Here is a 57,671-nt window from a genome sequence, read left to right as displayed (position 1 = left end):
CGCGAGCGCGGCCTGTCCCGCGAACCCGAGCAGCGGACCGGCGTCGGCGTCCGTGAACGGCGTACCGCCCGCCGTGCGTCCGAGCAGCAGCACCCCGAGGGACTTGCCGCTGGCCACCAGCGGCACCCCGAGCACGGGCCCGAGCCCGGCCCACAGATCCGAGTCCCGGTCGATCCGGGCGTCCTTCTGGATGTCGGCGCTGACCACCGGCTCCGCCGTGCTCAGCGCGGCGTCCACGAACCCGTCCTGTCCTGACAGCACGAGGCCCCGCCGGCGCTCGGACTGCGAACCGACCGCGAGCAGCGGCCGCAGCACGGTCTCCCCGGACACCCGTTCGGCGATCATGCCCACCTCGGCGGAGACGATCCCCAGCGCCTGCTCGACGATCAGCTCCAGTACCTCCGGGCCGGGGGCGCCCGACAGCAGAGCGCTGGTGACCTGGGAACTCGCCCTGAGCCAGCGTTCACGCAGCCGGGTCTCCTCGAACAGCCGGGCGTTCTCGACGGCGACACCGGCGGCCACCGCAAGCGTGGACAGCACCGCCTCGTCCTCCGCGTCGAACTCCGCGGCGCCGCGCTTCTCGGTCAGATAGAGGTTTCCGAAGACCCGGTCGCGCACCCGGATGGGAGCGCCGAGGAAGGAGTGCATCGGGGGATGGTGGGCGGGGAAACCGTAGGAGGCCGGGTGCTCCGAGAGCTCGGCGAGACGCAACGGCTCCGGATGCCGGATCAGCTCGCCGAGGATGCCGTGCCCGCTGGGCAGCGCCCCGATCTCCGCACGCCGGCCCTCGCTGATGCCGACGGTGTGGAACTCGGAGAGCATGCGGTCGTCACCGATCACGCCGAGCGCGCCGTACTCGGCGTCCACGAGGACCACGGCCGCCTCGACGATGCTGCGCAGCACCTGCGGCAGGTCCAGTTCCCGTCCGACGGAGAGTACGGCCTCCAGGAGACGGTGGACCCGGTCCTGGGTGCCACGGGCCGCGTCGATACGGGCCTGCAGCTCGTCCAGGAGCTCGTCCAGCCGCAGTTTGGGCAGGTGCTGCTCCGACCGCTCCGGCCCTTTGCCGCTCATCACGTCCTCCGACCGCATCGCACAGACAAGGTGCGGACCGCCAGCGCCCCCTAGGCCCTCACGATACTGGCTGAGAGCCCCGACCGAGGAGCGCCACTGACGCAAAGTGACACCTTGGCCAGGGACTTTCACCCGGGGGCCGTCACCGCCACCAGGTGGGCGAGTTGCACCCGACCGCCGACCGCTTTGCACCTAATGTGCTATGAGATGACCACATGTGCTGTGGGGACGCCACGGCCGGGACACGGGAGCTGCGGTGGCGTATACGGGCGGCCCGGCACAAGGGCCGGGGCGAGGGCGCAGGGCGGCTGCCGTCGTGCTGGGCAGCCGGCCGTCGCACTCCGTACGCGTCACCCGGCGCGCCACGACCTCCTCCGTGGCGAGGGCCGAGCGCCCGGTCCGCTGGCTCCGCGTCACCGCCGCCTACGCCTGGCGTCTGATCCTCGTCGGGATCGTCGTCTACGGCGCCTTCTCCATCCTGGGGCGCTTCCAGCTCATCGCCGTGGCCCTGTTTCTGGCTCTCGTCATCACCTCGGTGCTGCGGCCCGTCACCGACCTGGTGAGCCGTCGGCTCCCCCGGTCCCTGACCGTCGCCGTCTGCCTGGTCGGCAGCATCCTTCTCCTCTTCTCCGTCCTCGCCCTGGTGGGCGACGCGGTGGCGGGCGAGTCGGCAAAGCTGGCCGACGAGTTCCGCGGCGGCATCCGGGAGATCGAACGATGGCTGGAACGCCCGCCGTTCCGGCTCAGCCCGCGCAAGCTCTCCGATCTTCAGCAGCAGATCGTCTCCTATCTGTCCTCCCACCGGGCCATGCTGCTGAACAGCGCCGTCAGCGGCCTCGGCCGGATCGTCGAACTGGTCACCGGAGGCGCGCTCGCGGTCTTCTCCTCGGTGTTCTTCCTCCACTCCGGCGAACGGCTGTGGCGCTGGACGCGGGACCGGCTGGTGCCCCGCGCCGGGCGGGAGGCGTGGGACCGGGCGGGGCACGCGGCCTGGCACACGTTCGCCGGATACACCCGGGGCATCATCATCGTCGCCGCCACCAACGCCGCGCTCGTCGGCGCCGCCCTGTTCCTGCTGCGGGTGCCCCTCGCGCTGCCGCTCACCCTGCTGGAGTTCTTCGCCACCTTCGTGCCGCTGGTCGGCTCGCCGGTCGCGCTCGCCGTCGCCACGGTGATCGCGCTGGCCGGCCGCGGCCCGCTCACGGCGGCCGCCGTGCTGCTGCTCATCGTCGTGATCGGCCAGATCGAGGGACATGTGCTGCACCCCCTCGTGATGAGCTGGGCCGTCCGTCTGCATCCGCTCGTCGTCGCCGTGTCCGTCATCGGGGGCAGCATCGTCGCGGGCGTGATCGGGGCCGTCGTCGCCGTCCCGTTCATCTCCGTCGTCTGGGCGGTGGTGCAGGCGCTGCGGCCCGCCCCGTCGTAGCGCCCGGGATCCGCCGCGCGGGCGGCCCCCACCGTGCTGTGCCACCCTGGCCGGGAAGAGGGCGAGGGGCGTCGGCCGAACCGTGCGGGAGGCGATGTGGGCCCCGAGAAGCCGAACAGGGCGGAACAGGGACAACACCAGCACCAGCACCGAAGTCAGGAACCCGAAGGCACCGACCGCCTCAGGCGCAGGCACTTCCTCGGCGCGTGCGCCTGCCTCGGGCTCACCTCGGCGACGGCCGCCGCCTGCGACCCCGCCCCCGCCGCGCACCGGCGCCCCCAGGGGACCGCTTCCCGCCTGCCCGAGGCCGAACGCGACCGCCCGGGGACCGCCGACTGGCGGGTCCGCTCGCCGGGTCCCGCACCCGCCGTCGCCGGTTACGCCGATCGGGTGAGCGTGATCCCGGGCGAGGAGTGCGGTCTGTACGTGTCGACGACCGCGTCGTCCTTCCGTGTCTCCGCCTTCCGCGTCGGCTGGTACGGCGGGGCCGGCGCCCGGCTCGTCTGGGCCTCGGAACGCATACCGGGGCGCACGCAGCCGGGCCCCCGGCTGCTGCCCGGCACCCGGACCGTCCGCGCGGACTGGCAGCGCACTCTGACGCTCGGCACCGGGGACTGGCCGGAGGGCGCGTACCTGCTGCGGCTGGAGGCGGACAACGGCCACCAGCGCTATGTCCCGCTGATCCTGCGCTCCGTCCGGGGCGCGGGCCGGACCGTGCTGATGCACGCCCCCGCCACCTGGCAGGCGTACAACCGGTGGGGCGGCTACAGCCTCTACGGGGGTCAGTCCGGCGCGTACGCCACCCGGTCACTGGCCGTCAGCTTCGACCGCCCCTACGACGGCGACGGCGCGGAGAAGTTCCTGGTGTACGAGCGCGCGGCGGTGGTCCTGGCGGAACGCCTCGGCATCCCCCTCGCCTACACCACCGGCCCCGACGTGCACCGCGACCCGGCCGTGCTGAGCGACGCGGCCGCCGTCGTCAGCCTCGGGCACGACGAGTACTGGACACCCGAGCAGCGCCGGCACGTCACCGAGGCCCGCGACGCCGGCACCAATGTGGTCTTCCTCGGCGCCAACACCTGCTTCCGCCGGGTGCGCCTCGAACAGGGCGATGCCCGGCCCGAGCGCACGGTGGTCTGCTACAAGACCGACGTCCGCGCCGACCCCTGCTACACCTCCCGCCCCGCCCTGGCGACGACGGACTTCCGCCACGCTCCCTCGCCCGACCCCGAGTCGTCGCTCACGGGCGTGCTCTACGAGGGCTACCCGACGGACGCGCCCTACGTCGTCCAGGCGGCGGACCACTGGCTGTACGAGGGAACGGGCGTGCGCCCCGGGGACGGCTTCGACCACCTGGTGGGCGTCGAGTACGACCGGGTCACCCCGGGCGCGCCCGTCCCCGAGCCGCTCGAGATCACGGCCCACTCGCCGCTCGTGTGCGACGGCCGCCGCAGCCACAGCGACTCGGCGTACTACACGGTCCGAAGCGGCGCCGGCGTCTTCGCGACCGGCACCATGCGCTGGGTGGAGGCCCTGCTGGCCGGCACCCCCGACGGCGGCCACGACCACGGCATGGACACCCGGACCGGCGCCTTCGTGACCCGTACGACGGAGAACCTTCTGCGCGCCTTCGCGCTGGGCCCCGCCGCACAGCACCGCCCCGCGCCCCGCCCGAACGTCGACGAGGTCTACCGGGCGGGCGGCTGACGGGCCGTCGGGGACGGGGCCGACGGGGGCAGGTCACCACGCTCCCCGTCGGACCAGATGGCGGCGGAGCCTTCCGGAGGGGGTACGGGGCAGCGACGGCACGAAGCTGACGCCCCAGGGGACCATGAAGGCGGCGAGGTTCTCCCGGGCCAGACAGACCAGGTCGGCCTCCAGGCCCACCGGGATCGGGGTGACCGGCACGACGAAGGCGCGCAGCCGGTGCGCTCCGGCATGGTCGGTGACGGCGACCACCGCCACCTCCCGCACCCCCGGATGCGTCCGCAGCAGTGCCTCGGCCTCCAGCGGTGAGACGGCGACGCCTCCGACCGTCTCCATGTCGTCCACGCGGCCCAGATGCGTGAAGGTGCCGTCGGGTTCACGGCGCGCCCGGTCCCGGGTGGCCAGCCAGCCCCCGACATGGGCGCGCCCGCTCTCCTCGGGCCGGTTCACGTACCTGGCCGTCACCGTGGGTCCGCGGACCCACAGTTCCCCGTCCCCGCCGTCCGGCACCGGTTCTCCGGCCGGGTCGCGCACCTCGACCTCGAAGCCGGGTACGGGACGGCCGACGGTGCCCGGGTGGTTGTGGTCGAAGCTGTTGGCGCAGAAGGCGTGTCCGGTCTCGGTGGAGCCGAGCTGTTCCAGGACGGGCGCGCCGAGCAGGCCGGTGACGCGGCGGGCCAGCCCGGTGGGCAGCGCCTCGCCGGACGAGACGGCGGCCCGTACGGACACGAAGCACGCCTCGTGCCCGTCCGCCCGCTCCGCGGCGAGGGCCGCGTACTGGCCGGGCACCGCGTACAGCAGGGTCACCCGGTGCCGCACGACCAGTTCGTCCACGGCGGCGGGCTCCGGGCGCCGGCCGGGGAGGACCGCGGAGGAGCCGGAGAACAGCGGGAAGACGAAGGCGTTGCCGAAGCCGTAGCCGGAGAACAGATGCGACAGCGACAGCGTGACGTCGTCGGGGGTGATGCGCAGCAGCCGTCGGGCGATGAGGTCGTGATACGCCTTCGGGTCGCCGTGGGTGTGCACGACGCCCTTGGGGCGGCCGGTGGTTCCGGAGGTGTACTGGACGAGGAGCGGGGCGTGGGCGTCGACCTGGTGCGCGGTGGCGGTGGGCAGGGCGGCCCCGCAGAGGGCGGCCAGCCGGTCGGCGGCGAGGCGGGCGCGGCGCGGGAACCGGTCGCCGAGGCCGGGACCGGTCACACACAGCACGGGCTCGCTGTCCTCGGCCAGGAACTCCAGTTCGGGCGGGGTGAGCCCGGGATTGACCAGGACCGCGACCGCCCCGAGGCGGGCGGTGGCGAGGAAGGCGGTGACCCAGGCGACGGAGTCGGGGAGGGCCAGGAGCACCCGGTCCCCGGGGCCGACCCCGTGCTCGGCGAGCACGGTGGCCGCCCGGGCCGCGAGATCGTGCACCTCGCCATGGGTCCAGCGGCGGTGGCCCTGGTGGAAGGCGGGCCGGCCGCTCCACCCACGGCGTTCCGCGAGCGCGGCGAGCTGGGCCGCGAGATTGCCGGGGGCCTCCGCCTCGGCCGGCGGCAGGGCGGGCCGGGGGGTGGTCATGGTCATCGTGCCGCCTCCTCGGTGGCCGGGGCGGAGGTGTGCTCGCGGTGGGCGCGCATCACGGCGGCGGTCTTGAGCAGCATCTCCTCGTACTCGGCGGCCGGATCGGAGTCGAGGACGATCGCGCCGCCGGCGCCGAGACCCATCAGGCCGTCGGCCAGTACGGCGGTGCGGACGACGAGACCGAGGTCGGCGGCGCCGCTGCAGCCGAAGTAGCCGAGGGCCCCGGTGTAGACGCCCCGGGCCTCGGTCTCCACCGCGCCGATGATCTCCATGGACCGCAGCTTCGGCGCACCGGTGACCGAGCCGCCGGGGAAGCAGGCGCGTACGCAGTCCACGGCGTCCGTGTCCTCGCGCAGCCGGCCCTCGACGATGGAGACGAGCTGGTGCACGGCCGCACAGGTCTCGGTCGCCATGAGCCGGGCGACCCGTACCGTGCCGGTCGCGCAGACCCGGCCCAGGTCGTTGCGGAGCAGGTCGACGATCATCAGGTTCTCCGCGCGGGTCTTGTCGTCCACGGCCAGCGAGTGCCGCAGCCGGGCGTCCTCCGCCGGGTTCGTGCCCCGGGGCGCGGTGCCCTTGACGGGCCGGGCCTGTGCGCTGCCGTCCCGGGTGATCCGCAGGAAGCGCTCGGGCGAGGAGCACGCCACGTCGAGGTCGCCGAACCTGAGGAAGGCCCCGTACGGCGCCGGGTCGACGCGGCGCAGCACCCGGTAGAAGCCCTGGGCGTCCTCGGGTGCGGGCAGCCGCGCGGCGTTGGTCAGACAGATCTCGTAGCTGGTGCCGGCCTCCAGCTCACGTCGGCAGGCGTCGATGTCGGCGAGATAGGCCGCACGGTCGCGCACCAGCCACGGCTCTGCGGCGGCGGCCGGCTCCGGCTCCACGGGGTCGGGGACGGCAGGGGGCTCTCCGGAGGAGACGAACGTGAGCCGGGCCGTCGCACTGTCGAGCCAGTCGGCGGCCTCCTGGGTGGCTGCCGGGTTGTCCTCCGCGACGCACACCGCGTAGGTGGCGCCCTCCTCGTGGTCCACGGCGATCAGCCGGTCCGCGAACAGCCAGCAGGCGTCGGGGGTTTCGGCCCGGTGCGTGTTGGGCGAGCCGCAGTCGGCCTTGGTCTCGTAGCCGAAGTAGCCGACATAGCCGCCGGTGAAGTCGAAGGGGAGGCCGGTGGCATCGACATGACGGGTGGCCAACTGCCGCTTGAGGTAGTCGAAGACGCTCGCCCGGACCCGGCGCACCGGCCGTCCGGGCCGCTCGATCTCGCAGACGCCGCTGTCGACGTCGTAGCGCACGAACTCGGCGAGCGGGCCGGTGCCGTCCCCGAAGAAGGAGAAGCGGGCGAGTCCGGGCTCGACGCGTGCGCTGTCGAGCCAGAAGGCCCGGGGGGCGTCGGCGCACATCCGGGCGAACGCCGCCTCGGCGTCGACGGCCGTGGCGAGCCGGCGGTAGTGGAGCCGGTGGGCGGGCCGGACGGTGCGGCGCGGGCGGGGGACGGAGGTCGCGGACTGCGGGATCGTGGTGTTCTTCGTACGGGTCCTGCGGGCTCGCTCGGCGGTCAGATTGCGGAAGTTGACAAGCATGCGGTGGCCGTAGTCGGTGAGCACCGACTCGGGGTGGAACTGCACGCCCCACAGCGGCCGGGTGCGGTGTCGGAGGCCCATCACGACCCCGTCCTCGGCCCAGGCGGTGGCCTCCAGGGTCTCGGGCAGCGGCTCGGCCACGGACAGCGAGTGGTAGCGGACCGCGGTGAAGTTCTGCGGCAGGCCCTGGAACAGGTCGCGGCCGTCGTGCCGGACCGTGGACAGATAGCCGTGCCGGGGCCGCGGCGCCGGAGTGACACTGCCCCGCTCCCCCACCGCGATGCCCTGATGGCCGAGACACACCCCGAGCACGGGTATGCCGGCCCTTGCGATCACTCTCGCTCCGATGCCGAAGTCCCGTGGCTCGGCCGGGTGTCCGGGGCCGGGCGACACCACCACGTTGTCGAACGCCGCCAGATCCGGCAGGTCCTCGACGGGGACGTCGTTGAGCACGACCACCGGCTCCTCGCCATTGACCTCGGCGATCAGCTGGAACAGGTTGTACGTGTAGGAGTCGTAGTTGTCGATGAGCAGGGTCTTCACCCGCCCACCTCCCTCGTGTCGGACTCGGGCCTGCCCGGGGCCGCCGCGCGGTCGTCCGCGGCAGGGCCCGCTCCCCGAGTGGAAGTCCGCCTCGCGGCCCGGCACCACCCGATGAGCGTCGGCGGCGGTAACGGGCTCCCTGAGGTCACATCGACGAGTACGCAGCGACGGCGGATCATGTTCAAAGCCCCCGGGCACGTCCAGGCGCCGGCCGCCCCCGCCCGGCGGGCCGCCGCCGCGCGGCGCCGGGGCCGAACGGGTCAGCAGATCCTGGGCAGTTGCTCCCCGATCGGCAGGTCGATCACCCGGGTGCCGCCGAGGCCGGTGCGGGCCACGACCATGCCCGGGTGCTCCACCACCGTCTCGCCGATGATCCGGGCCTCGGCGCCCAGCGGATGCGCCCGCATCGCGTCCAGGACGGCGTCGGCGTGCTGCCGCGGCACGAACGCCACGAGCTTGCCCTCGTTGGCCACGTACATCGGGTCGAGACCCAGCACGGCGCAGGCGTTGGCGACGGCGGGCGGGACCGGGACCTCCCGCTCGGTGATGACGACGCCGGTCCCAGAGGCGAGCGCGATCTCGTTCAGTACGGCCCCCAGCCCTCCCCGGGTGGGATCCCGCAGGACGTGCAGATCCGGGGTGACGGCGAGCATGGCGTCCACGAGTCCGCCGAGCGCCGCGCAGTCGCTCTCGATCTCCACGCCGAACTCCAGGCCCTCACGGACACTCATGATCGCCACACCGTGGGCCCCGATCGGGCCGCTGACGATCACGACGTCGCCGGGGACCACCCGCTGCGGCCGCAGATCGACGTCCGCCGGGATCAGCCCGATACCGGCCGTGTTGATGAAGACGCCGTCGCCGTGGCCGGCCTCCACCACCTTGGTGTCGCCCGTCGCCACCTCGACCCCGGCGGCCCGCGCCGCCGCGCCCAGCGCGTCGGCGACCCGGGCGACCGTCTCCAGTTCGACGCCCTCCTCCAGGATGAATCCGCAGGAGAGGTACGACGCCCGGGCACCGCTCATGGCGAGGTCGTTGACGGTGCCGTTGACCGCGAGGTCGCCGATGCTGCCGCCGGGGAAGAACAGCGGCCGCACCACGAAGGAGTCGGTGGAGAACGCCAGTCGCAGTCCCCCCAGCGACAGCGCGGCGGCATCGCCGAGCTGCGCCAGCGTGTCTCCTCCGTAGGCGGGCGCGAAGACGTCCCGCATCAGCTCCGCGGAGAGCGCCCCGCCGCCGCCGTGGCCCATGACGACGCGGGACTGGTCGCGCAGCGGGGCCGGGCAGGTCCAGGCCGCCGGGTCCACGGACGGCATGCGCAGATCGGTGGTGTCAGACAACGGGGGTCGCCTCCCGGGACGCGGGGGTCAGGTCCAGGCGCCGGTAGAGGTAGTACGCGGCGCAGGCGCCCTCGCTGGAGACCATCGTGGCTCCGAGCGGGGTGCGTGGGGTGCACAGGGTGCCGAACGCCTCGCACTCGTGCGGTTTGAGCAGGCCCTGCAGGACCTCTCCGCTGCGGCACTCGGCGGGTTCGCGGGTCCGGATGCCCTCCACCGCGAAGCGGTGCTCGGCGTCGTGGTCGCGGTACTTCGGGGACAGCCGCCAGCCGCTGTCGGGAATCACGCCGATGCCGCGCCAGGCGCGGTCGGCGACCTCGAAGACGTCCTCCAGCATGGCCTTGGCGGCCGGGTTGCCCTCGGCCCGGACGGCACGGGGGTAGGCGTTGTCGACACGGTGCTCGCCCCGTTCGAGCTGGGCCACGGTGCGGCGTACCCCTTCGAGGATGTCCAGGGGCTCGAATCCGGTGACCACGATCGGGACCCGGAAGCGCTCCGCCAGGTCCGGGTACTCGTCGACGCCCATCACGCTGCACACATGCCCCGCGGCCAGAAAGCCCTGGACGCGGCAGCTGGGCGACCGCATGATCGCCTCGATCGCGGGGGGCACCCGTACGTGCGACACCAGCATGCTGAAGTTCCGGATGCCGAGCCTGTGGGCCTGATGGACCGTCATCGCGTTGGGGGGCGCGGTGGTCTCGAAGCCGATGCCGAAGAACACCACCTCCCGGTCCGGGTTCTCCTGGGCGATGCGCAGGGCGTCGAGCGGGGAGTAGACCACCCTGACGTCCCCGCCCGCCCCCTTCACCTGGAACAGGTCACGGCCGGTGCCGGGCACACGCAGCATGTCGCCGAAGGAACAGAAGATCACGCCGGGGCGGGAGGCGATCTCCAGCGCCTTGTCGATGACCTCCAGCGGGGTCACGCACACGGGGCAGCCCGGGCCGTGGATCAGTTCCACCTCCTCGGGCAGCAGTTGGTCGATGCCATGGCGGATGATGGAGTGGGTCTGGCCACCGCAGACCTCCATCAGGGCCCAGGGCCTGGTCACCGTGGCGTGGATCTCGTCGAGGAGCCGGCGTGCCAGATCCGGGTCCTGGAATTCGTCGATGTACTTCACTGGCGTGCCTCCTCGCGCCCGGGCGGGAGCGTTCCGTCCGCTCCCGCCGCCGTTTCCCAGGGGTCGCCGAACTCCTCCTGCAGCATGCCGAGGGTTTCGAACAGTTCGAGCGTCTGCTTGGCCGACTCCTCGTCGAGGCGCTGCAGGGCGAAGCCGACGTGGACGATGGCGTACTCGCCGACCTGGATGTCGGGCAGGTACTCCAGGCACACCTCCTTGACGACACCGCCGAAGTCGACGGTGGCCATCCGGGTGCCGTCGCGTTCCTCGATGTCCAGCACTCTGCCGGGTACCGCAAGGCACATGGGCCTCTCCTCGCTGTGGATGGTGCGTCGCCCGGCGCTGCCGGGACGGTCGGTCAGTCGGGGACCCTGGTCCGCTCCCCCGTGCGGGCGGCCACCACGAGCTGGCCGAGGGCCAGACCGCCGTCGCCCGGGGGCACCAGGTGGTGGCGCAGCACGGTGAAACCGTCCGTGCTCAGGTCCCGCGCGCAGGCCGAGGAGAGCAGGGAGTTGAGGAACACACCGCCCGTGAGGGCGACCGTGTCCACTCCGTGCCGCTCCCGTGCCCGTACGCACATGGCACGGACAAGGGCGGCGACGGCCCGGTGGAAGCGGGCCGCGATCAGCTCCGCGGGCACTCCCGCGCGCAGGTCGTCGACGATCGCCGCGATCACCGGCGCCGGATCCGCCCGGACCGGGCCGCCGTCAGGCTCCGGGGGCCCCGTGGCGAAGGCGTAGGTGGCCGTGTCCCCGGCGGGGGCCCGCAGCGCGGCGGCCTCCAGTTCCACGGCGGCCTGGGCCTCGTACCGCGATCGGTGACGGACCCCCGCGAGGGACGACACGGCGTCGAAGAGCCGGCCCATGCTGGAGGTGGGGACGCAGCTCAGGTTCCGCTCCAACTGCCGCTCCAGCACGCGGCGTTCGTCCGGCGGGCAGACGTCCGCGCAGGGCAGTCCGGCCGACCAGTCGATGCCCGCGCGGCGCAGGTGCGCGAGGGCCATGCGGTACGGCCGGTGCACCGCGGCGTCGCCCCCGGGCAGCGGTGCGTACGCCAGATGCCCGAACCGCAGGAACCCGTCGTAGTCGGCGAGCAGGAACTCCCCGCCCCACACCGCCCCGTCGTCGCCGTAGCCGGTCCCGTCGAAGGCGACGCCGAGCACCGGCCTGCCGCCGTCGAGCCCGTGCTCGGCCATCGCGCCGGCGACATGGGCGTGATGGTGCTGGACCCGGACGACGGGGCGGCCCGCCGCATTGCGCAGGGCCCAGCCGGCGCTGCGGTAGGCGGGATGCCGGTCGGCGGCCAGCAGCCGCGGCCGCACCGGGGTGATCGACTCCAGCTGATCCACGGCGTGTTCGAAGGCCTCCTGGGTGGCGAGGTCGTCCATGTCGCCGATGTGGGCGGACAGCCACGCCAGCCGACCCGCGCCGAGGCAGAGCGTGTTCTTGAGGTCTCCGCCGACGGCGAGGGCGGGACGCACCTCGACCGGAAGGGGCAGCGGCAGCGGCGCGTATCCCCGGGCCCGGCGTACGAGCAGTGGCTGTCCGTCGCACACGCGCACCACGGAGTCGTCGCACGGCACATGGATCGGCCGGTCGTGGGTGAGCCAGGCGTCGGCGAGATGGGCCAGCCGCTCCAGCGCCTCCGCGTCGTCGGTCACGATGGGTTCGCCGGAGACATTGCCGCTGGTCATGACGAGCAGCCGGGGTCCCTCGGGGTCGCCGGGCAGCCCGAACAGCAGATGGTGCACGGGGGTGTACGGCAGCATGACGCCGAGGTCGGGGCTGCCCGGCGCGACGCCCTCGGCCGGGCGGGCGGCTCCGGGCGCGGTGGGGCCGTCGGTACGGCGGCGCAGCAGCACGATGGGCCGGGTGGCGCCGGTGAGCAGGGAGCGCTCCTCGGGAGCGAGCCGGACGAGGGGCTCGATGTCCTCGATGCTCGCGGCCATGACCGCGAACGGCTTGTCCCCCCGGGCCTTGCGGTACCGCAACCGGTCGACGGCCGCGGAATCGGTGGCGTCGCAGGCCAGGTGGTAGCCGCCCAGGCCCTTGACCGCCAGGACGGCGCCGCGCGCCAGGAGCCGCCGGGCCGCGGCGATCGGGTCCCCCTGCGGTCCCGGGCCCGGCGGGCCGCCCGCGTCCGCGCGGCCGGGGAGCAGCCGCAGCCGCGGCCCGCAGGCCGGGCAGGCGATGGGCTGGGCGTGGAAACGGCGGTCGCCCGGATCGGAGTACTCGCGGGCGCAGTCGGCGCACATCGGGAACCCGGCCATGGTGGTCTGGTCCCGGTCGTAGGGCAGGCCGGTGACGATGGTGAACCGTGGGCCGCAGTGGGTGCAGGTGATGAAGGGGTGGCGGTGGCGCCGGTCGCCGGGGTCGGCGAGTTCGCCGAGGCACGCGGCGCAGGTCGCCGTGTCAGCCGGGATCAGCGCCCGCGCGGGGCCGTCCGTCCGGGAGGCGCGGATGGCGAAGGCGGTGTCACCGGCGACGGGCACCTCCTGGTGCTGGACGCGGTCCACCCGGGCCAGCGGGGGCGCGTCCTCGGCGATGCGGTCGCAGAACCGGGCGACGGCTTCCGGTTCGCCCTCGATCTCCACGACCACGCCCTCGGGGGTGTTGGTCACATACCCGGACAGGTTCAGCGCGGTGGCGCGGGCATGGACGTAGGGCCGGAAGCCGACACCCTGCACCACACCTTGGACGGTGACCCTTCGGCGCAGCCCTGTGCGAACCGCGGCGGTCGTGGGGGGCGAACCGGTCACGAGCGGGGCTGTGCCATGGCGGCGGGGCCGTTCGTGTGGTCCTGGGCTCCGTCGCCGGTCCCGTCGTGCGCGTGGCCGGCGTGCGCAGCCGTGTGGTCGCTGTCGGCGTGGTCGTGGGTGTGCCGGTGCGGCCCACGGGCCATCACGGGCGTGTGGACGGGGGCGCCGGCCGCGGCCGCCAGGGCGCGGTCGAGCAGAAGACCGACCCCCACGTCACGGCGGGCCGAGGTCAGCAGCACCTCCACCCCCGGATTGACCCGCTCCACGTTCACGCGGAACGTCTCCTCGTCGAAGCCGACCGCCTCGGCGATGTCCGTCTTGGTGACCACGACCAGATGGGCGAGTCCGAAAGCGGTGGGGTACTTGAGCGGCTTGTCCTCGCCCTCGGTCACGGAGGCGAGCACCACCCGCAGCGTCTCCCCCAGGTCGTAGGAGGCCGGACAGACGAGATTGCCGACGTTCTCCACGAACAGCAGCCGTACCGGGTCGGGCAGCCACCCCTTCAGATGACCGGCGAGCATCCCGGCCTCCAGGTGGCACAGACCGTCGGTGAGGACCTGCTTGACCGGGACTCCCGAACGCGCGAGCCGTGCCGCGTCGTTCTCGGTCGCGAGGTCGGCCGTGAGCGCCGCGACCGGCACCGCGCGGTCCCGGGCCTCGACGAGTTCGCGTTCCAGGAGGGCGGTCTTGCCGCTGCCGGGGCTGGAGAGCAGGTTGACGACGGTGGTGCCACGGGCCGTGAGTTCGGCGCGCAGGGTGTCCGCGGCCCGGTCGTTCTTGGCGAGTACGGCCTGGTGCAGGTCGACCACACGGCACATGGTTCAGCACTCCTCAAAGATCGGTTCGCGGGTGGGTTCGGGCGGGCGGCCGTCCTCCCACCGCACACCGACGATCTGCAGTTCACGGCCGGACAGCAGGTCGGTGGTGCCCGCATCACAGCGCGGGCAGCTCAGCAGCGGGGGCATGCCGACGGCCCATTCGTGCGCGCACGGTGCGCAGCGGGCGCGTCCGGGCACGAAGTCGGTGACCAGTTCGGCACCTTCGAGCACGGTCCCGGCGCAGGCCAGTTCGAAGCAGAAGGACAGGGCGTCGGGGACGACACCGGCCAGTTCGCCCACCTGGAGTCGGACCTCGTGCACCGCCGTGACGTCACCGGCCCGCTCGGCCGCCTCTTCCACCTGGCCGATCACCGCCAGCGCGATGGACATCTCGTGCATGGGTCTCCGTCCCGGCGGGAGGGCGGGAAGCGGCCCCGTGGGACGGGGCGTGCGCGGCCCGCCGACTCCATTAGAGGTGAGGCACCGTCGGCTCGGTGCCCGGCACGCCGGGGCCGCCGGGCGGGTCCGCCGTTCGCCGCAACGGCTGGGGGCGGGACACCTCCGCTCAGCGTGCGGTGTCGTCCACGAGGGTCTCGGGCGCGGCGGCCTCGTCCGCCCGGGCCTGGGCCGCGGGAGCGCTCGTCGCCTCTGGCCGCAGCAGCTGTTCGATCATCCGGACGGCCCGGGGTACGGCGTCCGACACCGCCGGGCTGAGGCCGATGCGCTCCTCCACACAGGCGGGCTCGCACCCCACCACCACCGTGCGCCGTGGCGGCTGCCCGCCCGTGCCGGCGCTGAGCGTGGCGAGCACGGCGAGGACGGCGTCGGGGGTCATCCGGTGGCCGTCCATCGGCGCGCTCGGGGCACCGTCCGCCGCGGCCTCGTGCTCGATCACATACAGCGTGCCGGGATCCCCGCCGCGCGCCGTGGCGTCCACCAGCACCAGCATGTCGTAGCCGTCGAGGACCTGGTAGGCGAGATGCACTCCGCGCACCCCGATGTCCAGGACCTCGACATGCGCGGGCAGCCGACGGCCGCTCAGCGCGCGGACGGTCTCCACGCCGAAGCCGTCGTCCCCGAGGAAGACGTTCCCGATGCCGGCCACCAGAACCTTGCCGTTGTCGCCACCCGCGGTCATGTCTCGTCCTCCACGGGGGTCACCTCGTCGGTCCGGAAGTAGAGAAAGCTCCCCTGCGCCCGCCGGATGTCGGCGCCCGGGTCGCCCGCCACCGTCACCGCGAGATGCACCGAGCCGTCCACGTCGTGCAGCACGGACTCGACAGTCGCGGTACGGCCGCGCAGGAACAGATCCTGTGCGTCGGTGCGCCGCAGTCCGGGGCGGAGTCGCACCCGGCTCCCGGCTCGCACCGGGCGGCCGTCCACGACGACCTCGCCGGGGGCCGGGTCGACGTCCGCCTCGACCGCCGGGGCGCGCCGGGTCTCCGGCTGCACGACCCCGTACTCGTCGGGGAATCCTTCGGCGGACGCCGCCCCCGTCACCGCGCGCACGGTGCTCGGGGTGAGGGCCCCGTCGGCGGCCACGGGCGCGTACGACGAGCCGGGGCCGTCGGGGTGTGCCGCCGGGACGGCCGGATGGTCCCCGAGGATGACCGGCGAGGACAGCATCACGTCCGCACGGCCGGGTTCGCCGGCGAGGACGGGCCAGGTGTGCAGATTGCGGCAGGAAGTGATGGCGTCCTTCGCCCATTCGGGGGGTTCCGTCATCGACAGGAAGGACCCGGCGCTCAGTCCCAGCAGAAGATGGGTGGCCATCAGGGAGCGGGGCAGCGCCGAGCCCCGGTCGGCGGCCTCGCCGTCCGCGGGGGTCCAGGGGCTGGTGTTCTCGACGACGGCGGTGAGCCGCATGACCCGGAAGGGACCGTCGAGCCGGCGTGCTGACAGCCGCAGGGTGCCGTGGATCTCCTCGTACCGCCGTACCAGGCGGCCCACGGCCCGGCCGTCCGCGTCGAGGGCCGGCTCGCTCGCCTCCTCCGCCGGGCGGGCGAAGGCGAGCGTGACCCCGTCGCCCTCGACGAGTTCGGCCGGAGTCACGACCGCTTCGACGCGCTCCACGGTTCCCTCGTCCAGGGGAGCGAGGACGCGCTCCCCCAGCCGGAGTTCGGCAACCGTGGTGAACGTGCCGTCGGCCCGGGCCTGCTGGACCGTACGTCGCCGGGCGCGCAGGAACCGCAGCTCGACCGCCAAGGTGGCGTCCGCGCCGGGTTCCATCAGGCACTCGGTGTGCTGGAAGTCGTACTCCTCCTCGCGGTCGGCACCCCAGGCGGGCGGCACCAGTACCCCGAACTGCCGGCGCAGCCGGTGCTCGGCGGCGGACCCGCGGTACGGGTGGAGCGCACAGCCCTCGAAGAGGACGGTGTCGGCCACCCGCCGGGCGAGGGCGAAGCGTGCCTCCGTCTCCGGGGCGAACACGGTCACGCTCACAGGGCGGTCCTTTCGGGCGTGGGCGGGCCGCGAAACGCGGCACGGGGACGGCGGTCCCCGGTGAGCGACGATCCCCTGCGGACCGTCGGGCGTCTCGCCATCAGTCGGGCCGCCGTCGCACGGCGACGGTGAGATGCGGGGGCGTGCACGACGGTGTCTCCTTGCGGACGAACGCGCGCCGCAGCGCGTGGTAGGCCGCGCCCGGATCATGGAAGGTCCGGTACATCCTGGCCAGCTCCCGTTCCCGGAAGGCGGCGGGCGGCTCCTTGCTCTGCCGGAACTCCAGTTCCGCCTTCTTCGCCGCGATCCGGGACCGTGTTCCCGGCAGTGCCGCCAGCCTGGCGGCCAGCCGGCCGGTCTCCGCCGCGAAGTCCTGCGGCCCGCACTCGACCACCCGGTCGACGAGTCCGAGGCCCCGGGCCCGGGCGGCGCTCATCGGCAGGGCCTCGTCCACAAGCCGCTCGGCCACCGTGGCACCGACGCGACGGGGCAGGGTGTAGGTCCAGTACTCGGAGCCGTACAGGCCCATCAGCCGGTAGTGCGGATTGAGGACGCAGCCGGCCCGGCACCAGACCTCGTCGGCCGCGAGGGCGAGCATCACGCCGCCCGCCGCGGCGTTGCCGCCGAGCGCGGCGACGACCAGCCGGTCCGTGGTCGTCAGGACCGCCTCGACCAGGTCGTCGATGGCGTTGATGTTCGCCCAGGACTCGGCCGCGGGGTCGGCGGCGGCCTCGATGACGCCCAGATGGATGCCGTTGGAGAAGAAGTCCCGTTGACCGCCCAGCACCAGCACCGAGGTGGGGCGCGCACACGCGTCCCGGTAGGCGGCGAGCAGCCGCCGGCACTGGGTGGTGCTCATCGCGCCACCGGGGAAGGCGAAGGAGAGGAAGCCGGCGCCGCCCTCCTCGCGGTAACGGATGTCGGTCCAGTCGGGCCGTGCGGCGTCCGGGGCCACGGCTAGCTCGGGCAGCGGCGGCAGCCGGTCGCCGAGGGCCTGTACTGCGGGGAGCTTGATCGGGCGGGGCTGTCCCGGCACGCGCCGCCGGCGCAGTTCGGGAATCCACACGGCGCCGTCCGCGGTCGCCCGGCAGATCGCTCCGGCCCTGGTGGCGAGCAGTTCCCCGGGGGTTCCGTGCAGTCCCTCCGCGGGGTGGCCGCCGTGCAGGTACCACTCCTCGCCGAGCAGCACGTCGAGCACGCCGGGCTGGGAGTCGGCGGCGCGCAGCTTGCGGACGACGACCGGTGTCGGGTCCGCGGCCCAGTCGATCCGGCGGACGCTCTGGTCGAGGTACGGGCGGCTTCGCGCGACGCTCTGGGCGAGGGGGGTGTAGGTCCCGGAGGCGAAGCGCTCCACGGCCAGCAGAACGGCCGCGAGGGCCGTGTCGGCGATCTCGCCCCGGTACAGGTCGCTCTTGGACACCGGCGGCACGGGGCACGCCACGGACGCCCACACGGCACCCGAGTCCATCTCCTCCTCCGCCTGAAGAACCGTCACGCCCCATCGTGTGGCACCCTCTGTGATCGCCCAGTCCAGGGACGAGGGCCCGCGGTCTCCGAGGGGACCCGGATGGACGATGAGGCACGGGTACGCGCTCCACACCTCCCGGGGGATGGCCGTCTTCAGCATCGGTGCCAGCACGAGGTGCGGCGCGTGCCGCCGTACGGTGTCCGCCAGGGGGACGCCCGGCAGGGCGAGTTCCACCGCCACCGTGTGGCCCCGGTCGCGCAGCTCGGCGTGAACGCGCTGGGTGAGGCTGCTGAACGCGGTGGCCACGAGCAGGATGTGCACGGCGGACTCCCGGCGGACGGTGCGGGCGGGGTTGCCCGGCCGACTGCGATGGTCGGGCACGGCCGTTCCAGGCGTCAGCAGACTGGCTAGGAAGTCACTCGAAAGTGGGCGTGGCGCCGCCACTCGGCGGTGAGAGCGGCCGTCCCTCCCAGCGCGACGGATCAGGCGAGCGGGCCCGGCGGCAGGGCGCGGTCCCGCGGTCCGGGTCGCCTCGCGCACCGGGGAACGCACGGTCACCGCGGGTGATCTCTCGCCTCCCGCCGCCGGGGAGTGTAGACATGGCAGCATGGTCCGACTTCTGGGTCGAACCGGTCTCCGGTCGTCCCGTCGTCCGAGCGGTCCGCGTCGCCCGGACGCGCAGAGCCGCGCCGACCTGGTGTCCGCATCGGACGCCAGGGGGACCGCGCACCTGCCGCAGTCACCGTCCCCGCCGCCCTCTGAGGAGGAGCGGGAGACGGATCGGCGGCGCCCGGGGGCCCTCGCGGCACTGCGCTCGGCGCTGACCGGGCGCAGTGTCGCCGGACAGGTGTTCCTGCTGCACGTGATCATCGTGCTGCTGCTGGTCCTGACCGCGGTGGCGGCGCTGCTCCTTCAGGTGCGGCACGACACCACCCAGGAGGCCCGCAACCGTTCCCTAGCCGTCGCCGAGGCGTTCGCGAACGCCCCGGGCACCCGTGAGGCGCTGAGCAGTCCCGACCCGTCGGCGGTGCTGCAGCCGGCCGCCGAGGCCGCCCGTACCACGTCGAAGGTCGACTTCATCGTCGTCATGAACAACCAGGGGGTCCGTTACACCCATCCGGTGCGGGAGCGCATCGGCCGGCAGTTCGTCGGAAACCTCGAACCCGCGCTGGCCGGGACGCCCGTGATCGAGGAGATCAACGGCACCCTCGGCCGGCTGGTGCAGGCGATCGTCCCGGTCAAGGCGATGGACGGCAGGGTGGTGGGCCTGGTGTCGGCCGGTGTCACGACGGAACACGCGGGCGGAGCCGCGGCCCGCCAGCTGCCGCTGGTGCTGGCCGCCGCGGCCTCCGGCCTGGCCCTGGCCACAGCGGGCACGGCGCTGGTCAGCCGGCGGTTGCTGCGCCAGACGCACGGCCTCGGGCCGCGCGAGATGACCCGGATGTACGAACACCACGACGCGGTGCTGCACTCGGTCCGCGAAGGCGTGATCATCCTCAACGGCGACGGCGAACTCCTGCTCAGCAACGACGAGGCGCGGCGGCTGCTCGATCTGCCGGACGACGCCGAGCGACGGCATGTGACCGACCTCGGCCTGCCCTCCGACACCGCCGCGCTGCTGGCCTCCGGGCGCACCGCCACCGACGAGGTACGGCTGGTCCGGGGCCGGCTGCTGGCCATCAACCAGCGGCCCACGGACCGGGGAGGGGGCCCGCCCGGGAGCGTGGCCACCCTCCGTGACTCGACGGAGCTGCGTGCTCTGTCCGGCAGGGCGGAGGTGGCGCGCGAGCGCCTCACGCTGCTGTACGACGCCGGGGGCGCCGTAGGGACGAGCCTGAGCGTGCGGCGCACCGCCGAGGAGCTGGCGGAGCTGGCCGTCCCCCGGTTCGCCGACTTCGTCACCGTCGATCTGTACGAAGCCGTGCTGGAGGGCGAGGAGCCGGAGGCGGGGTCGGATCTGTGCCGCACCGCGTCCACCGGGATCGGCGAGAGCGCCCCCCTGTACCCGCTCGGGCACCGGATCCAGTTCGTGGCGTCCTCTCCGCAGGCCCGCAGCCTGCACAGCGGCAGGGCCGTCCTGGAGGCCCGGCTGGGCGACGCCCCGGGCTGGCTCGCGCAGGACATCGAGCGCACCACGGCTGTCGTGGCCTACGGGATCCACTCGCTGATCACCGCTCCCGTGCGGGCGGGGTCGCTGATCCTGGGCCTCGTCAACTTCTGGCGTTCCGAGAAGCCGGAGCCCTACGACATGGAGGACGTGGCGCTCGCCGAGGAGCTGGTGGCCCGTGCCGCGGTCGCCATCGACAACGCGCGCCGGTACACGCGCGAACACAGCATGGCGGAGACGCTGCAGCGCAGTCTGCTGCCGCAGCGGCTGCCCGAGCAGGGCGCCCTGGACATCGCCTACCGCTACCTTCCGGCGCAGGCCGGGGTGGGCGGCGACTGGTTCGACGTGCTGCCGCTGTCCGGCGCCCGGGTCGCGTTGGTGGTGGGCGACGTGGTGGGCCACGGCCTGCACGCGGCGGCCACCATGGGACGGCTGCGCACGGCGGTCCACAACTTCTCGGCCCTGGACCTGCCGCCGGACGAACTTCTCGGTCTGCTGGACGAACTGGTGGCCCGCATCGACCAGAACGAGATGGCCGAGGAAACGAGCGCCCCCGTCACGGGCGCGACATGTCTGTATGCGATCTACGACCCGGCCTCCCGGCGCTGCACCATCGCCCGGGCGGGCCATCCGCCGCCGGCCCTGATCCGGCCCGACGGCGAGGTCGGCTTCCCCGACGTGCCGGCCGGTCCGCCGCTCGGGCTCGGCGGGCTGCCGTTCGAGACGGCCGATCTGGAGCTTCCTGAGGGCAGCCGGCTCGTGCTCTACACGGACGGGCTCGTCGAGGACCGCGAGCGGGACATCGACGACGGACTGGAGCTGCTGCGCGCCTGGCTGGCGGATGCGGGACCGTCACCCGAGGACACCTGCCGGGCCGTCCTGGACGCCCGGCCGCCGTCCCGCTCCAGTGACGACATCGCGCTGATCGTCGCGCGCACCCGCGCCCTCGTGCCCGACCAGATCGCCGAATGGGACGTGCCGATGGATCCGGCGGCCGTCGGAGAGGTGCGGGCCTCGGTGACGCGGCGGCTGGCGGAGTGGGGGCTCGACGAGCTGAACTTCACGACGGAGCTGATCCTGAGCGAGCTCGTCACCAACGCGATCCGCTACGGCAGCCCGCCGCTCCATGTGCGGGTGGTGCGCGAACACAGCCTGATCTGCGAGGTCTTCGACGGCAGCAGCACCTCTCCCCATCTGCGCTACGCGGGCATGACGGACGAGGGCGGACGCGGCCTGTTCCTCGTGGCGCAGCTGGCCGAGCGCTGGGGGACCCGCTACACGCCGACGGGCAAGGTCATCTGGGCCGAGCAGCCGCTGCCCTGAGCCGGGCCCGGCCCCGGGGGGACTTGTTCGACTCTACGAACCTCTCGCATGACGGGTACCCATCACCCCTCGCTTCTGATAGGAAACCTTCCTATCAGTGCAACCACCCCCAGCCCCCCACCCTTGGAGTCCCCGTGGTGCATCGCTCCCCCGACGCGTCAGGCCCGACGCACACGTCCCGGCGCACCGTGCTCGCCCTCATCGGCGCGTCCCTGGCCGCCGCGCCGCTCCTGAACTCCCCCTACGCCTCGGCGGCACCCACGGCCGCCAGGGCCGTGGGGCTCGACGACCCGGCGAAGAAGGAGATCGCCATGAAGCTGGTCTCCAGCGCGGAGAACTCCTCCCTCGACTGGAAGGCCCAGTACAAGTACATCGAGGACATCGGTGACGGTCGCGGCTACACCGCCGGCATCATCGGCTTCTGCTCAGGCACCGGCGACATGCTCGACCTGGTCCAGCTCTACACCGACCGCAAGCCCGGCAACGTCCTCGCCAAGTACCTGCCCGCCCTGCGCGCGGTGAACGGCAGCGACTCGCACCAGGGGCTGGACCCGAACTTCCCCAAGGACTGGCGCAAGGCCGCGCAGGACACGGCGTTCCAGCAGGCGCAGAACGACGAGCGCGACCGGGTGTACTTCAACCCCGCCGTGCAGCAGGGCAAGACCGACGGGCTCGGGGTGCTCGGGCAGTTCACGTACTACGACGCCATCGTCATGCACGGCGACGGGGACGACCCGACGAGCTTCCGCAACATCCGCAAGCGCGCGCTGCGCTCGGCGAAGCCGCCGGCGCAGGGCGGCAACGAGGTGACGTACCTCAACGCCTTCCTCGACGCGCGGGTGTGGGCCATGAAGCAGGAGGAGGCCCACAGCGACACCAGCCGGGTCGACACCGAGCAGCGGGTCTTCCTGCGCAAGGGCAATCTGAACCTCGACCCGCCGCTCGACTGGAAGGTCTACGGGGACAGCTACCACATCGGCTGACCCCGGACCGCTACCGCAGCAGGGTCACGGTCAGCGGCCGGAACTCCACCCGCGAGCGTGCGCCGTCCACGGCCCAGGTCACCTCGACGCCGTCGTCGTCGGCCACCACGGCGGCGACGGCGTCCGCCGGGGGCGCGGGCCGGGGCTCGGCCGTGAGCACGGCCAGGCACAGATGCACCGAGGTGCCCCCGGCCCGCCCGCGCAGCCGGGGCACCCGGGCCCAGCGGGTGTAGGCCGTGCCCTGGGGCGCGGGCACCGGTTCCGGGCCCTCGTCCCAGCCGTGGAGCCCGTGCAGCACCGACACCAGGGGCTCCTCCGGCCCGGTGGCCCAGCCCGTTTGGGTGACGCGGGCCCCGTCCGGGGCACCGACCACACGATGGACCCGCAGTTCGCAGCGCCCCCGGACCACCGTCACGCTCTCCACCCGCAGGCCCGGCACCATCGGCGGTCCGGCGGCGAAGACGGGCCGGTGCCAGGACGCCGCCCACCCCCAGCCGTCCCCGTGCCCGGCGCCCAGGGGCTGGATACGGCACCGTACGCTGCCCCGGCCGTCCACCTCGACGGACAGATGGTTGTCCGCGATGTTCCCCGGAGCCGTGGGCCCGGTGCGGGTCGAGTAGGCCTGGCGCCCGTAGTGGGGATCGTCCTCGGCCGCCGACTCGCCCTCGTGGGGACGTACATGGTCGCTGCCGTGGTTGTGCAGCCGTACGATCCCGTCGGCGCCCGTCGACTGCACGAGCAGCCCGGGTGCCGGCAGGGCGAGCACCCGGTCGGACCCCTCTGCGGGCGCGGGCTCCTCCCGGGCCGTCCACAGCGGATGGTCCTCGGGCGCCAGCAGGGACACGAACGCCTTCGAGGCCCAGTACGGGGACGCCGGACCCGAGTAGCTCTGGAGGGTGGCGTCGTGGGGGCCGTACCAGCCGAGGGCGAACAGCCCGTCGTCGGTCAGTGCGCCGCGGTCCAGGAAGTGGCGCAGACCGCCGTTGACCAGGCGCCGGGAGGTGCCGGGGGGCAGCGGGGTGTGGCCGGTCAGGGCGCCCAGGCCGACGGCCGCCGTGGCCGCGAACCGGTAGGTCAGCGAGCGCCCGAAGTGCAGCGGCGCGCCGTCCGCGCCGAACATCAGCGAGAAACCCTCCAGATGCTCCCGCAGCCGGGCTCCGTGGTCGGTGGCGGGTTTCCCGTCCCCGGCGAGGTGAGCGTCCAGCACCGGATACAGATGCAGGGCCCAGCCGTTGTAGTGGTCGAAGGCGCGCCCGTCGCCGTCCGCGTACCAGCCGTCGCCGCGGTACCAGCCCTCCAGCAGGTCCAGCGCGCGCCGCCGGGCCGCCGCCGTCTCCGCGTCGCCGCGGCCCACCGACTCCAGGAATCCGGCGACCGTGAAGGGGAAGAGATACCAGTTGTTCGGCGCGGGCGTGTGGCGCAGCGCCCCGCGCAGCCACTCCTCCGCCCGGTCCTGGACGCCCGCGTCGAGGTTCTTCCACAGCCAGGGAGCGGTCAGTCGCAGTCCCAGGGCGACCGACGCGGACTCCACCATCGGCTGACCCTGCACATCGTGGTCCAGGACCAGCGGCCAGGACTCGGCGTCGTCCCGGCCGGGCGTACGGGTACCGGCGGCGAGCCCCGCCGCGTACCGCTCCAGCCAGCCGTGCGGGTCGCTTCCGCCGGCGCCCGCCACCCGGAAGGCGGCGGCGAGGAACGTACGGGCGTAGCCCTCCAGCCCGTCGGACCGCACCCCGGAGCGCGAGGGCCGTCCGGGCAGGTCGAGCAGAGCCCGGCCCGGTGTGCTCCAGCGCCAGGCGGCGGCCAGCAGTCCGTCCGCCACGGCCTCCCAGTGGGCCCTGGTGTATCCCGTGTACGGGCTCGACTCCCAATCCTCCGGAGGCAGTTCGAAGGGGATGCTCACGCCTGGAACGCCAGCCTCTCGCGTCGTACGGGGTGCAGGAACCCGGCACCGGACGCCCAGCGCGCGGTCTCGGCGAGGGCGAGGTCGGCCAGCCGCCGCCACTCGTTGCCCTCGGAGCCGGCCAGGTGCGGGGTGATGAGGACGTTGTCACAGTCCCACAACGGGTGCCCGGGAGGCAGCACTTCGGGATCGGTCACATCGAGCACGGCCCGGACGCGCCCGGCCAGGGCTGCGTCGGTCAGCGCGTCCTGGTCGACGACCGCTCCGCGCGCGGTGTTGATCAGTACGGCCCCCGGGCGCAGTGCGTCGATCTGCCGCCGGCCGACCAGACGGCGGGTCGCGGGCAGCAGCGGCGTATGCACGCTGACGGTGTCGGCCCGCGCGAACAGCTCGTCCAACTCGACCTGCTCGACACCCAGTTCGGCCGCGCCCGGGCCGGTGACGTACGGGTCGTACAGCAGCACGTCGAGGTCGTGCGGGCGCAGCAGCTCGATGACCCGGCGGCCGGTGCGCGACGCGGACAGGATGCCCACGGTGCGACGGTGGTTGCCGACGGTACGGGGGGTGCGCAGCGAGTCGTCGCGGCTGCGGGTGGCGCGGTAGTCGCGGGCGCGTTCCAGGACGTCCTTGCCGGTGAGCAGGATCATCGCGAGGGTGTACTCGGCGACCGGGAGGGCGTTGACGGAGGCCGCGGAGGACACCTCGATGCCGCGTTCCCAGCAGGACTCGGTGATGTGCCCGCGGACGCTGCCCGCGGTGTGCACGACCGCGCGCAGCCGGGGCGCCGCCCCGAGCACGTCCCGGTCGAGCGGAGGGCAGCCCCAGCCGGTGACCAGCAGGTCGACATCGGCGAGGACGGCCCGGGCCCGCGGTGTGGTGAGGTCGTCGAGGACGGGCGGCGGGGCGAGGTCGCAGATCGCGGCGAGGGCGTCGAGGGTCTCGGCGTCGAGGACGGCCGCGGCGGCCTCCCGCGACATGGCGAGGGCGGCACGGGGGCGGAAGCCGGGGCCCGGCACGGCGGCGGTCAACGGGGAGTCGGTCATCTCGGGGCGGGAACTCCTCACGGGTGCGGCGAACCGGGCTGCTTGCCGGCAACGGCGGTCAGCCCACTGCGCCAGAAGCGCCGCAGCGCACGGCACGGCTGCCACACACGGCTGGCCTTCTCCCCCTTCACTGGTCCGGGCAGCGGCGGCATGACTCCTCCATCCCCAGGCCGACTGATTTTCCCATCCGATCAGCCGGGCTCCAACAGTGCGTCAGGAACTATCGGCGGCGCCGAGCCGAGCAGCTCACCGAATCGTTCACCCGAGTCGGGGGTCAGCGGCCCGGCGTGGTCGATTCCGAGCCGCTGCGCCAGTTCGCGGACGTTCAGGCGGACGGCCGCTTCCACAAGCCGGGCATGGCCCTCCGTCGCGTCGCGGGTGCGCCGACAAACGGCCGCCCCCAGCAACACCCCGACGAGACCTGATGTCTAGGCGCAGTACAGCCTCACCAACGTCCTGAAGTGGCTCTGGGACAACATCATCGGCCCGGTTCTCGATGCGGCTACCACGGACCCCCTGCCGACGGCACGCCGTCGCCTCGACTGTGGTGGGCGCCTGGCGGATACCTCGGCCTGCTGCCGCTGCACGCCGCCGGCCACCACGACGACCCCACGAGCGGCCGGACGGTCATGGACCGCGTCGTATCGTCCTGCACGCCCACCATCCGGGCGCTGCGTCACGCGCGACTGCGACAGGCCGCGGCCGGTGCCCGCCGGCTCAGGCGGAGAGCCGGTCCAGTTCCTCACCGATGGCCCGCCGCACGGCGTCGTGCGCGGGCCCCAGCTCATACCGCTCGTCCGTCCACCGCGCACGCGGGTACAGCCACACCGGCCGCCCCACGAGGTCCCCGGGCTCCCATGTGTATCGGGGCCACACATGCGCGTGCAGAAACCCGTCAGTGTTGCCGAGGATCTCCAGATTGACCCTGCGGAAGGCCGGATCGAGCCGCCCGCAGGCCCGTTCCACGGCCTCGCCCAGCCGGTCCATGTCGGTGAGGAACACCGATCGTCTGCTCCGCGGGAGCTCCGACAGGCGTCGCACCGCCGGGTCGTCCGCCAGGAGCACCGAGTACCCCGGCAGAAACTGGACGTCCCCGATCACCGCGAATCCCGCGTCCAGCCGGCGTATCACCGTCGGATTCCCGCCCCGGAGCGCACTGCCGATCCGGTCCTTGCGCCAGTCGTCCGTCACGACCGGGGACTTTACGCGGAGGCCGCCGCTCCTGGCCCGCGTAGCCTTGAGGCATGGTGTCGAGGACCGCCGAGCACCATGTCGTTCTGCCCCTGGTCGAGGCACGATGGCTGAGTCAGGCCTTCGCCCACTGGCCCTATGAGCCAGGGATCGTGCAGGCCCTGCTGCCGCCGGGGCTGACCGTCGACACGTTCGAGGACGCGGCATGGGTCGGGTTCACGCCGTTCGTGATGTCGGATCTGCGCCCCGGCGGTCTGCCGCCCCCGGGGTGGTCCTTCCCGGAGACCAACCTGCGCACCTTCGTACGCCACGCCGACGGCCTGGACGGCCTGTGGTTCCTGTCCCTGGAGGTCGGTACGGCCGTCATGCTCGCGGGCTGGGCCATCGGCGCGCCCTATCACCTCGGCGCGCTGACCGTGCACAAGGAGGACGGCGCCGTGCGCTACGCCGGGGTCCGCCGCGGCGGCCACCCGTCCTACGGCCTGACGGTCCGCCCCGGCGCACCGGTCGCCGCCGGCGCCCTGGACATCTGGCTGACCTCCCGGTGGCGTGCCTTCACCCGCACCGGCCGTGTGCTGTGGCAGACGTCCGTCGACCACGAGCCCTGGAGGTTGTGCCGGGCCGATGCGGTGGACCTTCGCGAGACTCTGACGGCGGCGGCCGGCCTCCCGGCGCCGTCCGGTCCCCCGGTGCTCCACTACTCTCCGGGAGTGCACGACGTACGGTTCGCTCCGCCCCGTCCCGCTACCCGGGCCCGCCGTCCCGGCCGCTGATCCCGGGCCCGTCCGCGACGGACCGGTCCGCCTCGTCGAACGCCTCCGCCGAGACCTCGACCCCCGTGCGGACGCGATCCCGCGCGGCCGCCCCGAGGGCCACGGCCCCCGCGGCATAGGCGCAGCCCAGCAGGGCCGGCGCCCGTGGACCGGGCAGTTTCGACTCCAGTGCCCGCAGCGCGGTCTCATGCGCGGACCACAGCGCCAGCACGCCGAACCCCCCGGCGGCGCCGAGCAGCGCACCGCCCGCGCCGATCCGCCGCAGGGCTGCTCTGAGCTCACTCTGCACCGCGAGGATCTCGTGACGGACCAGTTGCGCGGTGTCCTGGGCCAGTCGGGCCGCCGCGTCGCCCACGGTGGGCCTGCCCTCCGTCGAGTCGCCGCCTTGCACATGCATCGCTGCCGCCTCCGCCTCCGTCTCGCTGCGCACCGGCTGCCGGGCCCGTCGGCGCCGAGGCCCACGGCCGGGGTCCCTCTCCCGCAGTACCCCGCCAGGCCACCCCGTCACTCACCCAAATGCATCTAATACGCGCCTCACGCAATAAAAGGTGTGATCGTTGTAAACGAATGCCCTGCAGATAGTCAGTCAGCGAGGAGCGACGGTGAGCGAGCCTGACCTGAAGCGCGGTAGCGCACGCGATGCGGATCCCGCGTTCGAGGAGGCGTGCGCGGTGGCCGACGCGGTCCTCTACGAGGGATATCTGCTCTATCCGTACCGCAGATCCTCCCCCAAGAACCGGGTGCGCTGGCAGTTCGGCATCCTCGCGCCGCGCGCCTGGGCCGAGGCGTACGGCCCGGTGGCTCCCGGCCTCTCGGGGTCCGTGGAGTCCTGGTGGCAGCAGACCGAGTGCGTGCTGCGGGCCGAGCCCGATGCCGTCGTACGGGTACGGGTGCGCTATCTGCAGACGCAGGACCGGAGCGTCGAGCGCCGGACCGAGGACGGCCACCATGTACCCGTCGACGGCCTGGAGGCCGCCGGCACCGTTCATCTCTCCTTCGAGGAGGCGGTGCCACGTGAGACGGATCTGGTCGTTCCGCTCGTGGATCTGCTGGCCGCGGACCGGGAGTTCGACATCGGCGCTCCCGGTGGCGAGGAGACCGAGCAACTGCCCGCGGGTGCGGGACGCCTGGTGCGCCGACGCCGTCCCGTCGAGGCGCGGACGACGCTGAGTGCCGAGCGGCTGCCCGGCCCCGGCGCCCTGTACCGGCTGCGGGTGCGCACGGAGAACACCGGCCGGTCGACACCCGCCGGGGCGCCGCGGGACGAGGCCCTCGGTCATGCCCTGGTCGCGGCGCACACGTTCGTCGGCGGTACCGGGCTGAGCCTCTTCTCCTCCATCGATCCGCCCGACGAGGTCGCGGAGTTCGTACGCGACTGCCGCAATGTGCACACCTTCCCGGTGCTCGCGGGCGCGGCGGGATCCGACGGCCTCGTGCTGTCGTCGCCGATCATCCTGCCCGACCATCCGCAGGTGGCACCGGAGAGCCCCGGCGACCTGCATGACGCGGCGGAGATCGACGAGATCCTCACCCTGCGGACGCTGTTGCTCACGGACGACGAGAAACGGGAGGCACGCGCCACCGATCCGAGAGCCGCCGGGATCCTCGACCGGGTGGAGACCATGCCGCCGGAGGTCTGGGCCCGCCTGCACGGAGCCATCCGCTCACTGGCCCCCGCCACCGCGTCCGGCCCGGCCCCGGCTCTCTCCCCTACGGACGGCTCTCCGGCCGCCGGCGTTCCGACCGAAGGCGGCGGCGAAGCGTGCCCGCACGTCCTCGGACCGGGCGGGCAGGCGACCGCCGTCCTGGACCAGGAAGGGTGTCATGGACGCCATCGAGTTGCTGAAGCATGACCACCGGATGGTCGAGCAGTTGTTCCGCGACTACCGCTCCGCCGCCTCCGGCCGGCAGCGCCGGGCCGTGGTCGAGACGCTGGTCCAGGAGCTGTCCCGGCACACCGCGCTCGAGGAACTGATGGTCTATCCGCTGGCCAAGAGGGTTCTGCCGGACGGAGTGCAGGAGGTGGAGGAGCTTCTCTCCGAGCACATGGCGGCCAAGAAGACGCTTCTGGCCCTCGACAAGTTGTCCGTGGACGACGACCGCGAGGAAGAGCTCGTCGAGCGGCTGCGCCAGGAGATCGACGACCACGTGCACGAGGAGGAGGGCGAGTTGCTGCCCCGGCTCCGCGACGCCTTGTCCGAGCAGGACCTGGACCGGCTCGGAGAGCTCCTCACCCAGGCGAGGCAGACCGCGCCGACCCGACCGCATCCACACGCACCGGACGAGCCCCCCGCGCTGTCGCTCGCCGGACCGGTGGCCGCGGCCTACGACCGACTCCGGGACCGACTGCAAGGGAGGCCGAGGACATGACCAGCGAACGCGGGACCACGGAGGTCAGCCGCCAGCCCGCCAGGGCCGAGGACAGGCAGGGCTTCGACGAGGTGCACATTCTGTGGATCTCCGAGGGCATGAGCTGCGACGGCGACACCGTGGCGATGACTGCGGCCGGCCAGCCGGGGATCGAGGACGTCGTCCTCGGACTCGTCCCGGGTCTGCCGAAGGTGAACCTGCACAACAAGGTGCTCTCCCCCAGCCTGGGCGGCGAGGACTTCCTCGCGCCCTTCCGGGCGGCGGCACGCGGCGAACTGGAGCCGTTCGTGCTGGTCATCGAGGGCTCCATCCCCAACCAGAACATCATCGAGGGCGACGGCTACTGGACCTCGTTCGGCAACGATCCGGAGACCGGCAACCCGCTCACCCTGAACTGGTGGCTCGACCATCTCGCCCCTAAGGCCTGGGCAGTCGTCGCCGCGGGCACCTGCGCCACCTACGGCGGGATCCACGCGATGGCGGGCAATCCCACGGGCTCCATGGGCCTTGCCGACTATCTGGGCTGGGAGTTCAGATCGCGGGGGGCGCTGCCGATCATCAACGTGCCGGGCTGCCCCATCCAGCCGGAGAACTTCATGGAGACGCTGACCTGGCTGCTGTACCACGCGGCCGGCTCGGCGCCGCCGCCCCCGCTGGACCATATGCTGCGCCCGCAGTGGCTGTTCGGGAGGACGGTGCACGAGGGCTGCGACCGCGCCGCCTACTACGAGCAGGCCGACTTCGCCAAGGACTACAACTCGCCCAAATGTCAGGTGAAGGTGGGCTGTTGGGGTCCGGTCGTCAACTGCAACGTACCCAAGCGCGGCTGGATGTCGGGCGTGGGCGGCTGCCCGAACGTCGGGGGTGTGTGCATCGGCTGCACCATGCCCGGATTCCCGGACGCGTTCATGCCGTTCATGGACGAGCCGACGGGCGCCACCATCTCGTCGGCCCTCATCCGGCCCTACGGGGCCGTGATCCGCAGGCTGCGCGGCATCACCAACATGGCCGTCAACCGCGAGCCCAGGTGGCGTCATGACAAGGGCGAGTTGACCAGCGGTTACGACCCCTACTGGCGCCCCACGGAGGGCATGAGCGAGAGAGCGAGGAAGACTCGGACATGACGGCAACCGAGGCGCGGGGCACCGCACGCAAGCCTGCGCAGATCGTGGACATGTCGTGGGATCCGATCACCCGGATCGTCGGCAATCTCGGCATCTACACGAAGATCGACTTCGCCAACCGGGAGGTGGTGGAGTGCCACAGCACTTCGTCGCTGTTCCGGGGCTATTCCGTCTTCATGAGGGGCAAGGACCCGCGCGACGCGGGCTTCATCACCTCACGCATCTGCGGGATCTGCGGCGACAACCACACCACCTGTTCCAACTACGCCCAGCAGATGGCCTACGGCGTCAAGCCACCGCCGCTCGCCGACACCATCGTCAACCTGGGCGAGGCGGCCGAGTACATCTTCGACCACACCATTTTCCAGGACAACCTGGTGTTCGTGGACTTCTGCGAGGCCATGGTCAAGTCCACGAACCCGAGCGTCCTGGCCCGGGCGGAGCGCACCGAGGCACGCAACGGCCACATCCACGGCTACCGGACCATCGCCGACATCATGCGCGCCTTCAACCCCTTCGAGGGGGAGGTGTACAAGGAGGCGCTCAAGGTCAGCCGGATCACCCGCGAGATGTTCTGCCTGATGGAGGGACGCCATGTCCACCCCTCCACGCTGTACCCGGGCGGGGTCGGCACGATGCCGACGCCGACCACGTTCACCGACTACCTCTCCCGGCTGCTGCGGGTCCTCGACTTCGTGAAGAAGGCCGTCGTGATGAACGACGACGTCTTCGACTTCTTCTACGAGGCGCTGCCCGGCTACGAGGAGGTGGGCCGCCGCCGGATCATGCTCGGCTGCTGGGGCGCCTGGCAGAACCCGGACGTGTGCGACTACCGCTACGAGACGATGAGTGAGTGGGGCCGGGCGATGTATGTCACCCCCGGTGTCATCGTGGACGGCAAACTCGTCACCAACGACCTCGTCGACATCAACCTCGGCATCAGGATCCTGCTGGGCAGCTCGTACTACGACGACTGGGCGAACGAGGAGCCGTACGTCACCCGCGATCCGCTGGGCAATCCCGTCGACATGCGCCACCCGTGGAACCAGACCACGGTGCCGATGCCGCAGAAGCGCGACTTCGACGGCAACTACAGCTGGGTGATGAGCCCGCGCTGGTACGACGGCAACAGCGGCGACCACCTCGCCCTGGACACCGGCGGCGGCCCGCTGGCGCGGCTGTGGTCGACCGCGCTCAACGGGCTGGTGGACACGCCGTACGTGAAGGCCACGGGGCACAGTGTGCGGATCTCGCTGCCGAAGAGCGAGAAGCTGCCGGAGACGACGCTGGAGTGGAAGATCCCCAAGTGGAGCAACACCCTCGAACGCGACCGGGCCCGGCCGTACTTCGTCGCCTATGCCGCCGCCATGGCCTTCCAGTTCCTGGAGAAGGCGATGGCCGCCGTCCGCGCCGGTGAGACCAAGGTCTTCGAGAACTACGAGGTGCCCGACGAGGCGATCGGTTGCGGCTTCCACGAAGCGGTGCGCGGTGTGCTCTCCCACCACCTGGTGATCAAGGACAAGAAGATCGCGAACTACCACCCGTACCCGCCGACCCCGTGGAACGGCAGCCCCCGGGACATCTACGGCACCCCCGGCCCCTACGAGGACGCCGTCCAGGGCCAGCCGATCTTCGAGGAGAACGGACCGGACGACTTCAAGGGCGTCGACATCATGCGCACCGTGCGCAGCTTCGACCCGTGTCTGCCCTGCGGAGTGCACATGTACCTCGGCAAGGGCAACACCCTGTCCAAGCTGCACTCACCCACCTACGGGGCGGCTCATGCCTGAGACGGTACGGCTCGACGAGGCAGCGGTCGCGGAGCGGCTGTCGCGCGTCGACCGCCTGCTGGACCAGATCCAGGACGCGCCCGGTCCGATGACCGGCGCGGCGGTCGAGGCCGTACAGGCCCTCACCGAGATCTACGGCGAGGCACTGGCCCGGGTGCTGGACGGTGCCGACGGGCCGCTGGTGGAACGCATGGCCGAGGACGAGCTGGTCGGGCATCTCCTGGTGCTCCACGGCATCCATCCGGAGCCGCCGGAGCGCCGGGCCGAGCGTGCCGTCGCCGGGCTGCGGCCGGCGGTGCGCGAGCGGGGCGGTGACATCGAACTGGCCTCGGTGGAGGAGGGGGTCGCCCGGGTACGTGTGTCGGCCAAGGGGTGCGGGACGTCGTCCGCCGCCCTGGAGGACGCGGTCCGCGAGGCCGTGCTCGCCCTGGCACCCGAACTCACCGCCGTCGAACGGGCACCGGGGGACGACAAACGGCGGACCGCCTTCGTCCCGGTCGAGTCGCTCACCCTGCGTCCCGCGTCCGCCGGAGGTCGGTCATGACCTCCGGCGCGCTGGCCCGGGTCATCCGCTCCGCCGCCGACCGGCGGTCGGACGCGGAGCGGTGCGACCTGTGCGGCGCCGAGGTGTTCTCCGGGCACCGGCATCTGTTCGAGACGGGCCGGGAGGCGGTGCTGTGCGCGTGCCGGCCCTGCTCCGTGCTCTTCGTCGAGGAGGGCGCGAGCGAAGGGCGCTACCGGCTGGTGCCACGGCGCAGGGTGCGTCTCCCCCCGGTGGACACACAGGGGCTGGGCGTTCCGGTGGGGCTGGCCTTCTTCGTCCGCCACGCGGACGACACGGTGACCGCGCATCTGCCGAGCCCGGCGGGCGCCACCCGCTGGGAGGCGGACCAGGCGGCCTGGCGCGATGTCGTCTCCGGCTGCCCGCAGCTCGCCGGCCTCGCGGCGGACGTGGAAGCACTGCTGGTGAACACCGCCCACGGGGCGCGGGAGCACTGGATCGCTCCGGTCGACGACTGCTTCCGGATGGTGGCCGTCGTCCGACGGGAGTGGCGGGGTCTGTCCGGCGGCAGCCGGGTGTGGCCCGCCGTCGGGCAGTTCTTCGCGGAGCTGACCGAACAACCGCAGTAACCGGCAAGGGAGCAGACGATGGGAAGGATCCGAGTAGGCAAGGCGCAGGTGCATCCTGATACGCCCCAGCACGTCTCCGGACTGCACCAGGGCAACAAGGGCCCGAACAAGCGGCAGACCGGTCACCACAAGGACGGGACCGCCGACGCGCGGCGCTCGACCGGGGTGCACTGGAGGGCGCACAACGCGATCACGAAGACCATGCCGAACCTCCCTCCGGGATGACTCGGCCTCCACGGCCGCGCCCGGACGGGCGCGGCCGCCCAGACGAGAGGAGTTGGGGATGACGGCCAAACGCGTGCTGATCGCCCAGGGGCTGCTGGTGGGCGCCGTTGCGCTGACGCTGCTCGCCAGGGAACTGCCCGGACTGGTCCGTGAGGTCAGGATCTGGCGGATGGTGGGAGTCCGCACCGGCTCCCGGCACACGTACTGAGCGTCCCGCCGCCAGGCCTCACGCACATCACGGCGGACCGCACCCGCCCGGCGCGCCTCACCGCGACGGGAGCGGTCCGTCGGCGTGCCCCGGGGCCGTGCCGATGCCGTCGCCGGGCACGGCCGTGGGCGTCCGGCCGCGTCGCCGCACCGGCGTCGCGCCAACTGCCGTTCGGAGCTGGGGGGATGTGCGGTCATGTCCCCCGAATGGCCCCCTCTGTCCCGCGCGGACGGCTCGGGCGAGGTCTCCTGGAAGGGGAGAGGCATCCGTCAAAGGAGCCGATCATGTATGAGATGTGTGCGGGCCCCGAGAAGCCCGGCGGCGTGCTGGTGTGGCACGTCATGGTCAAGCAGACCACAACGACCCTGTGCGGGCAGCGGCTTGTCGAGGCGGTGGACGCGGCCGGCGCCCAGCAGGCCGGTCACTGTACGGCGTGCATGGCGTCGTTCGCGAAGCTGATGACGACCCCGCCCGGGACCGGTCCTTCGCCGGTCACCACGCACGACAGAGTCTGATGCCCGGCCGGGCGAGGTTCTGCCGTCAGGTCAGTCAGGTCACGGTCTCGGCCGTGGCCTGTGCTTCGACGATCAGCAGGAGCAGGGCGGTGTCGTCGGTACGGTCGCCCGAGGGCTGGGCCTGCGCGAGCAGCGCGTCGGCGATGCCGTCCAGCGGGCCGCAGGCCTCGGAGAGCACGGCCGCGAGTTCCGCGATGTTGGCGTCGTGGTCCCTGTCGTGGGTCTCGACGAGTCCGTCGGTGTACGCGGCCAGCAGGGTGCCGGGACACAGGTCGACCTGCGTGGTGGGGTAGTCCGCCGCGGGGTCGACGCCGAGCAGGGGACCCGGCGGCAGGTCGAGCACGTCACTGGGCCGCCCCGGGGGACGCAGCAGGGGCGGGACATGGCCGGCGGTCGCCAGGTGTCCGCGGTGGCCGGCGATGTCGATGTGCGCGTACAGACAGCTGGTGAGCAGGTCCGGGTCGAGGTCGGTGAGCAGGCGGTTGGTGCGGGCGAGTACTTCGCCCGGGGCGGCGCCCGCGACGGCGTAGGCGTGGACGGCGGTGCGGACCTGCCCCATCAGACCTGCGGCGCTGACGTCATGGCCCTGGACGTCGCCGATGATGGCGGCGGCCTCCGTCTCGGAGAGCCGGATGAGGTCGTAGAAGTCGCCGCCGACGTCCATGCCGTGACTGGCGGGAAGATAGCGGGCGGCCATCTGGAGTCCCGGTATGCGGGGCAGGGTGCGGGGCAGCAGTCGGGCCTGGAGGCCCTCCGCCAGTTCCTGGGCGGCGTCGTACTGCCGCGCTCGGTCCAGGGCCTGGGCGATCAGGGCGCCGATGGAGGTCAGGGTCGTACGTTCCTGGAGGCTGAACACGTGCGGGCGCTCATAGCCGACGACGCAGAGGCCGACGGCCCGCCCGGAGACCATGAGCGGCAGCAACGCCCACGCGCCCATGCCGTCGTCGAAGTCGGCGGTCCGGGGATACACCGTCCGCAGCTCCTCCCGGTCGGAGAAGAAGGCGGGCACGCCCTGGCTCAGCTCCAGGGACGGCGCCCCGGCGGTCAGCCCCGGCACGGCGACGATGTCCGAGACGAGGGGGACGTGGTCGAGGAGGTCCATCACGTTCGGGTTGAAGCCGCGGTGGCCCACGATCCGTACCCGCCCCGCCTCCGAGACGAGCAGCGCGAAGGCCTGCGCACGCAGGGAGAGCATGAGGTGGTCGGCCACCAGGTCGACGATCTGACGCACGGAGGCCGCCTCGGCCAGGGCGCCGGACAGGCACATCAGATGGGAGAGCGCGTCCGGACGGACGGATCCCGCCGGCGCGCCCGCCTCGGCGGGATCCGGGGTCCTGGGTGCGAACACCTCGTCCACGAGGCGGATGCGCACGCTCACGCCCGTGCGGTCCGGGTACAGCTGGAACAGCAGCCGCCCGCCGAACGGCCGCTGCGCCGTGAAAGTGGTCGGCAGCCGTTCGGCGACCGCGATCCGGTGCCGGTGTTCATGGACGGCGATGTCGAGCCAGGGCACCGCCTCCCAGGGCCGGGTGCCCAGCAGCTGCGTGGCGCTCACGCCCAGCAGGTCGGCCGCGGTGGGGTCGACGAAGGTGATCCGGCCGCGGGTGTCGAGCCGGCAGCCCCCTTCGGGCAGGGAGGCGACGAGCTCGGCGGCGGCGCGGGCCTCGCCCGGCGCCGTGGGTTCGGCGGTCGGCAGGGGCAGGAAGCGCGGCTCGGGTCCGGGGACGAGGCGGTGCCCGGCAGCGGCGGCGCCCCGCAGGACCCAGGCGATACAGCAAGCCGCGGTGGTGAGCCGCCGCCGGGCGTCCTCGTCGCGTCCGGGACCGTTCTTCGGCATCAGCACCAGGAGGGCGCCCCAGACGGCGGACGGGGTGAGGAGCGGGGCCACCGCGGTGCCGCGGGGATACGGGGAGAGATCGGCGTGCAGCAGGTGGCCGCAATCCGGTTCCGCCCCGTCCCCGGAACCGGTCCACACCGGTTGCCGCAGGTGGATCGCCTCGACCACGGGGTCCTGGGGGTCGTCGGTCACCCCGATACGGCACGACGGTCCCACGAACTCCCAGGGCAGCCCGACGGTCACGTCCACGGCCAGGACCTCGGCGCCGGGGTCGAGCAGGACGAGCGCCCCCGCGTGCGCGCCCAGGCTGTCCACCGTCCTGGCCAGCATGTGATCCAGCAGGTCCTGGACGGTGGCCGCCCGCAGATCCTCGCCTGTGCCCATCCGCTGCGCTCACTTCGCGGAGAGTTCCTCTTCCTGCATGCTAGGGCCTGTCGTCGCCCGAAGGGCGGCCCGGCGGCGTCAGGTGCGTGCTCTGGGCGGAAGCCCTCGTACTGGATGTACGTGGGGTTTCGCCCGGTGCGGCGGTGGGGGCACCGCCCGCGCGAGCGAAGCCGAGCGTGGGGGAGCGTGCTTGGCGTCGCGGGGCTGGCGGGAGTCCGACGACAGGCCCTCTGGGCGGGGCGCCCCCGGCCGTCAGGCCGCCTCGGCGCGCGGCGGACTCCTCAGGGGTGCTTCGGGGGCCGGACCCAGCCCAGGGAGCGCTCGACGGCCCGCTGCCAGTTCTCGTACTCCCACTCCCGCCGTTCGGGGTCCATGTCGGGCACCCACTTCGCGGCCATGTGCCAGTTGCGCCGCAGCACCTCCAGGTCCGGCCAGTAGGAGGCCGCGAGCCCGGCGGCGTAGGCCGCGCCGAGGGAGACCGTCTCGGCGACCATCGGCCGGACCACGGGCACGTCGAGGACATCGGCCAGGAACTGCATCAGCAGATTGTTGGCCGTCATGCCCCCGTCCACCTTCAGCTGCCGCAGGGCGAGCGCGGAGTCGGCGTTCATGGCGTCGACGACCTCGCGTGTCTGCCAGCCGGTGGCCTCCAGCACCGCCCGGGCCAGATGGCCCTTGGTGATGTAGGAGGTGAGGCCGACGATGACGCCGCGGGCGTCGCTGCGCCAGTGCGGTGCGAACAGACCCGAGAACGCGGGGACGATGTAGCAGCCGCCGTTGTCCTCGACGGTGCGCGCCAGGGTCTCTATCTCGGGCGCGCTGTTGATCAGGCCGAGCCGGTCGCGGAACCACTGGACCAGCGAGCCGGTGACCGCGATGGGGCCCTCCAGCGCGTAGACCGTGGGCTGTTTGTCGATCTTGTACGCGACAGTGGTGAGCAGCCCGTGCCGGGAGTGAACGACCTCGGTCCCGGTGTTCATCAGCAGGAAGCTGCCGGTCCCGTAGGTGCACTTCGCCTCGCCGGGCGAGAAGCAGGTCTGTCCGAACAGGGCCGCCTGCTGGTCGCCCAGGGCGGCCGAGATGCGTACGCCCGGGAGCAGCGAGCGGGCCTCGCCGTAGACCTCGGCCGACGATCTGATCTCCGGCAGCATCTCGCGCGGCACCCCGAAGAAGTCCAGCAGCTCCCGGTCCCAGGTCAGTGTCTGTATGTTGATGAGCATGGTGCGGCTGGCGTTGGTGGCGTCGGTGATGTGCAGGCCGCCGTCCACGCCGCCGGTGAGGTTCCAGATCAGCCAGGACTCCATGGTGCCGAACATCACCTCTCCGGCCTGGGCGCGGCGTTCCAGGCCGTCGACGTGGTCGAACAGCCAGCGGATCCGGGGCGCGGAGAAGTAGGTCGAGGGGGGCAGACAGCAGCGTTCGACGAAGAACTCGTCCCCGGGCCGCTCTCTCAGTTCGTCGACCATCGGAGCGGTGCGGATGTCCTGCCAGACGATGGCCTTGCCGAGCGGAAGCCCGGTCTGCCGGTCCCACAGGACGGTGGTCTCGCGCTGGTTGGCGATGCCGATGGCGGCGATCTGGGCGGCGTCGATGTCGGCGTTCGACAACGCCTCCGGGACGATGCGCTGCAGATTGCGCCAGATCTCCACGGCGTCGTGCTCGACCCAGCCGGGCCGGGGGAAGAACTGCTGGTGCTCCCGCTGGGCGACCGACGCCAACCGGCCCCGGTGGTCGAACAGGATGCAGCGCGTGGATGTGGTGCCCTGGTCGATGGACATCACATACCGTTCAACCATGATCGGGCCTGCCTTCCCATGCGTCGTGGCGGTACGGGACCTACCAGCGGGCCGCGCCGAGATCTCTGGAGATCGCCCGTGAGGCCTCCCGGAGCAAGGTGATCAGGGCGGGCTGGGGCCGGCCCTGGGTGTCGCAGATCCGCTCGACCGGCCCCGACACGCCGATCGCTCCGACGACTAGGCCGCCCTGTCCCCGGATCGGCGCGGCGACGCCTGCCTCGCCCATGCTCATCTCCTGCACCTCTGCGCCCCAGCCGAGCTCCCGGATCTCGGCGAGCGAGTTGGTGAGGTCGGTGGGGGAGACCACGGTGTGCCGGGTGTACGCCTCCAGGCCCGCCTCCAGCAGCTGGTCGACGGGCGCGGCCCCGAAGGCCAGGAGGACCTTGCCGAGGGAGGAGGCGTGCAGGGGCAGCAGAGCTCCGACGTCCAGGGTCTGGAGGGTGTCGTCCGGGCGGAAGACGTGGTGGACGACGAGCACCCTGCCCTCGAGGGGTGTGCCCAGCCGGACGGCCTCCCCGCTGCGGGCGGCCAGAGCGTCGGCCCAGTTGATGGAGCGGGACCGCAGCTCGTTGACGTCGAGATAGCTGGTGCCGAGGTGCAGCAGCGCGGCCCCGAGCTGGTACTTTCCGGTGGCCTCGTCCTGTTCCACGAAGTCCACGTGCTGGAGGGTGCGCAGAATGCCGTGGGCGGTGCCCTTGGCCAGTCCCAGCGACGCCGCGACCTCACCCAGTCCCAGGCGTCCGGGACCGCCGGCGAGCAGGCGCAGAATCGCCGCTGCCCGTTCTATGGATTGGACCGGGCCGGCCATGAAGCGATCATAGTCCGGTTTGCCACGATCCACATGCCGTTCGGTAATGACGACCGCAGTTCATTGACGTGGGGCGCTTGTCTCCATAACGTGCGCTGACGTCCGGTTTTCGGCCGGCCTCGCTTCTGGGAGAGGAGGGCACATGACAGTAACGCAGCTCGGCGTCGCGTCTCGCGCGGGCGTCGAATACGTGTTCCCGCTGCCATACGCCCCCAGGGCCGTCTCTGCCGTGCGGCGACGCGTGAGCGCGGTTCTCGCCACCCTGGGCCTGCCCGCCGACGCCGCCGACAATGTGCTGCTGGTGGTGTCCGAGCTGCTCACCAACGCCTTGGTGCACGCATTGCCGCCGGCCACGCTGCGGCTCACCTCGGTACTGGTGGAGGGGCGCGGCGCCGTACGCGTCGAGGTGACCGACAACGGGCCCGCCGCCCCGGGCCGGCCCGTCGACCCGGACGAGCACGGCCGGGGCCTCGGCATCGTCACCATGCTGTCGGCGCGGTGCGGTGTCCACATGCACCCGGGCGGAACCTGCCGCTGGGCGGAGGTACCCGCCGGGTGAGGGCGGCCGGTGCCGTACTCAGGAACTCCTGGAGCTGCCCGCCGCGAGCGCCGGCAGCAGACGGTGGGCGTTGTCGCGGTTGATGCGGCGGCGCTGATCGTCGTCGAGTGCCAGGTCGTGGTCGAGCGCGGGTGCGGTGACCCCCGTGACCAGATGGGAGGGCGTGGGGGGCCAGTCGCTGCCGTACAGGATCCGGGACGGGCCGACCGTGGACAGCAGTGTCGGCGTCGCGGACGGTGACATGGGGCCGGCGGTGTCGTAGTAGAAGCGCTGGAGGTAGTCGCGTACCCGGGCCGGTTCCACCTTCGGTGACAGGCAGTGACTGAACAGCTCCACACGGTCCGCGATGTAGGGCAGGAAACCGCCCCCGTGCGGCAGGATGAACGTGAGATTCGGGTAGCGGTCCAGTGTTCCGTTGACGATGAGGCTGACGGCCGCCCGGGTGGTGTCCATCAGGAAGTCGCACAGGAAGGGCGGCACGCCTTCCAGTTCCGCGTTCCCCCCGGGGACCTCCATGGGATGGGTGCTGATCACGGCCGAGCGTTCGTCGAGTTCCGCGAGGATCGGGTCCTGGGACGGATGCCCGAGGTACACCCCCCGCACGCTGGTGCGCGCACTGACCCCGACCGCCCCCAGCTCGTCCATGCCGTGCCGGACCGACCAGAGCGAGAGCTCGGGGCTGTCGAGGAAGACGGGGGCGTAGAACGCGAAGCGGTCGGGGTGGGCCCGGCAGAGGTCGCTCGCGGACTGCAGGGCGACGCGGGCGCTCTCCTTGCGGGTCTTCGGCTCCTGGAGGCGCCCCAGCATGGCGACCGTGAGCACACTGGTCCTGATGCCTGCCCCGTCCATCAGCGCGAGGGCGCTTGCGAGGTCCCACCGGGTCCACGGGGGCAGGTCTTGGCGCCGGACGATGTCGTTCTTCTCCGCCCAGTCGATCCACTCCGGCGCGGTGTAGTGGTGGTGCACGTCCACCCGGGCCCGGCGCGCGTCGGCGTCCGTCGGCGTGCCGTCGTCCACGCCGGCCACCGGCGCCGCGCCGGTGGCCGTGTGCAGTGGTGTCATGGGCAGGGCCCCGTTCCTGTGGTCGCGTCAGAAGGGTTGCGTCTACGGGCGGCCGACGGCGTTCAGCGTCCCAGGACCCGGCGGAGGACGCCGGTCAGCGTCTCCTCGCCGTGTGCGGGCCGGGCGTCGGCGCGCCAGGCCACGAAGCCGTCCGGCCGCACGAGGACGGCGCCGTCCGATGTCGTGCCGTGCACCGTGGCCCAGTCGGCGGCGCCGGTGTCCAGGTCGAACTCCGCGCCCCGGCCGACGGTGTACGCCTCCAGCGGTACGTTGAGCACCCTGGCCACCGTGCGGGCGGCCTCGCGCCAGTCCGGGTGTCCGCAGAGCAGGACGAAGGAGCGCTCGTACATGTCGATGGTGGAGACGGTCTCCCCGTCGCGAGTGACCCACATGTGCGGGGAGCGGGTACCGGGGTCGGCGCGCAGGCACAGGGTGTCCGGGATGAGCGGCTCGTCCGTCGACGCACCGACCACCGCGCCGGAGACGTACCGGTATCCGAGCGCCGTGGTCATCAGGTCGGCGGCTTCGGTCGACGCCGTCCTCGCGGAGTAGCCCGGGTGCTGCTCGCGGGCGGCCTGTTGGGTGGCCCGTGCGCTGGTGACCTGGGCGACCGGCCGGCGTTCCGACTCGTAGCTGTCCAGCAGCGCGGGGCCCGCCCAGCCGCGCAGTACCGCGGCGATCTTCCAGGCGATGTTGTGGGCGTCCTGGATGCCGGTGTTGGAGCCGAACGCTCCGGTCGGCGGCATCTCGTGGACGGCGTCACCCATGAGGAAGACGCGTCCCTCCCGGTAGCTGTTCGCCACGCGGTCCGCCGCGTGCCACGGTGCCCTGCCGGTGATCTCGACGTCCAGGTCACGCACTCCCGCCGCGGCCCGGATGTGCTCGATGCACCGGTCGTCGGTGAAGTACTCCATGGTCTGTCCGCGCTCGGGGAACCAGGGCACGTGGAACACCCACTGCTCCTCGTTGTCCACGGGCAGCAGCACTCCCTCGCCCGCGGGATCGGTCACGTAGCACACCACGAAGAGCTGCTCCCCCGCCACCTCGCGCAGTTTCTTGCTGCGGAAGGTGACGCTGATGTTGTGGAACAGGTCGCCGGAGCCGGAGTGTTCGATGCCGAGCCGCTGGCGCACGGGGCTGCGGGGACCGTCGGCGGCAAGCAGGTAGTCCGTGTGCACCGTGTGGGTCTCACCGGACGTCCGGTCCTGCACGACGGCCCGCACCCCGTCGTCGTCCTGGGTGAAGGACAGCAGTTCCGTGCTGAAGCGCACGTCCCCGCCGAGGTTCAGGGCGCCTTCCAGCAGCGCCGGTTCCAGGTCGTTCTGGCTGCAGGCGCAGCGGACCGTGGAGCACACGTCGGCCTCGGGCGGCCTGCCCGTGATCCGCGCCGAGAGCCACCGCTGGTTGCCGCTGTGCAGCGTGTCCACCTGAAGGATTCCGTGGTTCCTCGACAGGGTGGCCGCGGCTTTGCGGATCTCCGGTTCGAGACCCGCGGTCCGGAACAGCTCCATCGTCCGCATGTTGTTGCCGCGGCCGCGCGGATGCGCGGACGTGGCCGCATGACGTTCGACGACCCGATGCCGAATGCCGAGGCGCCCGAGAAAAACGGAAGCGGACAAACCGACGAGCGATCCCCCGACGACCAGAACGGGCACGTAGTCGTTCCCGCGATCTTCCATCGCGTGTTCTCCTCTGCGGTCAGCATCTTCGTAACACGGCGGCCGAGGGCTTCCGTGGCTCGCGCCCTGTTCTTTTGCCACGCCGTGCCGAGCGATACGCAGTAATCACTCGTACAGCGGCAGGAACTTCCGTCGGACGCCGGGCGCGTGGCCAGACGGGCGAATCTCGTTTACGGCCCGGACCCGACCGGGGAATGGTTGACCCGAAACCCGTAGACCTGCTGTCCCGTGGCCGGGGCGGGAGCCTTCAGAAAGGCCGAGAGAATGACTCAGCTCGATGAACGGGACACCACGGACGCCACCGCCGAGGCCATCTCGGCGGCATCGCGCGGCGCGGCCGCGTACCGCGCCGACCCTTACCCGGTCTACGCCCGCCTGCGCGAATCGGCGCCCGTGTGCCCCCTCTCCCCGCCGCACGGGGTGGACACCTATCTGATCACCCGGTTCGACGACGCCAAGGCCGCCCTGACGGACCCGCGCATCAGCAAGGACATGTACGCGGCCATCGACGCTTACCACACCATTTTCGGTGACTCGTCCGTCGCGCTCGACGACAACATGCTCTTCTCGGACCCGCCCAAGCACACCCGGCTGCGCCGCATCGTCAACAGCGCATTTACCCCGCGTCGTATCGAGTCCCTGCGTCCGCGCATTCAGGAGATCACCGACGAACTGCTGGACCGCTGTTCCACCGATGCACCCGTCGATCTGCTGACGACCTTCGCGTTCCCGCTGCCGCTCATCGTGATCTGTGAACTCATCGGAATTCCCGAGGAGGAGCGGTCGGACGTCCAGAAATGGTGCGCCGTCGTGGCGCGTACCGGGTTCAGCAAAGAGGACAAGGAAAGGCTCGCAGTGGCCGAGGGGGCGCTGCGGGACTATTTCGTCGACCTCATCGCGCGAAAGCGCCGGGAGGCGACCGACGACCTCCTCGGCGCGCTGATCCGCACGCAGGACGAGCAAGGGGCCATGAACGACGGCGAGTTGCTGTCGACGCTGTGGGTGCTGCTCTTCGCCGGGCACAAGACGACCGCGTACCTCATCGGCAACGCCGTCTTCAACCTGCTGACCCATCGCGACCAGTTGCGGGAGGTGCTGGCCGACCCCGAGCTGCTGCCGAACGCGATCGAGGAGGTCATCCGCTACGAGGGCTCGGTGGAGAACGCCACGTTCCGCCATGCGCTCGAGGACATCACCATCAGGGACACGGTCATTCCCAAGGGCGCTCTGGTCCAGATCGCGGTGGCGTCCGCGAACCGGGATCCGGAGAGGTTCGAGGCACCGGACACCTTCGACGTCAAACGCCAGGGGCTGCAGAGCGCGCATCTGGGCTTCGGCAGCGGTTCGCACTACTGTCTCGGTGCGCCGCTGGCCAGGATGGAGATGCGGATCGCGCTGACCACCCTGTTCGAGAGGTTCCCGGACGTCGATCTCGTGGCTCCCGCGCACGAGGCGGAGTGGCTCAAGGTTCCGTTCCCCGCATTCCGGGGCCTGGAGAAACTGCCCGTGGTCCTGGACCCGTCACGGCTCCTCGACCGCTGAGGCCACTGCGCCGGTGCCGGCCGTCCCTTCCGGGGGGCGGCCGGCGGCGTTCAGGAGTGCGAGCTGTTCCCGTGCCTGCGCGATCCGTTGAGGATCGGCGCCCGCGCCCAGCGCGATGCAACGGGTGAACGCGGCGCGTGCCTCGTCCGGCCGCCCGTGCGTGACCAGCGCGGTCCCGAGATAGGTGAGGCAGCGGCTCTCCAGGCCGGTGTTGCCGCTGTCCCGGCCGAGCTCGATGGCGGTCCCCAGATGGGTGACGGCCTCGTCGAGGAGCCCCAGGCCGGAGTAGGCCCGCCCCATCACCATGTGCAGATTGAGCCGGCCCATCAGTGCGATGTGCGGCTTGATCCGGTCCCCGGCGCTGTCGACGAAGGCGAGCGTGTCGCGGTCCGCGGCGAGCGCCTCCTCGACCAGGCCCGCGTCCAGCAGGGTGCTGCCGCGGCCCATCCTGGCCTGCAACGCGCCGTGCAGATCACCGACGGCCTCGAACAGCCGGGCGGCCCGGGCGTTGCGTTCGGCGGCCGCCGTGTACTCCCCGAGCAGACGCAGCGCCCAGGAGCCGTAGTGGTGGGCCCAGGCCTGCTGGACCGTGTCCCCGGCGCGCTCGGCGGCTTCGAGCGCCCTGGCCGAGGGAACGAGGCTGTCCCGGGGACGGCCCTCGCACAGCAGCAGGGCCCAGGCGTGGTAGTTGAGCTGGGTGGCCGCCACGACAGGATCGTCCAGCGCCTCGGCGCTCGCGGCGGCCGTACCGAACACCTCGGGCCAGTGACCCCAGAAGATCCACTGGTCGGAGAACCAGTGCAGGGCCTCGGCCACGTCCACCACGGTCCGGTGCCGCCCGGTCGCCGCGGCGGTGCGCAGCGCGGCCAGCCAGTTGGCGCCCTCCGCCTGCAGCCATCGGCGCGCCGCGTCGGCGGAGGACAGATCGACCGTGCCCTGCCAGGTGGGAGGTGGGGCGCCGTGGTCCGGCTCGTACCAGCGGCCGGCCACGACGGCCGTCTCCAGCAGCCACTCGTGCAGCGCCGCACGGGCCCTCGCGGCGTCCTGCGGGCCCTCCTCGCTCTCCAGACGGGAACGGGCGAACAGCCGCAGCAGGTCGTGGAGCCGATAGCGGTCCTGATCGGTGCCGAGCAGCCCGGTCTCGACGAGTTCCTCCAGGGTGTCCTCGGCGTCGAAGACGGACTGTCCGGTGAGCCGGGCGGCACCCGCGGCGGCGGTCGGCCCCTCGACCAGACAGAGGCGGCGGAACATCCGGGCGGCCTCCGGGGTGAGCTGCCGATAGGACAGATCGAAGGCGGCCGCCACGCGTGTCTCGCCGGTCTCCAGCGCGTCCAGACGCTGTTCCTCCTGTGCGAGGCGGTCGGCCAGCAGGCGTACGGTCCAACCGCTGTGCACGGCAAGCCAGTTGCCCGCGACACGCAGGGCCAGGGGCAGATGGGCGCACCGCCGTGCGACCTCGGCGAGGGCGGCCGGTTCGGCCTCGGCGCGCTCCGGACCGACCAGGGTGGTCAGCAGCGCGGCGGCCTCGCTCGGGGCCAGCTCTCCGAGCGCGACGCGGTGCACGCTCTCCAGTCCGGTGAGCATGCGCCGGCTGGTCACGATCACCATGCCCGATCCGCTGCCGGGCAGCAGCGGGCGCACCTGGGCCTCGTCCCGGGCGTTGTCCAGCACCAGCAGACAGCGACGGCCGGCCAGTACCTGCCGGTACAGTCCGGGATGACCCCCGGTCCCGTTCTCGCCAGATCGCGGTCGGACACGCCGAGGGACTTGAGCACGCGCAGCGTCAGCTCGGCGGGAGTCGGCGGGTCCTCGTCCATACCGCGCAGGTCCACGACCAGTTGCCCGTCCGGGAACCGGTCGGCGAGTTGCCGGGCGGCCTGCAGCGCGAGCGTCGTCTTTCCGGTCCCCGGTGACCCGGAGACCACCACCACCACCACCGGCTGCCCGGGCCCGGCGCCCGGCACCGCACCGAGGCCGCGGGGCGCCGGGTCCGGCACGGGGTCGCGGCGGGACGGCACCGAGTCACGCGCAGGGTCGCCGCCCTGCCTCTCGCCCTGTTCCACGGCGAGTCGTCCGTGTTCCCGAGCGAGCGCCGTGAGCTGTGCGAGTTCCTGTTCCCTGCCGACGAAGTCGTCGATGCCCCGGGGAGAGGTACGCACTCCGACCGGGCTGTACCCGGGGGTGCGTCCGGCGCGGGCCGCCGCCAGCAGCCGTTCCCGGTCGGCGCCGGTGGGCGCGAGACCGTCGGCGAGCGCGGCCACGGTGCGCCGCTGCGGAGCCCCCCGACGGCCGCGTTCCAGCTCCCCGATGCCCCGTACGCTGACGCCCGACGCCTCCGACAGTTCCTCGATGGTCAGCGACGCCGCGAGCCGCAGCCGACGGAGCAACGCACCGAAGTTCTCCGCCTGGTCGGCCATCCCGGCTCCCGCCCGCCCTTCACCCGCCCCGCACCCGCGCTGCGGGAGTCACCGGTCCGGCCGGGACTCCCCACCGAATTGTAAGCGGTTGTCCGGAATGCTCTCACCGCGCTCCCCGGCCCTGGGCGCCCGGGCACCAGGGCGGACGACGAGGACGATCGGGGCGCGCCCAACGGGTGCTCAGTCGTGGTGGTCGTGCCGGTCGTGCGCGACCTTCGCGGTGGGCAGCCCCTCACTGGTCACGAAGTAGAACACCGGGAGGATGCCGAACACGGCGAGGGCCAGCAACGGGGTGACCAGCACCCCGAGCGCTCCCCCGACAGCGTAGGCCAGCGCCCCGGCCCAGGAGCGCAGCAGGCCGTGGCGGACATAGGTGGGCTCCACGTCGTGGGCCAGCAGTGCGGGACGCCGGGCGAGCCACTGGTAGAAGGCGACCCAGCTCAGGCACATCGCGGCGGCGAGACCCGCGTAGAGGGCCACGGCGACCCGCGCGTCGGTGCCCTCGGCGTCGGCCCGCAGCGCGTCGGCGACCACGGCCGTGGGGAAGGAGAGCGCCCCGGTGGTGAACAGCAGGAAGAGGTTGGCCGCGTGCAGACCGCGGTCCATGCCGGAGATCCGGACGAAGGCCTGGTGGTGGTTGAGCCAGATGACCGCCACATAGCTGAAGGAGGCGAAATAGCCGAGGTAGGAGGGCCATTGCTCGACCAGGGCGTGGGCCAGGCCGCCCGGCCGGTGCGCCGGGTCATGGAGGCCGAGGACCAGAAGGGTCACGGCGATGGCGAACACGCCGTCGCTGAAGGCCTCGGCACGCGTGGTCTCCGAGCGGGAGAACTTGCCGCCGCGTATGCGGGGTCCGGACACATCGGCTCCTGACGGGGTCGATCACTGGGCGGTTGGATACCGAAGGAGCGGCCCTCGGGTCCGGGCGGCTCCGAGGAGACGTACGCCACAGGAGGCGCCGATGCCCGCCGCGGTGGGGGAGACCGGGAGCACGCCCCGCCCGGACGTCTTCCGAGGACCCGCACAGCGGGACGATACCCCGGAATCGTCGTCGTCCTCGGCCGGGAGGGAGCCGCGACCAGGCTTTACGATCCATGTGGCCGACTGGTCGGCCCGGAACCGCGCGGGGTTCGGAAGCAACAGGCGGGTGGGTACGTGGTGGGGCAGGACTCGGACTTCGGGGCATTGCTGCGCCGGCTGCGGATGGAGGCCTCGCTGACGATCGAGGCCCTGGCGGAGGCCTCCGGTGTGAGTGTCCGGGGCATCGGGGATCTGGAGCGGGGGCGGCGTGCGGCCCCGCAGCGGCGCACGGTGGCCGCGCTGGCGGAGGGCCTGCGGCTGGACGAGACACAGCGCAACGGGCTGCTGGCCGCCGCCCGGGCTGTCCGCGACCTCCCCCAAAGCCCTGCGGACGTACGGGCGTTGCCCCGGGGCATCGACGATTTCGTGGGCCGACGGAACGAACTGACGCGGCTGGCCGCTCTCGTGGCACCGGCGCCCGAGCCCGCGCAGTCCGGGCCGCCACAGGTCGTGGTGGTCTGCGGACCACCCGGAACGGGCAAGACCACGTTCGCCGTGCACGCGGCCCGCCATCTGGCCGACCGGTATCCGGACCGGCAGATGGTGCTGGATCTGCGCGGGACGGACGAGGCCCCACCCTCGTCGGACGAGCTGATGCTGCGCGCGCTCAAGGCCCTCGGCACGGCCGACCGGGACCTGGCCGCCGCCGGGCCCGGAGGCCGTCCAGGGCTGTACCGGCAACTGCTGGCCGGGCGCCGGCTGCTGCTCGTTCTCGACAACGCCTGCGACGAGGAGCAGGTGCGCGCGTTGCTGCCCGAAGCCGGACCCGCCACGGTGGTGGTCACCAGTCGTGGCTTGCTGACGGGTCTGGAGGAGGTCCACCGCCTCCCGCTGGAGGAGTTCAGCGCCGAGGAGGCGGCCCGGTTCCTGACCCTGCTGGTCGGCACGGAACGGGCGGACTCGGATCCCGCCGCGCTGGCCGAGGTGGCCGAGCGGTGCGGGCACCTTCCGCTGGCGCTGCGGGGGGCGGGCAACTGGCTGGCGACGCGCACCGGATGGAGTGTGCGCCGCCTCGCGGACCGTCTGGCCGACGAGGCGCGGCGCCTGGACGCCCTGGTGGCCGGGGACGTGCGGGTGACGGCCGCGTTCGATCTGTCCTACCGTCGGCTCACCCCGGAGGCCGCCCGTCTGTACCGGCTGCTGGCCCTCGTCGAGGGTCCGGACGTGGGTGCCGCGTGTGCGGCCCGGCTCACCGGACGAGAGGTGGCCGACACCGAGGACATCCTGGAGGAGCTCGTCGAGGCCGGGCTGCTGAGCGCGGAAGGTGACCGTTTCGGCCGGCACGACCTGCTGCGCCTGTACGCGCGCGGACGGCTCGCCGAGGAGGAGAGCCGCGAGGACACGGCCCGGGCCCGGGCCCGGATGCAGCCGTGGGACGACCGACATGGGAACAAGGACCTCGGCGACGGCTCTCCGCCACGGGACGAGGGTGTCCTGATCGGCGATCGTGGTCGTGGTCGTACCCCGGTTCAAGGTGCCTGTTCCTTCGTTGACTCGATGCGAGTGGGCCGTTCCGGCCCCCTCGACAGCCAATCAGCGCCGTACGAGTGTCTCCAGGCACAAGACAGGCAGAAACCGGGGACGGCGGAGCGGATACGAGGGCCCCGACAGCCCCCCTCTCAAGCGATGCGCGAGCAGCCCTGCGCGACTACCCGGACTGGCCCACGGTCGGCTGGGCCCTCCCCTGCGGGGCGCCGTTCCCCTCTTCTACCCGGTCACCGACACCGGCTTCAACACCGCTTCCTACCGGCAGTTCGCCGACGGCCCCTGGCTCACCCGCAAGGCCATGCAGTGGTTCTGGAACGCCTACGCACCCGATGCCGCGACGCGGAAGCAGGTGCTGGCCTCGCCGCTGCGCGCCGGCCTCAACCAGCTCAAGGGTCTGCCGAAGGCGCTGGTCATCACGGACGAGGCCGATGTGCTGCGCGACGAGGGTGAGGCGTACGCCGCCAAGCTCCGCGCCGCCGGCAACGACGTGACCGCGGTCCGCCACGAGGGCACGATCCACGACTTCGCCATGCTCAACGCTCTCGCGAAGACCAACGCGGCCCAGGCCGCGGTCGAACAGGTCGGCGGATTCCTGCGGACGGTCCTGCGCAGCGGCTCGTGACGCGCGCGACGGCCGGCAGAACCGCTTGCCGGGGTCCTGCCGGCCGTCGCCATACGGCCGTACGCGGCGCGCCACGTATCGTGTGGAGGTGGTCCGTCGGGAGAGGACGAAGAAGGGAAAGGGGAGTACCCGCTCCTTTCCACTCTCAACGTATAGCGCACTGGGGGGCTTGCGGCAAGGCCCCGGTCGTGCCGCAGAATCGTCGCCCGATGCCAGAACCTGGGGAAATGGGTGACTTGCGCAGTGCGCCTGCTTTTGTCTACGTATGGGTCGCGTGGAGATGTCGAACCGCTCGCGGGACTCGCGGTCCGGCTGCGGGAACTCGGCACGGAGGTGCGGGTCTGCGCGCCGCCGGACGAGGAGTTCGCGCGGCGGCTGGCCGGTGTCGGTGTGCCACTGGTGCCGGTCGGCCGGTCGGCGCGCGCGCTGACGACCGCGGCACCGGCCCCGTCATCGCTGTCCCGGCGCGCGGCGGAGCTGATCGCCGGCCAGTTCGACACGCTCATCGCGGCGGCCGAGGGGTGTGATGCGCTGGTGGCGACCGGGGTGCTGCCGGCCGCCGCAGGGGCGCTGTCGGTGGCCGAGAAGCTGGGCATCCCCTCGGTGTCCGTGACCTTCCAGCAGCTCACGCTGCCGTCCCCGCACCATCCGCCGCTGGCGTATCCGGGACGTCCGTTCCCGCCGGAGGTGACCGACAACCGGGCGCTGTGGGACCTGGACGCCCAGAGCATCAACGAACTGTTCGGCGCGGCGCTCAACACGAACCGGGCGTCGATCGGCCTGCCGCCGGTGGACCACGTGCGCGACTACGTCATCGGCGACCGGCCGTGGCTCGCGACGGACCCGGTCCTGGACCCCTGGCAGGACACGCCGGATTTCGACGTCGTCCAGACCGGCGCGTGGATCCTGCCCGACACCCGCCCGCTCCCGGCCGACCTGGTGGCGTTCCTGGACGCGGGCACACCACCGGTGTACGTGGGTTTCGGCAGCATGCCGTTGCACGCGTCGAGGGACGCAGGCCGCGTGGTCGTCGAGGCGGTCCGGGCGCAGGGCCGCCGCGTGGTCGTGGCCCGTGGCTGGGCCGAACTGGCGCTCGCCGACGAGCGGGACGACTGCTTCGTCGTCGGTGAGGTCAACCACCAGGCCCTGTTCGGCCGGGTGGCCGCGGTCGTGCACCACGGCGGCGCGGGCACGACGACGACGGCCACCCGGGCCGGAGCGCCTCAGGTGGTGGTCCCCCAGGCGACGGACCAGCCCTACTGGGCGGGGCGCGTGGCCGACTTGGGCATCGGCGTGGCCCACGACGGTCCGACTCCGACCGTCGAGTCCCTGTCAGCCGGTCTCGAGACGGTCCTGGCCCCCGAGACCGGTGCACGAGCGAGGTCCGTGGCCGCCACGGTCCGCGCCGACGGGACGTCGGTGGCCGCGAAGCTGCTGCTCGACGAGATCAGCCGCGAGCGGCCGTCCGTACCCGCGTGACCCGCGCGGGATCGCCGAGCCGGAACCCGCACCCCGAGAACCTGCCGTCCGGACGCCTTGCCCTGCGCACACCTGGTCGCAAGCGACCTCTTTTCGGAGCTGATGAAGTGAACCTCCCGACCACCGGCGTGTTCGACCTTTCCGACCGCCTCTCCCCCAAGGCCGACCCGCTGCTGATCGCCGACGACGAGCGGCACTTCGCCGCCATCGGGGAGTGCCTGGAGCAGTCGATCGCCGAACTGTCCGACCGTCTCGACGCCGAGCGCAGGGCGCCCGGTGGCATAGGCCGGCAGGCGATGGACCGGGACGCCGAGATCTACCGACTGACGGCGCGGCTGCGCGCCCTGCGCCGTTTCGGTCTGGACCTGTGCCTGGGACGCATGGTGAGCGCGGACGCCTCCGAGCCCGTGTACGTCGGGCGGCTCGGCCTGACGGACAGCACGGGTCGCCGGCTGCTGCTCGACTGGCGCTCCCCCGCGGCCGAGCCGTTCTTCGGCGCCACCCATGCCAACCCGATGGGGCTGGCCAGCCGCCGCAGATATCGCTGGACCCGCGGCCGGATCAGCGACTACTGGGACGAGGTGTTCACCTCGGACGGGATCGTGGGGCACGCCGCGCTCGACGACCAGTCCGCCTTCATCGCCGCCCTCGGCGGCAACCGGTCGGACCGGATGCGTGACGTGCTCGCCACCATCCAGGCCGACCAGGACGCCATCATCCGCGCGGGATCCCGCGGCGCCCTCGTGGTCGACGGCGGTCCGGGTACGGGCAAGACCGTCGTCGCCCTGCACCGCTCCGCCTATCTCCTCTACTCCGACCCCCGCCTCGGTCACCGCCGCGGCGGTGTGCTGTTCGTCGGCCCGCACCGCCCCTACCTCAATTATGTCGCCGACGTCCTGCCCAGCCTCGGAGAGGAGGGCGTGCAGATCTGCACCTTGCGGGACCTCGTCGCCGAGGGCGCGACAGCGGCGTTCGAGACCGACCCGGACGCAGCGCGCCTGAAGTCGTCCGCGAACCTGGTGAAGGCGATCGAGACGGCCGTCAGGTTCTACGAGGAGCCGCCCACCGAGGGGATGACCGTCACCACCCACTGGTCCGACATCGCGCTGACCGCCGACGACTGGGCCATGGCGTTCGAGGCGGCGGAACCCGGTACTCCGCACAACGAGGCGCGCGAACAGGTCTGGAAGGAGCTGCTCACGATCCTCATGGACAAGCACGACGGCGACGCCTCGCCCGCCCTGCTGCGCAAGTCGCTGACGCAGAACCGGGAGTTGCGCACGGCCTTCAACCGCGCGTGGCCGCTGCTCGAAGCGGCCGACCTCGTCGGAGACCTGTGGACGGTCCCCGCCTATCTGCGGATGTGCGCTCCCTGGCTCAGTGCCGATGAGGTCCGGACACTGCAGCGCGGGGAGGCCCAGGCCTGGACGGTGTCCGATCTGCCGCTCCTGGACGCGGCACGCCAGCGGCTGGGCGACCCGGAGACCGCACGCCGCCAGCGCCGGCACAGCGCCGCTGTCGCCGCCGAACGCGAGCACATGGCCAAGGTCGTCGACGCCTTGCTGGAGGCCGATGACGACGGCGAAGGGGCCGTGACGATGCTGCGCGGACAGGACCTGCGGGACGCCCTGGTCGACGAGACCCCGCCCGGCGCCGAACCGGACCTGCTCGCCGGCCCGTTCGCGCACGTCGTCGTGGACGAGGCTCAGGAACTCACCGACGCGGAGTGGCAGATGCTGCTGCTCCGGTGCCCGTCCCGGAGCTTCACCATCGTCGGGGACCGCGCCCAGGCCCGGCACGGGTTCACGGAGTCATGGCAGGAACGGCTCGAACGGGTCGGGCTCGAGCGGGTCGAGATGGCGTCCCTGAGTGTCAACTACCGTACGCCGGAGGAGATCATGGCGGAGGCCGAGCCGGTCATCCGGGCCGTGCTCCCGGACGCCAACGTGCCCACCTCCATCCGTAGCGGCGGCGTTCCCGTCGTCCACGGGTCCACGGCGGATCTGCACGCGGTTCTCGACTCCTGGCTCGCCGCGCATGACGACGGGATCGCCTGTGTCATCGGCGATCCCACGTTCCGGGCGACGTCGCGTGTCCGGTCGCTGGCCCCGGAGCTGTCGAAGGGGCTCGAGTTCGACCTGGTGGTCCTCGTCGACCCGGAGGCCTTCGGCAAGGGCATCGAAGGCGCGGTCGACCGTTATGTCGCGATGACCCGGGCGACGCAGCAACTCGTCGTCCTCACCGGCGCCTGAGGCCGGCCGGAAAGCGGAAGCGTTCAGTCGCCTTTGGGCCAATGTTCAGTCGCCCAACTCGTCTTGCCGGTCTAGTCCTTGCAACAATCTCGGCGCCCGGTCCGACCGCTCGGCGGACCCCGGGAATCGCTCCGTCGTCATGTGTCCGTAGGGAGTTGACGTGCGCAACCCGGTACCCCCCACAGCACCGCACACCACCCCGGCGTCCGGCCCCAGGCCCCGGCGCAGGCTGCGCCTTTCCGCGCTCGCGAGTGGCCTGGCGGCCCTCGCGCTCGTGGTTGCGCTGCCCACCAACGCCCATGCCAGCGTTCTGCAGTTGCTGCCCCAGAACGCCGACGGCCTGGAGCAGTCCTTCTCCCCGGCCTACGACTACGACGGCGACGGCTGCTACGCCACGGCCGCCATCGGCAGCGACGGCACCATCAACCCCGGCCTGAAGCTGGGCGGCGACGTCAACGGGCACTGCCACGACTACGCCCAGCTGGCCAACGCGAACACCTACTCGCGCGAGAAGTGCAACAACGGCTGGTGCGCCGTCATGTATGCCAGCTACTTCGAGAAGGACCAGGCCACCCTCGGACCCGCGGCCATCGGTCACACCCATGACTGGGAGCACGTCGTGGTGTGGATCAACAACAACGAGGTCCAGTACGTCTCGGTGTCGCAGCACACCAGCTACCAGGTGGCCCCGCGGTCGTCGGTGCGCTTCGACGGGACCCACCCGAAGATCGTCTATCACAAGGACGGAATCTCGACCCACGACTTCCGCTTCGCCAACAACAACGACGAACCGCCGGAGAACGTCACCGGGGGCTGGTTCTACCCGCGTCTGGTGGGCTGGAACGGCTACCCGGCCGGCTTCCGCGACAAGCTCCTGAGCGCCGACTTCGGCGCGGCCACCATCAAGATCAAGGACGGCGACTTCCAGTACGCGCTGGCGCACTCCATGCCGTCCGGGATCCCGTTCGACCCGAACGCCTGACACCGGACTCCTCCGCGGGGCGGCTATCCCGTTCGGGCCGCCCCGCGGTCCGGTGCCCGCGTCGTCCGCTCAGGCGACCGGTTCGCGGGCCGACCGGGCCGCCCTGGCCAGATCCAGGTCCGTGGTCTCGGGGGCCAGGAACTGCGACACCAGCCCGCCGACGGCGAGCACACCCGCGCCCACGAGGAGAACGAAGCGGACGCCGAAGCGGTCGAGGCCCATCGGGAGCAGAAAAGTGCCGACGGCGGCGCCGACGCGGCTCATGGCGGTCGCGAAGCCGACGCCCGTGGCGCGCAGCGAGGTGGGGAACACCTCCAACGGATAGACCGCGGTCAGTGCGCTGGAGGCCGCGTTGAGGAAGATGAAGAAGAGGAAGCCGCCCACGATGACCGGGGTGACGGACGGCCACACGGCGACCAGCGCGAGGCAGCCGGCCGTGATCCAGAACGGCGGGATCAGCAGCTTGCGGCGGCCGATGCGATCCACGACCAGACACCCCGCGGTGACACCGGCGACGGCGGTGAACGAGTAGACGAGCAGCGCCCCGACCGCGTTGTCGCCCATGTGGAGGGCGTCGAAGACCTGGGTCCAGAAGGTGCCGATCGCGAAGTACGGCAGCACGAGCGCGGCCCAGAAGACACCGGCGAACACCGTGCTGCGAAGGTGCCGGCGGCTGAACAGGGCGCGGAACCCCTCCTGCCCGGCCTCGGCGCGGTCGTCGAGCTCGGCGGTCACATCGATCTCGATGCCGTACTTCGCGATGAGTTCCCCGGCCTCCTCGTGGCGGCCCTTGCTCAGCAGCCAGCGGGCCGACTCGGGGATGCCGCCGCGCAGTGCCACACACACCAGGGCGATGACCGAGCTGCTGGCCAGGGACCAGCGCCAGCCGCCCTGGACGTCGGCGAACAGAGCGCCGACGACCGTGGCCAGCGCGTAGCCGACGTACCAGCTGATCTCGAGGCTGGCCAGCAGTCTGCCCCGGCCCTGCCGCGGCGCGTACTCCGACAGCAGCGGCGCGCCGATGGCGTACTCGCCGCCGATCGCCACCCCCATCACCAGCCGGATGAGGAAGAGCTGGAGCCCGTCGGTGACGAAGAACTGGAGCACCGAGCCGACCAGGAAGATGACCATGTCGGCGAGGAACACCGGGCGCCGGCCGAACCGGTCGGCGAGCCGTCCGAAGAGCGGGCCGCCCACGAAGATGCCGATGAGCGGGGAGGCTCCGACCAGTCCCTCCATCACGGTGGACAGATGGAGGTCGGTGGTCAGGGCGGCCATCGCCATGCCGATGCCGCCGATGATGTAGCCGTCGATGCCCTCGCCTATCTGGGTGGCCAGCTTCAGCTTGGTGTGCAGGCGGCGGCGTTCACGCAGCAGGGCGGCGGTCGGCGGAGTGCCGGACTGGGGTGCGGTCGCAGGCGTCGTTGCCATGAGCGGTCCTTGTCTGTTCGGTGTCCGGGCCGGGGCTCGGGGCCCGGGTCGGGGCATGGCGGGGGAAGGCTCAAGGAGGGGGCGTAGGGGACGTACGAAGGGGCGAGGAGGTCAGAGGGGCCAGTCGAGGGCGATGTACTGCGTCTCCAGGAACGCCTCGATGCCTTCGCGGCCGCCTTCCCGGCCGAGGCCTGACTGCTTGACTCCGCCGAAGGGCGCGGCGGGGTCGGACAGCAGACCCCGGTTGAGGCCGACCATGCCGGTCTCCAGGCGTTCGGCGAGGCGCAGCGCGCGGGCGACATCGCGGGAGTAGACGTACGAGGCCAGGCCGTGGACGGTGGCGTTGGCGCGCGCGAGGACCTCGTCCTCGTCGGTGAAGGTGGTGAGCGGGGCGACGGGGCCGAAGACCTCCTCGTGGAGGACGCGGGCGTCGTCGGGGACGTCGGTGAGAACCATGGCGGGGTGGAAGTGGCCCGGGCCGTCGGGGACCGGGCCCTGTGCGGCGATCCTCGCGCCGCGGGCGAGCGCGTCGTCGACCAGGGAGCGGATCTTCTCCACCGCCGCCCGGTTGATCATGGGCCCGAGAGTGACGCCCTCCTCCATGCCCCCTCCCGTGCGCACGGCGGCCATGGCGGCGCCGAACTTCGCGGTGAACTCGGCGGCGACGTCGGCATGGACGTAGAACCGGTTGGCGGCGATGCAGACCTCGCCGCCGCCGCGCATCTTGGCGTCCATCGCGCCTTGTACGGCGGCGTCGACATCGGCGTCGGCGCACACGACGAAGGGCGCGTTCCCGCCGAGTTCCATGGTCACGTTGACGACGTTCGCGGCGGCCTGGGCGAGGAGCAGCTTGCCGGTGTCGGTGGAGCCGGTGAAGGAGAACTTGCGGATCCGCTCGTCGCCGAGCCAGGTCGAGACGACCTCCGGGGCTCGGTCGGTGGGCAGGACGTTGAGCAGTCCGCCGGGCAGTCCGGCCTCGGTGAGCAGGGCGGCCACCGCGAGGGCGGTCAGCGGGGTCTCCGGGGCCGGCTTCAGCAGCACGGGGCAGCCGGCCGCGAGTGCCGGGGCGATCTTGCGGGTGGCCATGGCGGCCGGGAAGTTCCAGGGTGTGACGAATGCGGTGACGCCGACCGGGTGCCTGCGGACGATGTGCCGGAAGCCGCCGCCGGGGGCGTCGCCGAAAGAGGAGCCGATGCGGACGGCCTCCTCGGCGAACCAACGGAAGAACTCGGCCGCGTAACCGACCTCGGCCACGGCGTCCCGGTAGGCCTTGCCGTTCTCCCGCACGATCAGGGCGGCGAGCGGGTCGGAGTGTTCCCGCATCAGCCGGAAGGCGTTGTGCAGGATCTCGGAGCGGCGCCGGGGCGGCGTCGCGCGCCACCCGGCCGCGGCGGCCTCCGCCGCCTCGACCGCGGCGCGGGCATCGTCGGGACCCGCCGCGGACACCTCGCGTATGAGGTCTCCGGTCGCCGGGTCGGATACGGGACAGGTCCGTCCGTCGGCGGCCGGGAGCCAGCGGCCGCCGATGAACACATCGCCGTCGGCGAGCGGGGCCTTGGCGAGGGTGTCGATGCCGACGAGGTTCATGAGCTGCTCTTTTCTCCGTTCGGACCGGGGTTCGTCCGATGGGCGGTGAATGTACGAGCGCGCCATACGGCGGACAAGGCCAGGTCGGCGGATCGCAACGGGGGTTGCTGTGAGGGCAACTCGACGATCACTGCGGCACGGTGCGGG

At 72.3% G+C, this 57,671-nt stretch carries 48 protein-coding genes and 1 pseudogene (1 of these 49 only partly in view); 23 read left to right on the top strand and 26 right to left on the bottom strand.

All coding sequences use genetic code 11. The annotated features are described in order from the left end of the window. On the bottom strand, positions 1-1,074 hold the 5' portion of the coding sequence (locus tag ACFY2Z_RS09075; RefSeq protein WP_390743507.1) for a GAF domain-containing protein. 660 nt of this gene lie to the left of the window's left edge; the window shows 1,074 of its 1,734 coding nt (coding positions 1-1,074); it begins with the start codon at positions 1,072-1,074; its stop codon lies beyond the left edge, outside the window. A gap of 316 nt (positions 1,075-1,390) precedes the next feature. Here ACFY2Z_RS09075 and ACFY2Z_RS09070 point away from each other — a divergent pair, with 316 nt between their 5' ends. Both ACFY2Z_RS09070 and ACFY2Z_RS09065 read left to right on the top strand, forming a co-directional pair. Beyond that, positions 1,391-2,500, top strand: coding sequence for an AI-2E family transporter (locus tag ACFY2Z_RS09070; protein ID WP_390743506.1), 1,110 nt, complete (start codon positions 1,391-1,393; stop codon positions 2,498-2,500). A 96-nt stretch (positions 2,501-2,596) separates the two neighbouring features. Then, positions 2,597-4,207 (top strand): N,N-dimethylformamidase beta subunit family domain-containing protein, encoded by a 1,611-nt coding sequence (locus ACFY2Z_RS09065; RefSeq protein WP_390743505.1) that lies wholly within the window; start codon positions 2,597-2,599, stop codon positions 4,205-4,207. A 33-nt stretch (positions 4,208-4,240) separates the two neighbouring features. Here ACFY2Z_RS09065 and ACFY2Z_RS09060 read toward each other — a convergent pair whose 3' ends face one another. The 11 genes from ACFY2Z_RS09060 to ACFY2Z_RS09010 all read right to left on the bottom strand — a co-directional run bounded on the left by ACFY2Z_RS09060 (position 4,241) and on the right by ACFY2Z_RS09010 (position 18,154). Next, positions 4,241-5,767, bottom strand: a complete 1,527-nt coding sequence (locus ACFY2Z_RS09060) for an AMP-binding protein (protein WP_390743540.1) — start codon at positions 5,765-5,767, stop codon at positions 4,241-4,243. A 2-nt stretch (positions 5,768-5,769) separates the two neighbouring features. Then, complete coding sequence (locus ACFY2Z_RS09055; protein ID WP_390743504.1) at positions 5,770-7,890, bottom strand: chorismate-binding protein; 2,121 nt, start codon at positions 7,888-7,890, stop codon at positions 5,770-5,772. Positions 7,891-8,150: 260 nt separating this feature from the next. Continuing rightward, positions 8,151-9,230 carry a hydrogenase expression/formation protein HypE gene (gene hypE / locus ACFY2Z_RS09050; protein WP_390743503.1) on the bottom strand — a complete coding sequence of 360 codons (1,080 nt, stop codon included), beginning with the start codon at positions 9,228-9,230 and terminating at the stop codon, positions 8,151-8,153. Next, positions 9,223-10,347, bottom strand: a complete 1,125-nt coding sequence (gene hypD, locus ACFY2Z_RS09045) for a hydrogenase formation protein HypD (RefSeq protein WP_390743502.1) — start codon at positions 10,345-10,347, stop codon at positions 9,223-9,225. Before hypD ends, hypE begins: the two co-directional genes overlap by 8 nt. After that, positions 10,344-10,652 carry a HypC/HybG/HupF family hydrogenase formation chaperone gene (locus tag ACFY2Z_RS09040; RefSeq protein WP_390743501.1) on the bottom strand — a complete coding sequence of 103 codons (309 nt, stop codon included), beginning with the start codon at positions 10,650-10,652 and terminating at the stop codon, positions 10,344-10,346. Before ACFY2Z_RS09040 ends, hypD begins: the two co-directional genes overlap by 4 nt. A gap of 53 nt (positions 10,653-10,705) precedes the next feature. Next, complete coding sequence (hypF, locus tag ACFY2Z_RS09035; protein WP_390743500.1) at positions 10,706-13,105, bottom strand: carbamoyltransferase HypF; 2,400 nt, start codon at positions 13,103-13,105, stop codon at positions 10,706-10,708. After that, a complete protein-coding gene (gene hypB / locus ACFY2Z_RS09030) occupies positions 13,102-13,923 on the bottom strand; it encodes a hydrogenase nickel incorporation protein HypB (RefSeq protein WP_390743499.1) in 822 nt (273 codons plus the stop codon). Before hypB ends, hypF begins: the two co-directional genes overlap by 4 nt. A 3-nt stretch (positions 13,924-13,926) precedes the next feature. Continuing rightward, positions 13,927-14,322 carry a hydrogenase maturation nickel metallochaperone HypA gene (locus tag ACFY2Z_RS09025; protein ID WP_390743498.1) on the bottom strand — a complete coding sequence of 132 codons (396 nt, stop codon included), beginning with the start codon at positions 14,320-14,322 and terminating at the stop codon, positions 13,927-13,929. A gap of 166 nt (positions 14,323-14,488) precedes the next feature. Beyond that, entirely contained in the window at positions 14,489-15,061 is a 573-nt protein-coding gene (locus ACFY2Z_RS09020) for a hydrogenase maturation protease (protein ID WP_390743497.1), read from the bottom strand. After that, on the bottom strand, positions 15,058-16,365 hold the full coding sequence (locus tag ACFY2Z_RS09015; RefSeq protein WP_390743496.1) for a hypothetical protein: 1,308 nt from the start codon (positions 16,363-16,365) through the stop codon (positions 15,058-15,060). The genes ACFY2Z_RS09020 and ACFY2Z_RS09015 overlap by 4 nt, the downstream gene beginning before the upstream one ends. Before the next feature lie 100 nt (positions 16,366-16,465). After that, entirely contained in the window at positions 16,466-18,154 is a 1,689-nt protein-coding gene (locus tag ACFY2Z_RS09010) for an enoyl-CoA hydratase-related protein (RefSeq protein ID WP_390743539.1), read from the bottom strand. Between the two features lie 286 nt (positions 18,155-18,440). Between ACFY2Z_RS09010 and ACFY2Z_RS09005 the strand changes: the two genes are divergently transcribed. Next, positions 18,441-21,263, top strand: a complete 2,823-nt coding sequence (locus tag ACFY2Z_RS09005; RefSeq protein ID WP_390743495.1) for a SpoIIE family protein phosphatase — start codon at positions 18,441-18,443, stop codon at positions 21,261-21,263. A 134-nt stretch (positions 21,264-21,397) separates the two neighbouring features. Continuing rightward, entirely contained in the window at positions 21,398-22,246 is an 849-nt protein-coding gene (locus ACFY2Z_RS09000) for a chitosanase (RefSeq protein ID WP_390743494.1), read from the top strand. 10 nt (positions 22,247-22,256) lie between these two features. Here ACFY2Z_RS09000 and ACFY2Z_RS08995 read toward each other — a convergent pair whose 3' ends face one another. Both ACFY2Z_RS08995 and ACFY2Z_RS08990 read right to left on the bottom strand, forming a co-directional pair. Then, on the bottom strand, positions 22,257-24,149 hold the full coding sequence (locus ACFY2Z_RS08995; protein WP_390743493.1) for a DUF2264 domain-containing protein: 1,893 nt from the start codon (positions 24,147-24,149) through the stop codon (positions 22,257-22,259). Beyond that, on the bottom strand, positions 24,146-25,192 hold the full coding sequence (locus tag ACFY2Z_RS08990; RefSeq protein WP_390743492.1) for a hydroxyacid dehydrogenase: 1,047 nt from the start codon (positions 25,190-25,192) through the stop codon (positions 24,146-24,148). Before ACFY2Z_RS08990 ends, ACFY2Z_RS08995 begins: the two co-directional genes overlap by 4 nt. A 287-nt stretch (positions 25,193-25,479) precedes the next feature. Here ACFY2Z_RS08990 and ACFY2Z_RS08985 point away from each other — a divergent pair, with 287 nt between their 5' ends. Then, on the top strand, positions 25,480-25,617 hold the full coding sequence (locus tag ACFY2Z_RS08985) for a hypothetical protein (protein ID WP_390743491.1): 138 nt from the start codon (positions 25,480-25,482) through the stop codon (positions 25,615-25,617). Positions 25,618-25,909: 292 nt separating this feature from the next. Here ACFY2Z_RS08985 and ACFY2Z_RS08980 read toward each other — a convergent pair whose 3' ends face one another. After that, entirely contained in the window at positions 25,910-26,383 is a 474-nt protein-coding gene (locus ACFY2Z_RS08980) for a diadenosine tetraphosphate hydrolase (protein ID WP_390743490.1), read from the bottom strand. 53 nt (positions 26,384-26,436) lie between these two features. Here ACFY2Z_RS08980 and ACFY2Z_RS08975 point away from each other — a divergent pair, with 53 nt between their 5' ends. Continuing rightward, positions 26,437-27,156: a YqjF family protein gene (locus tag ACFY2Z_RS08975; RefSeq protein WP_390743489.1), complete on the top strand. Its 720-nt coding sequence runs from the start codon at positions 26,437-26,439 to the stop codon at positions 27,154-27,156. Here ACFY2Z_RS08975 and ACFY2Z_RS08970 read toward each other — a convergent pair. Further along, positions 27,128-27,553: a phage holin family protein gene (locus ACFY2Z_RS08970; RefSeq protein ID WP_390743488.1), complete on the bottom strand. Its 426-nt coding sequence runs from the start codon at positions 27,551-27,553 to the stop codon at positions 27,128-27,130. The two genes, ACFY2Z_RS08975 and ACFY2Z_RS08970, sit on opposite strands and share 29 nt — an antisense overlap. A 205-nt stretch (positions 27,554-27,758) precedes the next feature. Between ACFY2Z_RS08970 and ACFY2Z_RS08965 the strand changes: the two genes are divergently transcribed. The 9 genes from ACFY2Z_RS08965 (at position 27,759) to ACFY2Z_RS08925 (ending at position 34,519) form a co-directional block, all read left to right on the top strand. Next, positions 27,759-29,009 carry a hypothetical protein gene (locus ACFY2Z_RS08965; RefSeq protein WP_390743487.1) on the top strand — a complete coding sequence of 417 codons (1,251 nt, stop codon included), beginning with the start codon at positions 27,759-27,761 and terminating at the stop codon, positions 29,007-29,009. Continuing rightward, positions 28,981-29,526, top strand: coding sequence for a hemerythrin domain-containing protein (locus tag ACFY2Z_RS08960; protein WP_390743486.1), 546 nt, complete (start codon positions 28,981-28,983; stop codon positions 29,524-29,526). Before ACFY2Z_RS08965 ends, ACFY2Z_RS08960 begins: the two co-directional genes overlap by 29 nt. After that, complete coding sequence (locus ACFY2Z_RS08955; protein WP_390743485.1) at positions 29,523-30,650, top strand: hydrogenase expression protein HypE; 1,128 nt, start codon at positions 29,523-29,525, stop codon at positions 30,648-30,650. The genes ACFY2Z_RS08960 and ACFY2Z_RS08955 overlap by 4 nt, the downstream gene beginning before the upstream one ends. Then, positions 30,647-32,440, top strand: coding sequence for a nickel-dependent hydrogenase large subunit (locus ACFY2Z_RS08950; protein ID WP_390743484.1), 1,794 nt, complete (start codon positions 30,647-30,649; stop codon positions 32,438-32,440). Before ACFY2Z_RS08955 ends, ACFY2Z_RS08950 begins: the two co-directional genes overlap by 4 nt. After that, a complete protein-coding gene (locus ACFY2Z_RS08945) occupies positions 32,433-32,984 on the top strand; it encodes a NifU family protein (protein ID WP_390743483.1) in 552 nt (183 codons plus the stop codon). The genes ACFY2Z_RS08950 and ACFY2Z_RS08945 overlap by 8 nt, the downstream gene beginning before the upstream one ends. Beyond that, positions 32,981-33,571, top strand: coding sequence for a DUF5947 family protein (locus ACFY2Z_RS08940; RefSeq protein ID WP_390743482.1), 591 nt, complete (start codon positions 32,981-32,983; stop codon positions 33,569-33,571). Before ACFY2Z_RS08945 ends, ACFY2Z_RS08940 begins: the two co-directional genes overlap by 4 nt. Before the next feature lie 18 nt (positions 33,572-33,589). Then, positions 33,590-33,796 carry a hypothetical protein gene (locus tag ACFY2Z_RS08935; RefSeq protein WP_390743481.1) on the top strand — a complete coding sequence of 69 codons (207 nt, stop codon included), beginning with the start codon at positions 33,590-33,592 and terminating at the stop codon, positions 33,794-33,796. A gap of 58 nt (positions 33,797-33,854) precedes the next feature. Further along, positions 33,855-34,004, top strand: a complete 150-nt coding sequence (locus ACFY2Z_RS08930; RefSeq protein WP_390743480.1) for a hypothetical protein — start codon at positions 33,855-33,857, stop codon at positions 34,002-34,004. A gap of 284 nt (positions 34,005-34,288) precedes the next feature. Further along, positions 34,289-34,519, top strand: a complete 231-nt coding sequence (locus ACFY2Z_RS08925) for a hypothetical protein (RefSeq protein WP_390743479.1) — start codon at positions 34,289-34,291, stop codon at positions 34,517-34,519. Positions 34,520-34,553: 34 nt separating this feature from the next. Here ACFY2Z_RS08925 and ACFY2Z_RS08920 read toward each other — a convergent pair whose 3' ends face one another. The 3 genes from ACFY2Z_RS08920 to ACFY2Z_RS08910 all read right to left on the bottom strand — a co-directional run bounded on the left by ACFY2Z_RS08920 (position 34,554) and on the right by ACFY2Z_RS08910 (position 39,344). Then, positions 34,554-36,740: a SpoIIE family protein phosphatase gene (locus ACFY2Z_RS08920; protein ID WP_390743478.1), complete on the bottom strand. Its 2,187-nt coding sequence runs from the start codon at positions 36,738-36,740 to the stop codon at positions 34,554-34,556. A gap of 281 nt (positions 36,741-37,021) precedes the next feature. Next, positions 37,022-38,536, bottom strand: coding sequence for a glycerol kinase GlpK (gene glpK, locus ACFY2Z_RS08915; RefSeq protein WP_390743477.1), 1,515 nt, complete (start codon positions 38,534-38,536; stop codon positions 37,022-37,024). A gap of 40 nt (positions 38,537-38,576) precedes the next feature. Further along, on the bottom strand, positions 38,577-39,344 hold the full coding sequence (locus ACFY2Z_RS08910; RefSeq protein ID WP_390743476.1) for an IclR family transcriptional regulator: 768 nt from the start codon (positions 39,342-39,344) through the stop codon (positions 38,577-38,579). 142 nt (positions 39,345-39,486) lie between these two features. Between ACFY2Z_RS08910 and ACFY2Z_RS08905 the strand changes: the two genes are divergently transcribed. Beyond that, positions 39,487-39,903 carry an ATP-binding protein gene (locus ACFY2Z_RS08905; RefSeq protein ID WP_390743475.1) on the top strand — a complete coding sequence of 139 codons (417 nt, stop codon included), beginning with the start codon at positions 39,487-39,489 and terminating at the stop codon, positions 39,901-39,903. 18 nt (positions 39,904-39,921) lie between these two features. On the opposite strand, the gene ACFY2Z_RS08900 is transcribed toward ACFY2Z_RS08905, so the two are convergent. Together ACFY2Z_RS08900 and ACFY2Z_RS08895 are read right to left on the bottom strand one after the other, a co-directional pair. Further along, entirely contained in the window at positions 39,922-40,965 is a 1,044-nt protein-coding gene (locus ACFY2Z_RS08900) for an amidohydrolase family protein (RefSeq protein WP_390743474.1), read from the bottom strand. Positions 40,966-41,027: 62 nt separating this feature from the next. Then, positions 41,028-42,611 (bottom strand): FAD-dependent oxidoreductase, encoded by a 1,584-nt coding sequence (locus ACFY2Z_RS08895; protein ID WP_390743538.1) that lies wholly within the window; start codon positions 42,609-42,611, stop codon positions 41,028-41,030. On the opposite strand from ACFY2Z_RS08895, the gene ACFY2Z_RS08890 reads away from it, so the two are divergent. Continuing rightward, entirely contained in the window at positions 42,525-42,749 is a 225-nt protein-coding gene (locus ACFY2Z_RS08890; RefSeq protein WP_390743543.1) for a hypothetical protein, read from the top strand. The two genes, ACFY2Z_RS08895 and ACFY2Z_RS08890, sit on opposite strands and share 87 nt — an antisense overlap. Before the next feature lie 159 nt (positions 42,750-42,908). Then, complete coding sequence (locus ACFY2Z_RS08885) at positions 42,909-44,186, top strand: cytochrome P450 (RefSeq protein WP_390743473.1); 1,278 nt, start codon at positions 42,909-42,911, stop codon at positions 44,184-44,186. On the opposite strand, the gene ACFY2Z_RS08880 is transcribed toward ACFY2Z_RS08885, so the two are convergent. The 3 genes from ACFY2Z_RS08880 to ACFY2Z_RS08870 form a co-directional block, all read right to left on the bottom strand. Then, positions 44,166-45,857 carry a tetratricopeptide repeat protein gene (locus ACFY2Z_RS08880; protein ID WP_390743472.1) on the bottom strand — a complete coding sequence of 564 codons (1,692 nt, stop codon included), beginning with the start codon at positions 45,855-45,857 and terminating at the stop codon, positions 44,166-44,168. The genes ACFY2Z_RS08885 and ACFY2Z_RS08880 overlap by 21 nt on opposite strands. Next, positions 45,788-46,603 (bottom strand): helix-turn-helix domain-containing protein, encoded by an 816-nt coding sequence (locus ACFY2Z_RS08875; RefSeq protein WP_390743471.1) that lies wholly within the window; start codon positions 46,601-46,603, stop codon positions 45,788-45,790. Before ACFY2Z_RS08875 ends, ACFY2Z_RS08880 begins: the two co-directional genes overlap by 70 nt. Before the next feature lie 180 nt (positions 46,604-46,783). Beyond that, a complete protein-coding gene (locus ACFY2Z_RS08870; protein WP_390743470.1) occupies positions 46,784-47,464 on the bottom strand; it encodes a TMEM175 family protein in 681 nt (226 codons plus the stop codon). 294 nt (positions 47,465-47,758) lie between these two features. Between ACFY2Z_RS08870 and ACFY2Z_RS08865 the strand changes: the two are divergent. From ACFY2Z_RS08865 to ACFY2Z_RS08845, 5 genes and pseudogenes are all read left to right on the top strand, one after another. Beyond that, positions 47,759-48,706 (top strand): annotated as a pseudogene (locus ACFY2Z_RS08865) (helix-turn-helix domain-containing protein); the annotation flags it as partial. A 424-nt stretch (positions 48,707-49,130) separates the two neighbouring features. Continuing rightward, positions 49,131-49,793: an alpha/beta hydrolase fold domain-containing protein gene (locus tag ACFY2Z_RS08860; RefSeq protein WP_390743537.1), complete on the top strand. Its 663-nt coding sequence runs from the start codon at positions 49,131-49,133 to the stop codon at positions 49,791-49,793. A 249-nt stretch (positions 49,794-50,042) separates the two neighbouring features. Next, the gene (locus ACFY2Z_RS08855) at positions 50,043-51,272 is read left to right on the top strand and encodes a glycosyltransferase (RefSeq protein WP_390743536.1); all 1,230 of its coding nucleotides are present in this window, start codon (positions 50,043-50,045) and stop codon (positions 51,270-51,272) included. 107 nt (positions 51,273-51,379) lie between these two features. Then, positions 51,380-53,524: an RNA polymerase recycling motor ATPase HelR gene (helR, locus tag ACFY2Z_RS08850; RefSeq protein ID WP_390743469.1), complete on the top strand. Its 2,145-nt coding sequence runs from the start codon at positions 51,380-51,382 to the stop codon at positions 53,522-53,524. A 229-nt stretch (positions 53,525-53,753) separates the two neighbouring features. Continuing rightward, the gene (locus ACFY2Z_RS08845; RefSeq protein WP_390743535.1) at positions 53,754-54,506 is read left to right on the top strand and encodes an NPP1 family protein; all 753 of its coding nucleotides are present in this window, start codon (positions 53,754-53,756) and stop codon (positions 54,504-54,506) included. A 69-nt stretch (positions 54,507-54,575) separates the two neighbouring features. On the opposite strand, the gene ACFY2Z_RS08840 is transcribed toward ACFY2Z_RS08845, so the two are convergent. Beyond that, positions 54,576-55,937 (bottom strand): MFS transporter, encoded by a 1,362-nt coding sequence (locus ACFY2Z_RS08840; protein WP_390743468.1) that lies wholly within the window; start codon positions 55,935-55,937, stop codon positions 54,576-54,578. Positions 55,938-56,048: 111 nt separating this feature from the next. Further along, the gene (locus ACFY2Z_RS08835; RefSeq protein WP_390743467.1) at positions 56,049-57,524 is read right to left on the bottom strand and encodes an NAD-dependent succinate-semialdehyde dehydrogenase; all 1,476 of its coding nucleotides are present in this window, start codon (positions 57,522-57,524) and stop codon (positions 56,049-56,051) included. Positions 57,525-57,671: the final 147 nt, after the last annotated feature.

The sequence above is a fragment of the Streptomyces sp. NPDC001222 genome (assembly GCF_042896945.1).
GTDB lineage: Bacteria > Actinomycetota > Actinomycetes > Streptomycetales > Streptomycetaceae > Streptomyces > Streptomyces gibsoniae.
The sequence above is the reverse complement of the archived record's forward strand: the minus strand, read 5'-3'. Positions and strand labels throughout refer to the sequence as shown.

Coding starts and splice junctions, on each gene's coding strand:
- ACFY2Z_RS09060 (WP_390743540.1), bottom strand. CDS start 5,767: ATGACCACCCCCCGGCCCGCCCTGCCGCCGGCCGAGGCGGAGGCCCCC.
- ACFY2Z_RS09040 (WP_390743501.1), bottom strand. CDS start 10,652: ATGTGCCTTGCGGTACCCGGCAGAGTGCTGGACATCGAGGAACGCGAC.
- hypB (WP_390743499.1), bottom strand. CDS start 13,923: ATGTGCCGTGTGGTCGACCTGCACCAGGCCGTACTCGCCAAGAACGAC.
- ACFY2Z_RS09025 (WP_390743498.1), bottom strand. CDS start 14,322: ATGCACGAGATGTCCATCGCGCTGGCGGTGATCGGCCAGGTGGAAGAG.
- ACFY2Z_RS09020 (WP_390743497.1), bottom strand. CDS start 15,061: ATGACCGCGGGTGGCGACAACGGCAAGGTTCTGGTGGCCGGCATCGGG.
- ACFY2Z_RS09005 (WP_390743495.1), top strand. CDS start 18,441: ATGGTCCGACTTCTGGGTCGAACCGGTCTCCGGTCGTCCCGTCGTCCG.
- ACFY2Z_RS08990 (WP_390743492.1), bottom strand. CDS start 25,192: ATGACCGACTCCCCGTTGACCGCCGCCGTGCCGGGCCCCGGCTTCCGC.
- ACFY2Z_RS08975 (WP_390743489.1), top strand. CDS start 26,437: ATGGTGTCGAGGACCGCCGAGCACCATGTCGTTCTGCCCCTGGTCGAG.
- ACFY2Z_RS08970 (WP_390743488.1), bottom strand. CDS start 27,553: ATGCATGTGCAAGGCGGCGACTCGACGGAGGGCAGGCCCACCGTGGGC.
- ACFY2Z_RS08960 (WP_390743486.1), top strand. CDS start 28,981: ATGGACGCCATCGAGTTGCTGAAGCATGACCACCGGATGGTCGAGCAG.
- ACFY2Z_RS08955 (WP_390743485.1), top strand. CDS start 29,523: ATGACCAGCGAACGCGGGACCACGGAGGTCAGCCGCCAGCCCGCCAGG.
- ACFY2Z_RS08950 (WP_390743484.1), top strand. CDS start 30,647: ATGACGGCAACCGAGGCGCGGGGCACCGCACGCAAGCCTGCGCAGATC.
- ACFY2Z_RS08945 (WP_390743483.1), top strand. CDS start 32,433: ATGCCTGAGACGGTACGGCTCGACGAGGCAGCGGTCGCGGAGCGGCTG.
- ACFY2Z_RS08940 (WP_390743482.1), top strand. CDS start 32,981: ATGACCTCCGGCGCGCTGGCCCGGGTCATCCGCTCCGCCGCCGACCGG.
- ACFY2Z_RS08935 (WP_390743481.1), top strand. CDS start 33,590: ATGGGAAGGATCCGAGTAGGCAAGGCGCAGGTGCATCCTGATACGCCC.
- ACFY2Z_RS08930 (WP_390743480.1), top strand. CDS start 33,855: ATGACGGCCAAACGCGTGCTGATCGCCCAGGGGCTGCTGGTGGGCGCC.
- ACFY2Z_RS08925 (WP_390743479.1), top strand. CDS start 34,289: ATGTATGAGATGTGTGCGGGCCCCGAGAAGCCCGGCGGCGTGCTGGTG.
- ACFY2Z_RS08920 (WP_390743478.1), bottom strand. CDS start 36,740: ATGGGCACAGGCGAGGATCTGCGGGCGGCCACCGTCCAGGACCTGCTG.
- glpK (WP_390743477.1), bottom strand. CDS start 38,536: ATGGTTGAACGGTATGTGATGTCCATCGACCAGGGCACCACATCCACG.
- ACFY2Z_RS08910 (WP_390743476.1), bottom strand. CDS start 39,344: ATGGCCGGCCCGGTCCAATCCATAGAACGGGCAGCGGCGATTCTGCGC.
- ACFY2Z_RS08905 (WP_390743475.1), top strand. CDS start 39,487: ATGACAGTAACGCAGCTCGGCGTCGCGTCTCGCGCGGGCGTCGAATAC.
- ACFY2Z_RS08900 (WP_390743474.1), bottom strand. CDS start 40,965: ATGACACCACTGCACACGGCCACCGGCGCGGCGCCGGTGGCCGGCGTG.
- ACFY2Z_RS08890 (WP_390743543.1), top strand. CDS start 42,525: ATGACGTTCGACGACCCGATGCCGAATGCCGAGGCGCCCGAGAAAAAC.
- ACFY2Z_RS08885 (WP_390743473.1), top strand. CDS start 42,909: ATGACTCAGCTCGATGAACGGGACACCACGGACGCCACCGCCGAGGCC.
- ACFY2Z_RS08875 (WP_390743471.1), bottom strand. CDS start 46,603: ATGGCCGACCAGGCGGAGAACTTCGGTGCGTTGCTCCGTCGGCTGCGG.
- ACFY2Z_RS08840 (WP_390743468.1), bottom strand. CDS start 55,937: ATGGCAACGACGCCTGCGACCGCACCCCAGTCCGGCACTCCGCCGACC.
- ACFY2Z_RS08835 (WP_390743467.1), bottom strand. CDS start 57,524: ATGAACCTCGTCGGCATCGACACCCTCGCCAAGGCCCCGCTCGCCGAC.